Origin of the sequence: Epilithonimonas xixisoli, from assembly GCF_004365655.1 — a bacterium.
Taxonomy (GTDB): domain Bacteria; phylum Bacteroidota; class Bacteroidia; order Flavobacteriales; family Weeksellaceae; genus Epilithonimonas; species Epilithonimonas xixisoli.
In genome coordinates, this window is the sequence record NZ_SOEO01000001.1 from 1 (window position 1) to 57,671 (window position 57,671).

Sequence of the window (57,671 nt, forward strand, 5' to 3'; positions counted from 1 at the left end):
AAGCCCTCTAGCGCCGATGGTACTGCGAAAGCGGGAGAGTAGGTCGCCGCCAGTTTTTTTAAACGCTCATCATTCACTTGATGAGCGTTTTTTTTGATCTAAACTTAGAGAAAAGCAAATCTACAAGCAATCACATAACGTAATTTGTTAAGACATTTAAGAAAATGAAGGTTTTTTACAAAATCTTTTAATAATTATCAGAGCTTATGGGTTATGTTAATCAAATATAATTTTTAAAACATCCTAGTTATTACTAACTTAATCTATAGGTTCTCATTAATATGACTTAAAATCTGTTAATCTTATAATAAAAATGTTGATTTCATTTTTTTTCGAATCTTAATTAGATTATTTTTGCACAAATTAATTTTTAAAATGAAAAAATACTTAGTTCTTCTTTTAATTTCTCTAATGGTAGTTTCTTGCTCCAAAGTTAAAGTAGAAGGAAATGTAAAAGGAGGTTCTCCTTTGGAAAGAATCGAATTTATAGAAGCTTCTGGCGTTGCAACGCTTCCGCTTATCAATATTGGTGTTGATGAGAAAGGTAATTTCAAAGGAGAATTCAAAGCTCCTAAAAACGGAATGTACGCGATGACATATGCGGGTAAAATGAATTTCATTTATCTTAAAAAAGGTCAGGATTTGAAGATCTCTGGTGATGCTGCAACTTTCCCTGAAATATACAAAATAGAAGGAGATGCTAAAAAGAATAATGATTTCATCACAGCTACTCAAAAATATTTGGAGACGTACAGTTCTAAACTGAATATGCAAATGCTTCAGAAAAAAGAAACGGAGTTCCTTGCAGAAATCAAAAAAATCCATTCCGATCTTGAGAAAAATCTAGATGAAAATGCTGACAAAATTGGTGCAGATAGTGATGTCATTAAGCTTAAAAAAGATGAGTTGACAACCAATATTTTGACTTTCCTAGTTCAGTATCAATCTACTCATGGACAAGTAACTGGAAATCCGACTTTCAAAGTTTCAAAAACTTTTTCTGATTACGAGAAATCTTTGACAAAAGATAATGATAGAATGGTAGAAAATTTACCTGTTTACAGAAATTACTTGTTAAACAAAGTTGGACAGGATTTCCAAACATTTGCTGAGAAGCAAACAGATAAAAATACTGCTAGTATGTCTTCTATTTTCGCAAGATACTTGGCTACAAATAAGGATATGTCTCAAAAAACAAAAGACTATCTTTTGGCTTTTGTAATCGCTAAATTTGATCTAAATCCCTATACAAGCGAAATAGAAAAAGTGAAAAAAGTAAGCGAGGAATATATCAAAGATTCTGAGGTGAAAAAAGATTTGAACTCTGCTATCAATGCCGTTTTCGGATTGAAAAAAGGTGAAGCTGCTCCGAAGGTTTCTCTTCAAAAATTAGATGGAAAATCTGCAAGTTTCGAAGCCAATGGAAAACCAACTTTGGTAATGAGCTATGCGTCTTGGAATCCTTACATTGGACAATCTACAATTCCTGTTTTGAAGGAAGTCGTTGATTTTTATAAAGCAAAAGTTAACTTTGCATTCGTCAATCTGGATGATACAAAAGAACAATTCACAAAAACGGCTAATGCTATGTTCAAAGGAGTGCCTGGAACAAGCTACTATGCAGAAGGTGGATTGTCATCTGACTATGCTAAGAAATTCTTCATCTACGGATTCAAAATACCGGGATTTTTCTTGATTGATAAAGATGGAAAAGTAGCGAGCCAAACTTTCTATAATTTAGGAGATGCTAAGTTTGTAGAAGAAATGAACAAAATTTCTGGTTTGCAAGCGCCAACTGTTAACCCGCAAGCACAATTGCAAAACGAATTGTTGCAACAGAATCCAAATGCAGATTCTGCAAATACAAAATAATAAATGAAGCAAAGAAGAAACAAAATTCTTGAAAATATCAGACTCCTTTCTGCCGGTGCGAAAGGAGTTTCTGTTGGTAAAACAGAAGATGGGAAAACCGTTTTAGTAAAAGGAGCAGTTCCCGGCGACCTTGTGAATGTGAGGGTTCAAAAATCAAAAAGTAATTATTTTGAAGGTGAAGCCGTTGATATTTTAGAATATTCGGAACACAGAGTAGAAGCCAAATGTATCCATTTTGGAGTTTGTGGTGGCTGTAAATGGCAGAATATTGCGTATGAAAAACAACTCGATTTCAAACATAATGAAGTTGTCAATAACATCAAAAGAATTGGTGGTTTCCCAGAGTTTGAAGAAGTTCCGATTCTTGGTGCGCCAGACCAATATTTCTACCGAAATAAAATGGAATTCTCGTTTTCCAATGCACGTTGGTTGACGAAGTACGAGATCAGTTCCGAGGAAAATTTTGGCAACAGAGATGCTCTAGGATTTCATATTCCGGGTATGTGGAGCAAAATTTTGGATTTAAAAGAATGCTATCTGCAAGAAGATCCATCAAACCAAATCAGATTAGCCGTTAAGAAATATGCAGTCGAAAATGGTTTGGAATTTTATGATGTAAAAGAACAAAAAGGTTTCCTGAGAACTCTGATGCTTCGTCAAAATTCCAAAGGCGATTGGATGGTACTTTTCCAATTGTATAAGGATAATAAACCAGAAAGAATCAAGTTGTTTGATTTCCTTTTGAGTGAGTTTCCACAGATTACGACTTTGGTTTTTGCCGTTAATCCAAAAGGAAATGACAGTATTTATGATTTAGATATTCAAAACTATTTTGGAGAAGGTTTTATCTATGAAGAAATGGATGGACTTAAATTCAAAATCGGACCAAAGTCTTTCTTTCAAACCAACTACAAACAAGCTTTAGAATTATACAGAAAGACTTTGGAATTTGCTGATCTTACAGGCGACCAAGTGGTTTATGATCTTTATACAGGAACGGGAACTATTGCCCAGTATGTTGCGCGAAATGCAAAACACGTGATTGGGATAGAAGCAGTTCAAGAAGCTATAGATGCTGCTATTGAGCACGCAGAACTGAATGGACTTACCAATACAACTTTCTATTGTGGCGATATGAAAAATGTTTTCAATGATGAGTTTTTGGCCAATCATCCAAAAGCTGATGTTTTGATTACAGATCCACCAAGAGACGGGATGCATCAAAAAGTAGTAGAGCAGATTTTGAAACTCGCTCCAGAAAGAATCGTTTACGTAAGTTGTAATTCGGCGACGCAAGCCAGAGATATTGCATTGATGAAAGAGGATTACGACTTGGTGAAAATTTTGCCAGTTGATATGTTCCCACAAACGCACCATGTGGAGAATATTGCTTTGTTGATCAAAAAATAATTATAATTTCCAGCGTAGATTATGAAGAATATATTTTGGCTTTTCGGAGTTTTGATGCTGCTCACCAGTTGTGGAGGAGAAGATGATATCTGCCTCAACAGCGATTCTACACCAAGACTGAAACTGAAATTCAGAAATGCTAATGACCAGCTCATTCGTATGGATACACTTTATATAGATGTGGATTTTGGAAAAGATTCGTTGAGAAACACCACTACTGCCGTCGCTGTAGATTCGGTTTTGGTACCACTGAGGATAGATGATAGTTCTTTCACAGATTTCTATGTCAGAACGAGAAAGGCTGGACCCAGAAGCAAGATCAGAGTCAATTATGAGGCAAAATCTATCTACGTTTCTCCCGCTTGCGGTTTCAAAAGAAATTATGAAAATCTAAAGCCAGAACTCAGCCAGCCAGATCCGGTTCAAAGCATTCAAACCAACGTAACATCATTGACAGATGAGAATAGAATCAATTTTTATCTTCGTTTTTAGTCTTTTATCTCTATCCGTGTTTGCTCAGAACCAAGCGGAAGAGAAAAAACAAGACTCGATAAAATGGAAGTACACGCCCAACTTCACCGTTGGTGTCGATGTTCTGAATATCGGAACAGGATTTTTTGGAGACAGACAGCTCATTCAGGGATTCGTATCCAGCAGGATCAATAAAAAAGTCCATGCCATTGTAGAAGTGGGTTATGACAAAAATATCTACGAAAAAAATGGTTACGATGCAAAAGCAGACGGACTCTTTGCCAAGATTGGAGGTTTCTATATGTTGTCGATGGATCCGGAGAATGACCTCAATGGGTTCTATGCTGGCGCCAAACTGGCAGGAAGTTTCTACAATCAGCAGTACTTTGCCATCCCAATCAAAGGCTCTGGCAGCGAGGGTGTTTCCATAGCTTTTGATCCTTCCAAGCAGAGTAGTTATTGGCTAGAAGTTGCATTGGGCGCAAGAGTTCAGGTTTTTGATACCAATTTTTTCATCGATGTCAACGCACAACCTCGATATTTGGTTTACACAACAAAACAAGAGGAGATAGAACCTATGATCATCCCAGGTTTTGGGAAAAGTTCCGGAAGTTTCAATATGGGATTCAGTTGGAGCATCGCTTACAAATTTTAAAATACAAAGTCTGCAACTAGCAGGCTTTTCTGTTTTAATACATCGTATTTGAGTCCTGCAGACCATTGTCTTAGGTTTGGGCAGCTTTTCCGCCCTCCGTTCCCGCTTTTTTCTATTGCGCTGCCTCCGCCTCTGCTACGGCAGCACAATAGAAAAAGAGCTCCACTCAGGTCGGGCTGCGGTGTGAGATCCAAAACACAATTCCAAATTCATATCAACCAAAGATTTCGACAATAGTTTAGATATGCAGAGATTATTAAAAAGAGAAGCTTCCCTCTCATAGTTGGGAAGCTTCCCATGAGATGATAGCAAGCTTGCTATGATATGAAAGCAGCGCTGCTTTTTTTATCAATGTGCAATTAGTATAATTTAATCCGATTAATTAGAAAGAATATTTATAAAAAAAAGCACAAAACCGAAATTCAGTTTTGTACTTTTTTGAAATCTAATAATTATAATAATTTAGTTCACTTTGATGCTAAAAGGAGTTTCCATCATGACAGCCGATTTGGTGTTTGGATCTGTGATGTGTTGGAAGATTTTGAAGTTCTCTTTCCCTATTTTATTTTTAATCACTCGGGTAGAGAAGTCCTCATCTGTTTCCGCAGAGAAGATCTGTTCAAACTTCGACATTTTTGCAGGATAAGAAGAAACACTGTAATCTTTTACGTTCGCCGATTTTGCAGCAAAGTTGATTGCATCTTCCAAAGTTCCCAACTCATCTACGAGTCCTATTTCTTTTGCACGCACGCCAGACCAGATTCTTCCACCTCCTACAGCATCTATCTGTTCAAAGGATTTTTTTCTGTTTTGCGTCACGAAATGGACAAAACGCTGATAGGTAGATTCTACGCTTCTCGTCATAATGTTCAATGTTCCCGGGCTTAGTCCGTTGATAGCAGAGATCATATTGGAGTTGGCATTGGTAGTGACAGCATCGCTACGGATTCCGTTCTTAGCTGCCAAATCTTTGAAGTAAGGAATAACTCCGAATACGCCGATGGATCCTGTAAGCGTATTAGGCTCGGAATAAATTTTGTCTGCACCCATTGCAATGTAATATCCCCCAGACGCTGCGTAATCTCCGAAGGAAACTACCACAGGCTTTTTGCGTTTCAACTGTTGCATTTCGAAAAGAATTTCATCCGATGCATTGGCACTTCCACCTGGCGAATTGATTCTGAAAACGACCGCTTTGATGTTGTCATCCTTCTGTAGTTTCTTGATTTCTTTCACAAAGTTTTCTGCATAGATTGCATCGTAACCTTTTCCGTTGTTAATAGCGCCAGATGCATATAAAACTGCAACCTTGTTTTTATCACTTTTGGAATCTATAGAATTGGCGTATTTGGCAAAAGAAATTTTGTTGATCTTTTTATCATTATCAAGTTTAAGTTTTTTCTTGATGAGATTATCATACTCCGATTTTTGAATCAGCCCATCAGTCAGTTTGTATTTTAGACTCAAATTTGGAAGATAAGCATACAAGCTGTCTGTAATGGTTTTGAATTCTGGAGCAGGAATGTTTCTCGAAGTTGCGATTTTGTTGGACGTATTATTCCAAATATCGTTTAGCAAAGTAGAAAGTTGCTCTTGGTTTTCCGGCGAGATTTCGTCTTTCAAAAATGGCTCTACAGCCGCTTTGAATTTTCCGTGACGGATCACCTGGATTCCGATGCCGTACTTCTCAGCAAAACTTTTGAAAAAAGTTACTTCCGCGGAAAGGCCTTTCAGTTCAATGCCTCCAGCAGGATTTAGGTAATATTTGTCCGCTACAGAACCTAAATAATAAGCACCTTGAGAAACCGAATTCCCGTATGCATAAACAAATTTTCCACTCTTCTTGAAATCAATCAAAGCATTTCTGATGTCATCCAACTGTGTAATTCCAGCGTTGATAAAATCAGATTCTATACTGATTCCTTTGATCTTGTCATCTGTTTTTGCATTTTTGATGGCTTGCAAAACGTCATAAAGGAGAACGGCTTTTTCTTCCTTGTTAATAGAGAAAAAATCTTCCTGATCTTCCAGAGGACTGTCGATTACTTTTGTTTTTAGGTCCAATGTTAGGACAGAGTCAGATTTTACATCACTGGTTTCGGAAATCGAAGATATAGCGATAAACATGATGAAAAAGGCAAAAAAACCTGCGACTACAATGAAAATTGCAGTTAAATTTGCGAGAACTAGTTTGAAAAAACTTTTCATTATAAGATAATTTGATAGATATGTCGTACAACAATGTGGTTTTGTTACTGGGAAGTAATATAAATAATCCAGAAAATAATATTAAAATTGCTTTGGAAAAAATAGAAGATGTAATAGGTCTAATATTAACAAAATCTGAATTAATCATATCAAAGCCCGTAGAATTTGATAGTTACAATAATTTTTGTAATATTGCAGTTCGAATTAAAACACAAATTTCGCCTATAAAACTGCTGGGTAAGCTGAAGGAAATAGAAAGAGAAATGGGTCGCACCAAGGATTCTTCTTATTTCGGAGCTTATCAGGACAGGGTTATAGATATTGATATAATATTATTTAATAGTATAAAGTTCATATCCAAAAAACTTATTATTCCGCATCACAAGAATCTATTTGAACGGGATTTTGCGATGAGATTAATAAACGAAGTACGATAAATAACGATAACACAAATGATTATGAAGAAAAAACTATTTCTACTTCTCCTTTTACCAGTTCTAGGTTTGGCTCAAACCAATAATGAGGCTGCTAGTGATACGGAAATCAAAACACAACCTTTTAATAACAAAAGCCGACTTTTCAAAGATTGGTCTGTCTCTGTTGGTGGTGGTGGCGCTTTTATGTCTCATGCAGATCTTACATCGTTCTATGGAGGTGATATTAACTGGGGATGGCACGGCTATGTGAGTTTGGACAAACAAATCAGCCATACTTTTGGGATTTCTCTAATGTACACCAAAGGACAAACCAATCAAAAAGCTTATCTTAATGAAGCGGCTGGCGTAGGACACGGTTATACAAAATTTGACCAGCTTGCATTGCTAGGAGATGTGAATTTCTCCAATATTATGAGAAGAGTAGATAATAAGTCTAACTTCAGATGGGCATTGCACGGATACGGAGGAATTGGATTTACAGGGTATAAAACTTTCTTGCAAGACAATGCAATTCTTAGCAAATGGCCACTTTATATAGAGCAGAAAATGGATATTGCCTCTTTTACCTACATTGGTGGAATTGGATTGAAATATAATATTTCCAGACTATTGGATATTGAGCTTAGAACTTTATATATGTTAAGTGGAGATGAGGAGTTTGATGGCGGTGGATGGACTAGAGAAGCAAATCCAGGCTATAACGAAATAAATGACACATACTCTGATAATGCTTGGTTGGTAAATCTTGGTATTTCCTTCAAATTGGGAAAAAACAAAGACCACCTTCGTTGGGTAGATCCCTTACAAATGGCTTATGCTAAAACGGCAGCATTGGAAGATCAGTTCAAAGATTTCAATGTTTGTGAAAAAGGTGATGGTGACAACGATGGCGTTTGCGACGATTGGGACAGACAACTAGACACGCCTGCCGGAGCGAGAGTAGATGGAGCTGGTGTTGCACTGGATATTGATTTGGACGGTGTTATCGATCTTAATGATAAGTGTGTAACAGTTCCAGGACCAATATCAAACAATGGTTGTCCAATAGAAACAACAGCTCAGCCAATTGCTACAAAGCAAGTCGCTATAGATGAAATTAATAAATATTTTAAAGGAATAGAATTTGAATTGAATAAAGATGTTATTCGATCAAAATCTTTTCAGGATCTAAATCAAGCTGCGGATATAATCAAAACTTTAGGAGCGGGCGATAGTTTCATTGTTGTTGGAGCTACAGACAGTAGAGGGTCCAGTGCTTATAATAAAAAACTATCTCAGGCAAGAGCTAATGCAGTTCTTAAATATTTAGTTGATAAAGGTGTTTCTTCGTCTGTATTAACTGCAGAAGGACGAGGTAAAGAAGATTTGAAATATACTGAATGCGATCCAGCTACCAATTGTCCGGAATGGAAAAATGAAGCGAACAGAAGAGTATATTTTGTAGCAAAATAATTAACTAGAAAAAAAACATTCAAATATGAAACAAAATTTATTATCATTAGTAGCAGCTAGTTTATTGTTACCTATGAGTTTGGCTGGTCAGGAAGCGCCTACAAATGCAAATTCCGGCTCCGAAAATGTTTCCCCATTTACACAGTCTTCAAAAAGATTCAATGATTGGTCCGTATCTATCGGTGCGGGTGTACCTTTGGTGCAGTCTGCGGATATGACTTCTATCAAAAATGGAAATGGAAAAAACCTTTTTGGATATTCCGCTTATTTAAGTGTTGATAAAGCGATTACCCATGCTTTTGGACTTAACTTACAGTATGATCGAGGAGAAACAAGACAAGGTTATGCCAACACAAAAGATCACGTCGCTTTACCAGATAGACAAATTGCTGGTAGAACACAATACAATGCCATTTCAATTTTAGGAGATCTTAATTTCTCAAACCTTCTTAGAAGAGTAGATAACAAATCACCTTTCAGATGGGCCTTGCACGGATATGCAGGTATTGGTGTACTATCTTACAAATCATACAGACAAGATCCAGGACCATACAATCAAACACTGAATTTTGAATCTAAGCCATTCAAACTTGGTTCTATTTTTGGTCAAGCGGGTGCTGGTCTTAAATTTAAAATCAACAACAGAATCGATATCGAAGGAAGAATGATGTACGTCGTAAGTGGCGATGACGAATTCGATGGAGCTGGAGTTGGACAAAATGGTTACAACCTAATAGAAGATCAAATCTCCGACAACTTCTTCAATACCACTCTAGGACTTACTTTCAAACTAGGAAAACACCAGTCTCACTTGATGTGGCACGATCCTTTGCAGGAAATCTATTACAAATTAGATGTTCTTAATGAAAAAACGCAAGATCTTGAAGTTTGTAAAAAAGGAGATGTTGATAATGACGGTGTTTGTGACGATTGGGACAGACAGCTAGATACGCCTGCTGGAGCTAGAGTAGATGGAGCTGGTGTAGCGTTGGATGTAGATTTGGACGGTGTTATCGATCTTTATGATAAGTGTGTGACGGTTCCAGGACCAGTAGAAAACCAAGGTTGTCCTTTGACAATGAACAATTCTACAGGAGTGGTAACAGACGATACAGCGCTTCTTAAAGGAATTGAGTTTGATTTGAATTCTGACAGAATCCTGCCTTCAAACACACCAATCTTGAACAATGCAATTAATTATATTAATTCATCTAACAGCAATTTCCGCGTAATTGGAGGTACTGATACAAGATCGACGGATGCTTATAACCAAAAACTTTCTGAAAGAAGAGCGAACAATGTAAAAGATTATTTGATTCAAAACGGAGCAGATAAAACGAAGATTGAAGCGATTGGAAAAGGAGAGAAAGACCTTCTTTACCCAGAATGTGATCCAGCTGAGAAATGTCCAGAATGGAAAAACAGAGCAAACAGAAGAGTATATTTTGAAGCTAAATAAAATATATTTCTAAATAAACAAAAACCGTTTCGTTTTATCACGAGACGGTTTTTTTATTTTAAAGAATTGATTAAATTTACAAATGCTTTCTTCCAAAGAATCACAAAATATTTTAATTCATCAGACGCTCAAACAATTTTGGGGGTTTGATGAATTTCGTTCTTCGCAGGAACACATAATCCTATCCATCATCAATGGTAAAGATACTTTGGCGCTTTTGCCAACTGGTGGTGGGAAATCGCTTTGTTACCAATTACCAGCCATAATTCTGGAAGGAACTTGTCTCGTGATTTCGCCTTTATTAGCATTAATGAGAGACCAACTGCAATCATTGCAAGCTTTAGGAATCGAGGCCGAATTGTTGAGTTCTGATTTGGACGAGTTTGAGGAAGAGACTGTTTACAATCGGTGCAAGGAAGGTTTGACCAAAGTTCTTTTCGTATCACCCGAGAGATTACAAAATCAATTATTTTTAAGGAATATTCAGGAAATTCATATCTCGTTTATTGCGATAGATGAGGCGCATTGTATTTCGGAATGGGGACAAGATTTCCGCCCGAGTTATCAGAACATCAAAAAGTTTCGTCAAGATTTCAAAAATGTACCGTGCTTGGCATTAACGGCGACTGCGACCAATCAGGTTGTTGATGAGATTTCAATTAAGTTAGGTCTTCATCAGCCTCAGGTTTTCAAACAAAGCTTCCGTAGAGAAAATCTTAATATTATTGTTGCAAACACTGCGGACAAATATAAAAGGATTTTAGAATTTCTGAGACAAAATCAAGCTTCCGGAATCATTTATACCCGAACCAGAAAGGAAGCTGAAGAATTGACACACTATATTAAAAACAATAATTTCCAAAACGTCGATTTCTTCCACGCCGGAATGACTGCTCGTGACAGAGAGAATCTTCAGAAAAAATGGATTACCAGTCAGTTTCACGTTTTGGTTTCTACCAACGCTTTCGGAATGGGAATTGACAAAGATAATGTCCGATTTGTGATTCACTTTTCGCCTTCTTCGACGCTGGAAAATTACTATCAAGAAATCGGAAGAGCGGGAAGAAATGGTGAGGAAGCGATTGTCCTGCTACTTTGGAATGAGCAGGAATTGAAGAACATTGATGATATTTTCAAAAACCAAATCCCCAATAAAACCGAGTACGAAAAAATCCTGATGTATCTGTATTCCATTTTTCAGATTGGAGATTCGGATTTACCGGAACGGACTTTTCAGCTGGATATCAACAGAATCAAAAATCTGACTAAATTATCAACCGCAAAAATCAAAAATATTCTGACGTTTCTGAACAATCAGGAACTCATTTATTATAAAAATTCCATTTCGTCTTCCACACTGCAAAGTTTTATCAATTCTGAGGATTTGGAACAGTTGGCGCCTTCGGATGCTTATTTTATGGAATTGTTGTTCCGTAATTTGCCAGGTTTAGCAATCCAAAAAGTTCATTTCAGCGATTTGGCTTTTTGCAAAAAGAATGGATTTGATATCTTGAGTTTCAAAGAAAGGCTGAAACAATTGCAAAAAGCCGGACATTTGGAATATCTCGATGGAAGCCAACATTCCATCAAATTCCTAAAACCTCGGAACGACCGGCATCTATCGGGCGAATATTGGACGCTTTTCAATCATATCCAAAAAAATAAATTGAAGAAATGGGAAGAAAATAAATTCTTCATCAAAGACACAGACTTCTGCAAAATGAAATTGATTCTAAGCTATTTCGGAGAACGAGATGCAGAGAATTGTGGAAAATGTTCTATCTGTAGAAAGAAAACAAATACCAAAAGAACCTTGTCCACAGAGATTTTCGAACAACTTGCCAAGCGACCGATGGCTTTGGAAGAAGTCGCCGCCAATCTCAATTTCCACTCCAGAGAATCCATTTCCGACACGCTGATTTTCCTTTTGGACATCGGCAAAGTAAAAATGTTGAACTACAAAACTTATATGCTCAATCAATAAAACGTAGAATCACTCGCAGCCCGACTTGAGCGGAAATCCTTTTTTGCTTGTACAATGTTTCTATTTATTCTGAAATCGTCTGCAAAAAAGATTGGGAGCGGAAGGCGGAATAGCTGCCATAAAAATCAATTATCAACTATCATTTATCAATTATAAAATCAATGACGAAATCCCTAAATGTCGTTTTTTTCGGAACTCCCGACTTTGCCAAAGTTTCTCTGGAAGCCATTTTCAAATCTCATCATAAAGTGGTCGGTGTTGTAACAGCAGCCGACAAAGCCAGCGGACGTGGTATGAAACTTACGCCTTCACCAGTCAAAGTTTTTGCAGAAGAAAACGGACTCCATCTTTTTCAACCCGAAAAATTGAGAAACCCGGAATTTCTAGGAGCGATTCAAAATCTGAATGCCGATGTTTTCGTGGTGGTTGCTTTCAGAATGATGCCTCAGGTCTTATTCTCGATTCCGAGATTGGGAACTTTCAATCTCCACGCATCATTGTTGCCGGATTATCGTGGCGCGGCACCAATCAATTATGCAGTTATCAACGGCGAAACCAAAACAGGTGTGACAACATTTTTTATTAATGAAAAAATTGATGAAGGAAGCATTCTTCTTCAAGCCGAAACCGACGTTTTACCAGAAGACAACGCGGGAACTTTGCACGATAAATTGATGAATATCGGCTCGGAATTAATCATCAAAACTTTGGATGGTTTGGCTGATAATTCAATCCAAGAAAAACCGCAGCCCGAAAAAGAAAATCCAAAAACGGCTTACAAAATATTCAAAGAAAATCTGAAAATCGATTGGAATCAAACTGCTGAAACCGTTCATAATTTCGTGAGAGGAATGTCACCTTATCCAACGGCTTTTACTATTTTGAAAATTGGAGAAGAAGAAAAATCTTTGAAAATATTCAAAGGAAAATTCGAGGTTCAATCACATACTCGTGAAGCCGGAGATTTTGATATTTCAAAAACGGAATTCAAGTTCTATACAAAAGACGGAATCTATTATCCGGAAGATGTTCAAATCCAAGGGAAGAAAAGATTGCCTGTCAAAGATTTTTTGAATGGAATCCAGAATTTTGACGAGTATAAAATGTCTTAGTATTTCTTTGATGAGTTTTATGTCTTTGCGAACTTTAAAATATTTTCAATAATTATAAAAAAAACTTTGCGGACTTTGCGTTCAAAATATTTCTAACATAATTAATCAATTTAAAAATGAAAAAACTTTTTCTCGTTTTTTTGTTCACATCAAATCTCTTTTTTGCGCAAGATTTGAAAATGATGACCTACAACATCCGACTGTCATTGGAAAGTGATAAAGAAAACTCGTGGGACAACAGAAAGGAAGATGCTTTGGCGCTGATGAGCTATTACCATCCGGATTATTTCGGCGTGCAGGAAGCGGTTCCACAGCAAATGATTGACATCAAAACCAAATTGAAAGATTATGATTATGTCGGCGTTGGTAGAGACGATGGTAAAAATCAAGGCGAATATTCAGCGATTTTCTATGACAGAAATAAATTGGAAGTTTTAAAATCAGGAACTTTCTGGCTCAGCGAAACACCAGAGAAACCATCGAAAGGTTGGGACGCCGCTTACAACAGAGTTTGCACTTATGCGTTTTTCAAAATCAAAAAAAGTGGTAAAAAGTTTTTGGCGATGAATCTCCATTTTGACCACGTCGGCGATATTGCAAGAGTGAATTCTGCAAAGTTAATCCTCGAAAAAATCAAGGAACTGAATCCACAAAATCTGCCTTTGACCTTGACTGGCGATTTCAATTTGACGGATGATTCGGAGCCTATCAAAATCATTTCTCAATCTTTGGACAATGTTTTTTACCATTCGAAGAAACCGCACTACGGACCAAAAGGAACGTTCACAGCATTTGATGTGAACACTGTTCCAAAAGAAAGAATTGATTATATTTTTGTAAAAGGCTTTGAAGTCCAATCGAACCGAACAATCAACGACAGACTGGAAAATCTCCTTTATCCATCCGACCATTTTCCCATTTTGGCGGAGATTAGTTTTAAAAAATAATTATAAAAGCAAAATCCTCTTGGTGAAAGAGGATTTTTTGTTTACTATGAGTGCCTATTTTATCCATTCCTGAATAAAACTTGTTTCTTTGTCGTAATCTTCATTCTCGTAGGTAAATCTTGCAAAATGTTTTTCATCTTTTTGAGGAATAGATTTAGGCTCGATTTTGTACAGATTGTAAAAAATTGTGTCTTTCAATTCTGCATTTCTTCCGTGAAATGTTTTGCTTAAGTAATAAACGTTATTTTTAATTTTATAGAGATTCATATCGAAACCAGTTCTAAATCTTCCAAAAGGAAATACTTTATTTGAATTTAAATCGTAGATTAATTGATAATTGACACTACATCCAAGACCTGTACACATATCATTTTCGAGTTGTAGCAACAATAAGTTTAATGGCTTATAATATTTGACTTCTGATATGTTATTAGCGTAATTAACTGAATCTTTTGAACTCCAAACATCATTGATAGTTAGAAGTTTTTTCACATCAATTTTATTGTCGTTTATTCGAATTACAAAACCTTTATTTTTATTAGAACTGCTAATTTTTAGATTTGGATTTAATACTGAAACGGAATCTAAACTTGTAGAAAATGTTGGTTTAATCTCTGAATTATCCAAAGCAGAAACAAAATCCGATACATCATTTTTAATTTTCTCTGTTGAATCAATTTTATTTATTTTAATTTCTGTACTATTTTTTTTACAACTAAATAAAGTGAAACTTAAAATAAGCAAGAATAATATTTGATTTGTGTTTTTCATAGTTTAAATTTAGAAAAACTATTTCTCCCAAACAATCTTCTTCACCATCAAATCACTAGAATTGGTTCCAACCATTATTTCAAATTCGCCGGCTTCCCAATCGTAATTCAGGGCGTCATCGTAGAATTTCAAATCTTCCGGAGTTAGTTTGAAAGTAACATTTCTGTTTTCGCCTTTCTTCAAAAATATTTTCTGGAAACCTTTCAATTCTTTGATAGGGCGAACCACTTTCCCGAAAAGGTCGCGAATATAAAGCTGAACCACTTCCTCACCATCAAATTTCCCCGTATTGGCAACATTCACATTGATGGTCAAAGTTTGATTGCCTTTCAGATTTTCAGAACTCAAATTGAAGTTGGAGTATTTGAAATCAGTATAGCTCAATCCAAATCCAAACGGGAATTTCGGGTCGTTGTCCAAATCGATGTAAGCGGAAACGTAATTTCTGTCCGTGGATTTTCCGGCTGGTCTTCCGGTGTTGTAATGGTTGTAATAGATTGGGATTTGACCTTCTGTTCTTGGGAAAGTCATTGGCAATTTTCCGCCAGGATTCACATTTCCGAAGATGACATCGGCGATAGAATTTCCGGCTTCCGTTCCCAGCCACCAGCTGTAAACGATGGTCGAAATATTATCTGCTGCCCAATCAAAAACCAAAGGTCTTCCAGCGTTTATCATCAAAACAATTGGTTTTCCGGTTTTTGCGATTTCTTTCAATAAGTCTTCTTGAACACCTGAGAAATGTAGGTTGCTTCGGCTTTTCGCTTCGCCACTCATTGCGTGTCCTTCGCCCAAAGTCATAATCACGACATCTGCTTTTTTCGCAGTTTCGATGGCTTCTGCAAACATCGATTTGTTGTCGTCGTTTTCATTGCAGCCTTTTGCGTAAAGTAAAGTTGAGTTTTTGTCTAATTGATTTTTGATACCATCAAATTGAGTCACAATTCTCTGTGCATCATCTTTGAAAGGAACCGACCAAAATCCGTGCATCGCAACTGCTTCTTTTCCGAATGGTCCAATCAAAGCAACGGTTTTTGTGGATTTTGAAAGGGGAAGGATTTTCTTTTCGTTCTTTAAAAGGACAACACTTTTTGCACCGAATTCTCTTCCGAATTTTCTGTGTTCGAGATTGTTGGTCTGCTGTTTTTGTCTTTCAGAATTTGAAAATTTGTAAGGGTCGTCAAACAATCCCAGTTCGAATTTTTTGATTAAAATTCTTCTCACGGCATCATCCACAAACTTGATATCTACTTTTCCTTCTTTGACCAATTTCGGAAGTTGCTCCATATAGATATTGCTTTCCATATCCATATCTGAACCTGCGAGAATGGCTTTTTCTCCAGCTTCGGCGTTGTCTTTTGCGTAGCCGTGTTTTATCATTTCGCCGATGCTCCCCCAATCGGAAACCACAAAACCTTGGAATTTCCATTGGTCTTTTAGTAAATCTCTCAAGATATATTTATTCGCCGTTGCCGGAATTCCATTAATATCATTGAATGAATTCATAAAAGTTGCAACGCCCGCTTCAGAAGCTGCTTTGAAAGGTGGAAGATAAGTCTCGTGAAGTTGACGAAGACTCATATCAACAGAGTTGTAATCTCGTCCGCCAACTGCTGCGCCGTAAGCTGCGAAGTGTTTGGCGCAGGCCATTATTGCGTCGATGTTACCTAAGCCTTTGCCTTGGAAACCTTTGATTCTTGCCAATCCGATTTTGGTTCCGAGGTAAGTATCTTCGCCGGAGCCTTCCATCACGCGTCCCCATCTTGGGTCTCTGGCAATGTCCACCATTGGTGCAAATGTCCAATGAACACCGAAAGCTGAAGCTTCTATTGCAGCGATTCTTTCGGATTTTTCTATCCTATCTAAATCCCAGCTTGCGGCCTGACCAAGATTAATCGGGAAAGTCGTTCTGAAACCGTGAATTACATCTTGTCCAAAAATCAACGGGATTTTGAGTCGAGATTCTAAGGCTAATTTTTGGAAAGCTTTTGTTTCTTCTGCGCCAGTTACGTTGAGCATAGAGCCGACTTTTCCACTTTTTATTTCGTCCAAGACTTTTTTGGAATTGGAGTTTTGTGGACCTGTGGCATAATCGAAGCCGCTGTATTGGACGAGTTGTCCGGCTTTTTCTTCCAAGGTCATTTTGGAAAGGAGTTCGGTGACTTTTTGGTCGATGCTTTTCTGGGCGGAAATACTGATTCCGAAGATTAAAAGCAGGAGCGAAAGGCTATATTTTTTCATTGTAATGTTGTTGTCTCTTTTTGAGAAATTGATTGAGGTAAATGTAATTATTATAAACCACCCCGTCAAAAATTTTTCGAATTTTTGAATCCCCTCCAGAGGAGGGGAATTTAGAATTTTGTTTTTTTGTGTTCTGAGAAGTTGACAAACTTGGTAATTATTGCAAATATTTGATTTGTCTTGGAATCTGCAGCCCGACTTGAACGGAAATCCTTTTTTGCGTAATCTTAAGTTCTATTTAAAAGGAAATCGTCTGCAAAAAAGATTGGGAGTGGAAGGCGGATAAAGCTGCCCAAATAATAATTCAAATTCTATGATATTGGATAAATGATGCCCAGCGAGGGAATTGGTTTTAATTCTTTATTTTTGAGTTTTAAATTTTGGAAATGAAAAAACTATTATTGGGATTGATGCTGATGGGAACGGCGATTTCTGCGCAGGAACTGTATGTGCCGAGGAATATCAAGAATGCTTATGCGAAAGGGACTCGCGATGTTTCCGGAAAGCCGGGGAAAAATTACTGGCAGAACAAAGGTGTTTATGATGTGAATGTGAAAGTGGATGCGGTGACGAAAATGGTTTCAGGTTCTGAGACGATTCAGTATTCTAATAATAGTCCGGATGAGCTGAAGGTTTTGGCGATTCGATTTGTGAATAATATGACCAAACCACAATCTCCGAGAGCTGGATATGCGTCAAAAGATGCTTTGACAGATGGATTGAAAATTAAATCTTTCTATATCAACGGTGAAAAATATAACATCAACAGTGAAGACTGGTCAACAGTTGAGGCTGTTAAATTGACTAAACCATTAGCGTCAAAATCTAAAACCGAAATTAAAATCGAGTGGGAATATCCGTTGGCAAAGGAAAGTGGAAGAGAAGGGCAGATAGACCCAGAGACTTTTTATGTGGCATATTCTTTCCCACGAGTTTCTGTTTATGATGATTACAATGGCTGGGATATGTTGCAGCACAATGGCAGACAGGAGTTTTATAATGACTTCAATGATTACTCGTTTGCTATTTCGGCACCAAGGAATTTTGTGGTTTGGTCAACGGGAGATTTTCTGAATCCTGAGGAAGTTTTGCAACCAGAATATCTGAAACGTTTTAAGGAATCTTTGAAATCTGATAAAATAATCCACGTTGCCAATGAATCTGAAATGAAATCGGGGAAAGTGACGAAACAGAATGAGTGGAATGTCTGGAAATTCAAAGCGAACCATATTGTAGATTTTTGTTTTGCATTGAGCAATCATTACGTTTGGGATGCGTCGAGTGTTCAGTTGAAAACGAAAAGAGCGAGCGTTCAGTCCGCTTACAAAGTTGGCGCAAAAGATTTCGAACAATATACAGAATGGATGCGCTACAATTTGAAATGGTTTTCGGAAAACTGGCCGGGCGTGGAATATCCGTTCCCTGCGATGACGGCTGTGCAAGGTTACGCCGATATGGAATATCCAATGATGATAAATGACACAAGTATTCCAGACGATTTGCAAGATGCGAGATTGACGGCGGACCACGAGATTGCTCATACTTATTTCCCTTTTTATATGGGAATCAATGAAACGAGATATGCGTTTATGGACGAAGGTTGGGCGACGATGCTGGAATATTTGATTGGAATCTCGGAGAACGGACAAGAATCTGCGGATAAATTTATGAAGAACTTCCGTGTGAAGCGTTGGATTAATGATGCTTCGACTGAGCAAGACCAACCGATTATCACGATGAGCTCACAGCTTTCGGGCGCTGGATATGGGAACAATGCTTATGTGAAATCGGCGTTGTCTTATTTGGCTTTGAAGGATTATTTGGGTGATGATTTATTCAAAAAAGCTTTGCATCATTATATGGACAATTGGAACGGGAAACATCCGATTCCGTGGGATTATTTTAATTCTATGAATGCTGGTTCTGGGAAGAATTTGAATTGGTTTTTCAACAATTGGTTTTACACGAATCATTATATTGATTTGAAGATTGCGTCTGTTTCTCAAGATAAAAATCAATTGAATTTGATGGTTGAAAATATTGGTGGATTTGCAGTTCCGTTTGATGCGGTTGTGACTTACAATGATAATTCGACGGAGAAAGTTCATTTTACGCCAGCGGTTTGGGAGAAAAATGAGAAACAAACCAACTTGAATTTCGCAGTTAAAAAGAAAGTCAAATCTGTGAATTTGGATGGTGGGATTTTTATGGATTATACGCCGGATGATAATTTGAAATTGGTAAATTAGGATTCAAAATTTAACACCAATGAAAAAAGTATTTTTATTAATTGTTGCTGTTTCGATGCTGGTTTCCTGCGTTTCCAACAAGACGAAAACACTTCAGCAGAATATCCTGACCTTGCGTGACAGCTATTGCAAAGCGCCGTTGCAGTACAATTATTCTCAAAAATTACCGTCGTACAACTCAGATTCTATTTTGTTGGCGAACAGTCATTTGAAAACTTATTTTTCTGACCAAAGTATTCTGATTCTGAATGCATTGAAAAGTATTGATGAAGTGGAAGATATTTTGAAATATAAAAAAGATGGTTCTTTGGAAGCTCAGGTGAAAGTGCTTCAACTCAAAACAAAAATCAACAGTAAAATCAGTATTTCACTCACGGAATTGGATGCGGTTGCGGCGGAGTTTGATTGCGAAGGCGAACGCGTGGCGCAAATGGCGAATTATGTGGATAATATCAATAGCAACAATAACAACAAGCTGATTCTTTTCTCCATCATCACAGGTGCGGTAACTTCGGTTGCGAGCGGGATTATCAAAAATGACAATGCAGAAAACATAGTGAGTATTGGCGGTGGACTTTTGGGAGCTGGTCTTGGTTTGGCAACTTTCAATCCGAAAGGGAAAAAAGTGGAATTCATTCACGAAAGGAATTTGTTGAAGGATATTTGGGAACAGAAATTACAATCTCATAATTTTCCGCCTTTTATTTGGTATATGTACACGGAGAAAAAATTCACGGGGAATCGGGAACATTCGATTATTCAGAATATGAAGCAGAGATGGATTAATTATCAGTTTGATAATGATGAAGATTCTGCGAACAAATCTGTGAATTTTGGAACTGGTGGCTACTATCGCTCATCGGATTTGCAGAATCGTGCCTCGATGTTGAACCAAATGCAATCCGCGACTAGGACCATCAATCAGAATATCAATTATCTGCTTTTGGATTTGGATAAGATGATTTCGGAATCTTAGAATTTAATTTGAAAATCTACATTAGAAAAATTCATTCTATCAGGAAAGTTTCTTTTATTAATGATAGCTTTGCAGCCATTAATTCATTAATCATAAAATTATAAAATGAAAAGACAAACCATCGCATTGTTTTGCGTAGCCGCGCTCAGTATTATTTCTTGTGCTAAGGAAGGCGATAAAAAAGACGACAGCAAATACACAGATGAGCAAAAAGCGTCTTATTACATAGGAATGAGTATCGCTCAAAATATGAAACAAGAAGGTTTTAAAGTTGATGCAGAACTTCTGGCTCAAGGTATCAAAGAAGAATTGGACAGCACGAAGAAAAAAATGTTGCCAGCAGAAGAGATGAACAGCTTTATGCAAGATTTTATGATGAAGCAACATCAAAAGAAACAATCTGAGGCAAATGCGCAAGGCTCTGAAAATAAGAAAAAAGGTCTGGAATTCCTTGCGAAAAATAAAAGCAATCCAAAAGTGAAAACCACAGCCTCAGGCTTGCAGTATGAAGTTCTACAAGAAGGTGACGGTAAAACAAAACCAAAAGCAACAGACGTTGTTCAAGTAAAATACACCGGAAAACTATTGGACGGAATTGTTTTCGATTCTACCGATAAAAATGGTGGCGCACCAATGGACATCAATCTGGGATCTGTAATCGCAGGTTGGACAGAAGGAATTCAATTGATGAGCAAAGGTTCCAAATACAGATTTTACATTCCATCCGAATTGGCTTATGGAGACCAAGGCGCTGGAGATGCAATTCCTGGAGGAGCAACAATTATCTTTGATGTAGAATTGGTGAATATAAAATAAGGCTTATCAATTCGATAAAAATCAAAAACCTCAGCTAAAGTATAGCTGAGGTTTTCTTGTTTAAAATAGTATTTAATATGAAGAAAAATTTAACTTAACTTATTCCACCGGTCTAAAAACCAAACCTGTCTCTTCAAAATAATCCAAGGTAATTCTGTCGCCGTCATTCACGGTTCCTGCAAGGATTTCTTTTGATAATTTGTTTAAAACTTCTTGCTGAATCACTCTTTTCAAAGGTCTTGCTCCAAAAACAGGGTCATAACCTTTGTTGGTTAAATAATTCAAAGCGTCCTGTGTTGCGGTCATAATGATATTTCTCTTTGCAAGCATATCGTTGAAGCCTCTCAACTGATACTGAACGATTTTTCCGATTTCTTTTTTTCTTAAAGGCTGGAACAACACCGTTTCATCAATCCTGTTAAGAAATTCCGGACGAAGAGTCTGTTTCAACAAATCAAAAACCTGAATTTTTGTTTTATCGACAATTTCATCCTGATTTTCCTCGGTAATATTCTCAAAATTCTCCTGAATAATATGCGAACCGAGATTCGAAGTCATAATGATAATCGAGTTTTTGAAATTCACCACACGACCTTTATTATCGGTCAATCTTCCGTCATCTAAAACCTGTAATAAGGTGTTGAAAACATCCGGATGCGCTTTTTCAATTTCATCCAAAAGCACCACTGAGTAAGGTCTTCTTCGCACAGCTTCCGTCAGTTGTCCACCTTCATCGTAACCAACATATCCCGGAGGCGCACCGACCAATCTTGAAACGGAATGTCTTTCCTGATATTCACTCATATCAATTCTCATCATGTTGTTTTCGTCGTCGAATAAAAATTCGGCTAAAGCCTTTGCCAGCTCGGTTTTACCAACTCCGGTTGTTCCTAAGAATAAGAAACTTCCGATTGGTTTTTTCTCATCACTCAAGCCCGCTCTGTTTCTTCTGATGGCATCTGCAACTGCTTCTATCGCCTCTTCCTGACCCACAACCCTGTGATGAAGTTCGGTTTCCAGATGCAATAATTTTTCTCTTTCAGATTGAAGCAACTTCGTAACTGGAATTCCCGTCCATTTTCCGATAACTTCTGAGATATTTTCGGCAGTTACTTCTTCCTTAATCAATTCATTCTGATGGTTTTGCATTTCCAGTTCGAGTTTCTGCAAAGCATCTTCTTTCTCTTTGATTTTTCCGTACTGAATTTCAGCAACTTTGGCGTAATCTCCTGCTCTTGAAGCTCTTTCAGCTTCGAGTTTTAAGGATTCAATATCTTTTTTAATCTGGGTTAAATCTTCAGATTTTTGTTTTTCTTTCAGCCATTTGGCATTGATTTCATTTCTTTCTTCAGAAATTTTTGAAATATCTTCTTTTAAATGGTCGATTTTGGTCTGACTTCCTTCTCTCGAAATGGCCGCCAACTCAATTTCCATCTGCATCAGTTTTCTGTCGAGAACGTCCAGTTCTTCAGGTTTTGAATTGATTTCCATTCTCAATTTGGCTGAAGCTTCATCAATCAAATCAATCGCCTTGTCCGGTAAAAATCGGTCTGAAATATATCGCTGAGACATTTCCACTGCCGCAATAATCGCTTCATCTTTGATTCTAACTTTGTGATGCGCTTCATATTTATCTTTAATTCCACGGAGAATAGAAATTGCAGATTCAGTATCTGGTTCTTCCACCATTACTTTTTGGAAGCGTCTTTCTAAGGCTTTATCCTTTTCGAAATATTTTTGATATTCATTCAAAGTGGTTGCACCGATTGCTCGCAGTTCGCCTCTTGCCAAGGCTGGTTTTAGGATGTTTGCTGCATCCATCGCACCTTCTCCACCTCCGGCTCCCACCAAAGTATGGATTTCGTCGATGAAAAGAATGATTTGCCCGTCTGATTTGATTACTTCATTCACGACAGATTTCAAACGTTCTTCGAACTCACCTTTGTATTTTGCACCGGCGATCAAAGCTCCCATATCCAAAGAATACAAAGTTTTATCTTGCAGATTTTCAGGAACGTCTCCATTGATGATTCTGTGCGCAATTCCTTCTGCAATTGCAGTTTTACCAACGCCCGGCTCACCAATCAAAATCGGATTGTTCTTCGTTCTTCTCGAAAGAATCTGCAAAACTCTTCTGATTTCTTCATCACGCCCGATTACTGGGTCCAATTTCCCTTCTGCAGCAAGTTCGTTGAAATTTTTAGCGTATTTATTTAAGGATTGATACGTTTCTTCCGAACTTGCAGAAGTTGCTTTCGAGCCTTTTCTTAATTCTTTGATTCCGCCTTCCAGAAGACTTTTGGTTACACCCATATCTTTCAGCATTTTCGAAACTTCAGAATTTGTTTCTAAAAGTGAAAGCCAAAGATGTTCGATGGTTACAAATTCATCACCCATTTTTTTGGCGATGTTTGGAGCGTCCAACAAAACTTTGTTCGCTGATTGAGAAAGGTAAATATTTCCGCCTTGTACTTTCGGAAGTCTTTCGAGGTTTTCACGATTTCGCTCTCTTACCAAAGTGGAATCTGCTTCCGCTTTTTTGAGTAAGAAAGGCGATATATTTTCATCCACCTGAAAGATTCCTTCCAGAAGATGTTGAGGTTCTATTTGCTGGTTGCCAAATTCCATTGCCACTTGTTGCGCGGCTTGGATGGCTTCTTGTGATTTTACTGTATATTGGTTTAAGTTCATATTATTTTGGTATTAAATGATTAAAGAATTATAAGATTAGTTATTAAAAATCTGTATCAAATTCTGTTCAATTTTCAGTTTTAAAAAACATTAAGAAAGTAATTTTTGAGGTTGACTCTCTTAATGCTTTATCAATTATTTAATTCGAATAGCTTATCGCAAAAAGTATTCTTTTGTTGAATTTTTAAAATTATCAGACAAAATTTCCGAATAATTGAATTTTAATTAAAATCGAAACGACAAAATTTCCGAAAATTAAATAATTAGATTAAAAATGATTGTCAATTTGGTAATGATTTTTACTCAATCAAATTTTGTTGCCCATTTATTTAGCACTTTTTATTCATAAATTTGAGTTTATAAAATCTGAAATTGACTCGTCTTGTAATTTTTTTGATGACTTTTTGTTCGCTGATATTTTGTTCTGCTCAAAAACAAAATCAAGAAGACTTGTCTGGGAATGAAACCTTTGATAAAAATAAAATTTTGCCCGAATTAATTATCGAACAAAGCATCAAGAAATTGGAACAACCCATTTCCGAAGAAGATAAATTTGATGTTCGAATGAAAATGGCAGATGCTTATCTGAAAATCAAAAAGCCAGATTTTGCAAAGTCCACCGAAATGCTTTTCAAAGCGAAGGAGATTGCTGAGAAATTGGATAATCCAAGTTTGATGGCGAAAATCTACGGTTCCATCGCAAATCAGTATTCATTTCTGAATTTCCCTGATAAAATAAAACCATATTTAGACTTATCAAAACAACAGGTTAATAAGCTACCAAATGGCTACGAAAAGAATTTTCTGACTGCAAGATTGTACATCGAATATGGAAATCTTGAGGCAGACAAAGAAAATTTCCTTGTTGCAAAAAAACATTATCAAAAAGCTTTGAAGTTTTTGGGGAATATCGGAAGTCCAAGCAAGAAGAACATTTTTCAATTTCGGAGAGCGTTTTACAATTTGGGCGTTTCTTACGCTTATCTCAAACAAAATGATTCGGCAGAATATTTTCTTAACAAAGCCTTGATCATTCGGGATAATGAAAATAAGGAGTTTAAATATTTTATTTACAACACTTTAGCTAAAGTTTACGCCAATGAAAACCAACATCAAAGGGCAATTGATTCTTTGGAAGTGGTTTTGAAAGAAGATGCTTTTAAAGATAATCGATTGAAAGCGGATATGTACAAAAAGCTGATTGCGTCCTATAAAACTTTGAACAATCAAGAAAAGTACATCGAGTATTCTGAAAAACTTTTGGAGCTTGAGCCTGATGTGAAAGATAATAATCTGAAAGCCATCAATACCGCGACAACCATTGAACAAAAAAGTCTTTTGGATAAAATTTCTGATAAAGAAGGACATAATCGACTGTTGATTTTTGGTTGTGGATTTTTAATTCTAATTGGTGGAATTTCGATTTTCTTCATCAATCAAAAAAGAAAAAAAGAGAAACTGATCTATCAAAATTTTATTTTGAATCTTGAAAAAAATGAGATTAAGGAAACTTTTGAACCTCAAGAAATTGTTCAGCCGGAAATTGAAGAAAAGGAAAAAGTAGCGTTCTCTATTCCGAGTTCTGCGGAAACTATGATTCTTGAAAAATTAAGTAAGTTTGAAGAATCAGCGAAATTCACCAACTCAAAACTCACAGTTGCAAGTTTGGCGGTGATGTTCAAAACGAATCCAACGTATCTCTCCGAAACCATTAAAAAAAACAAGGAGAAAAACTTCAATAATTATATCAATGATCTTCGCATCAATTATATCTGCAAACAGATTCTCGAACGGCCGGAATTCCTTAATTATAAAATAAGTTACTTGGCAGAAGAAGCTGGCTTTTCTTCTCATAGTTCATTTACGACTGTTTTCAAAAACGTGACTGGCATTTCTCCGTCCGCATTTCTTCGCGAGGCAGACCAAAAACTTAAAAATATTCAATAGCTTGATTTTCTGATTTTTAATAATGCTTTTTGTCTTGTGAAATATGATATTTCGAAAGACAAACACTATTTTTTGATTCTTAAAGTATATACATTTACTTCATCAATAGAATAATTAATGATTCTAATTGATGGTATTATCACAACAAAAATTATTAAATCTTAAAAAATTAATTATGAAGAAAATTGTATTTTTTTTATCGACAGTGGGATCTGTAATGATGTATTCGCAAAGCTTGGGTTTCGGGAGATCGTTCTCAGATTCTTCCACAAGAGTTAGTCAGTCCAACAAAACAGCCCAGAAAGCTGAAACTTGTAACACAGTTGTCATAAATGACACGGACGAAGAAAACGGCGTCTTCATTATCGGAGCTGGCGGACAGAAAGCAGCGGTGGATATTCCACTTGCATCAAACCAAACTATTAAAATCAACAGTATTGTCGTGACCTTGGCGAGTAAGGAAGTGCCAACTTTTGTAAATTTTATCTTTTACGACAACATTCTTTCTACGCCAGAAGATCCGGAAGATCCAAGGAGAAATATTCCCAATCAACAAATCTTAACCGTAACAGACAGCAGTATTGAATCCTTCGAGGAAGTTGGCTACGAACCTTTGCACGAGTTTGTCATTAGAAAAATAAAAATCAAGCTTCAAAATCCAATTGTTTTGAACGGTACAATGTCTGACGGAAGAATCTGGATGAGCACAAAATCTGACGCAAATGCTTGGTCCATTACGGCACATTATCTTACGGGAGAAGGAGTTGTAGGCGAAAGTATTGCGATGGGTGCAGATGCTTATGGCTGGTTTCAACTTTTGAATCAGGAAGCATTGTACGAGTTGAATGCAGAATGTGACTTCCTGAATGTTGGTGATGCCAATTTCAAATCGAAAGTTGACATTTACCCAAATCCAGCGCAAGCGCATTTCGAGTACAAAAACTTGGAATCGATGAAAATTGTTTCTGTTAATATCTTCGATGCGACTGGGAAATTGGTAAAAACATTAAACGGAGATCGTTCAAAAGTGGATGTTCAAGATTTGACAAAAGGCGTTTACATCATCAAAACCAAAATGTCTTCCAACATTACCTTAACCAATAAGTTAATCAAAAAGTAATTCATATTTTTAAATTTAATTGAACCCGTTTGGTGGATTTTTCATCAGGCGGGTTTTTGTTGTTATTTTCAGAATAAGAGTTTCTCCGGCACTTTCAATAAAATACATTAAATTGCATCTAACAATAATTATGTAAAATGAATTACACACAAATAGAAATAGACGCCCAATTCGAAGGAAAATTACAATTGATTTATCTCAATCAGCCAGAAAGTTACAACAGTTTGACGAAGGTAATGTTGGGCGAATTGAGAGATGCGGTTCACAAATTCAGCAATGACGAGAATGTGCGTTGCGTTGCGATTGCCGGCAAAGGAAAAGCGTTTTGTGCTGGACAAAATCTGAAAGAAGCGTTGAGTTTTGGTGAAGACGATGACGACCGCGCCATACAGCGTTTTGTGATAGAATATTACAATCCTTTGGTTTTGGAAATTGTGAAGTGTAGGAAGCCTGTGATTGCTTTGGTCAATGGTCCTGCTGTTGGTGCTGGTGCAATGTTGGCTTCGATTTGTGATTTCACTTTGGCGGTTGAAAGCTCTTATTTTTCTTTCGCTTTTGCTAATATCGGTTTGATTCCAGATACTGCGGGAACTTACTTTTTACCGAAATTAGTTGGGAAGCAATTGGCGAGTTATCTCTCTTTCACAGGAAAAAAAGTACCTGCACCCGAAGCTAAAAAAATGGGCTTGGTTGCCGACGTTTTCCGAGATTCTGAATTCGTGGAAAAATCGATGGAAATTCTTACGCAATTATCTCATTCTGCAACAACAGCACTATATCTTACAAAGAAAGCCTTCAACAAATCTTACGATTTTACTTTAAAAGAGCAGTTGGATTTTGAATCCATCATCCAGCAAGATGCGGCTGAGACAGAAGATTTCCGCGAAGGTGTTACCGCTTTTATCGAAAAACGTTTACCAAATTACAAAGGGAAATAAAGAAATTGGAGTTTGAGTGTGGGAGAATTTGAGAGTATTTTTCTCTTCCAGCTTCCATCTCCAAGCTTCCATCCTAAATCAATATCATTTATATCTTATATGACTCCGAAAGAAACTGCCGAATTTATGTTCGGGAAAGACCTGTTTTCTCAATGGATGGGAATTGAACTCATCGACATCAAAGAAAATTATTGCTTTCTAAAAATGCCTGTAAAACCTGAAATGATTAATGGTTTGGGAACTGTTCACGGCGGTGTGACGTTCGCTTTTGCAGATTCGGCTTTGGCTTTTTCTTCCAATAATTCTGGCGAAGCAGCGGTTGCGCTCAATTGTTATATTAATTTCACAAAAGCCGTGCGAGATGGCGATGTTTTGACCGCCGAAAGTATTTTGCTCACAGACACAAGAAAAACAGCGGTCTATGACATCACAATCAAAAATCAAAATGATGAAGTTGTTGCTGGTTTCCGCGGAACAGTTTATAAAATTGGGAAGAAAGTGACGGAATTATAAATCTTTGGAATCCTTCGAGAGCCTCAGGATGACAATTTTTTTAAATCTCGATGACAATTATTATGAAAAACTTCAAAATAAATTTTGGAGTTTTAAAATAAATTGTAGCTTTGTAATTCAAAGTTCTTTTTATGGAATCGAAAAATTATCAGGAAGAGTTGGCGCACATCCGTCAGATGATGGAACGCAGTTCAAGATTTATTTCATTGAGTGGTTTGTCTGGCGTTATTGCAGGAATCGTGGCGTTGCTCGGTTCCGTCTATGTTTATTTCGTTTTCCAGAGAGAGGGCATCGATTACTTTGATGGCGAAAGGAATATTTACACGCCATCATTAGCAAAGGAGTTATTTTTTGTCGCTTTGGTGATTTTGGTTTTAGCCATTTCTAGTGGATATATTTTCACCGCAAGAAAGAGCAAAAAGAAGAATCTGAAAATCTGGGATTCTATCACAAAAAAATTATTGGCAAATTTTGCAATTCCTTTGATAGCAGGTGGATTTTTTTGCTTGGCACTTTGGTATCATCACTTTTTTCCAATGATTGCGCCAGCAATGCTTATTTTTTATGGATTAGCTTTGATTAATGCAGAACGATATACGTTGAGCGACGTCAAATATCTTGGAATTTGCGAAGTAGTTCTTGGGATTATCGCTTTATTCTGGCTTGGTTGGGGATTGGTATTTTGGGCGATTGGATTTGGATTTTTGCATATTTTTTATGGGATTTTAATGTATCGGAAATACGATTAATCGTTTTTTAGTTTGTCAGTTTTTTAGTTAATTAGTTTTTATTTATGGGAATAATATTGTCTTTTAAGGATTTGATAGTATGGCAGAAATCACACCAGTTTGTTCTTGAGATTTATTCTGTCACAGTTGGTTTTCCTAAAAAAGAAATTTATGCATTGACAAGTCAGATTAGGCGTGCATCAGTTTCCATTCCTGCTAATATCGCTGAAGGGTTTAAGAAAAAGACTTTACCAAATAAAATTAATTTTCTATCGCATTCCGAAGGTTCATTAGAAGAAGTCAAATATTATTTAATCTTAGCAAAAGACCTTAATTATATATCTTTAAACAATTTTGATAAACTAACCTCAGATGCTGAAGAAGTAAGTAAACTGATAAATGGGTATAAAAAATCTATAAATAACTTCCATCAAAATAATCAAACTAATTAACTATCCTACTGGATAACTAGTCAACTAATGTTAAACATCAATCAACTCAACAAAGAATTCGAAAGTCGTGTAAGATTGGGCATTATGTCCGTTCTTATGGTCAACGATTGGGTTGATTTTACTGAAATGAAAAACCTTCTCAGCGCCACCGACGGAAATCTCGCCAGCCATAGCACAGCGCTGGAAAAAGCAGAATACATCGAAGTGAAAAAGGAATTCGTCGGCAAAAAACCGCGAACATCCTATCGCGTGACGCAAAAGGGAAGAGATGCGTTCACAGAACATATCAATAATCTGGAAAAATTGTTGGGACGATAACTCCCGATTTTTTTTGAAAATTAACTTTGTAATTCAAAGAACTTTACAATATAAAAAATGAATCGAAAAGAATTTATAATCAAATCTTTTTTAGCAACGGCAGGATTGTCATTATTCTACAGTTGGCAAGTCGAGCCGTTTTGGCTGGAGTTTGTTCATCAGGATTTACCAATTAAAAATCTGCCTTCAAAACTTCACAATAAAGTCCTGATGCAGATTTCAGATTTGCACGTCGGAAATCGTTTCGATTATAATTTCCTGATTGATTCCTTCCAAAAAGCAAAATCTTACAAGCCAGACATTGTGGTTTACACCGGAGATTTTGTTTGTTGGGAAGATAATCCCGAACAATTTGAACAACTGAAAATCGTAATGAAAGAAGCCGTTCTCGGAACTCTCGGAACAATCGCAATTCTCGGAAACCACGATTATGGATCGAATTGGAAAGAAGAATATGTCGCCGATGAAATCTCAAAAATACTGACAGATTCCAAAATACAAATGCTTCGAGATGAGAAAGCAGATATTTCCGGACTCAATATTTATGGTTTCGAAGAATTATGGGGAATGAATTTCCACCCAGAAAATCTAACCACAACCATCAATCCTGATGAAGCCAATCTCGTCCTTTGTCACAATCCCGACGTTTGCGATTTGGATGTTTGGAACGGTTACAAAGGTTGGATTCTCTCCGGACATACACACGGAGGACAATGCAAACCGCCATTTCTTCCGCCATTAATTCTGCCCGTGAAAAACCGAGAATACACTTCCGGAATCATCGATTTGGACGATGGACGGATGCTCTACATCAATCGAGCGTTGGGACATTCTTACCAAGTCAGATTCAATTGCAGACCGGAGATTACAATTTTTACTATGAAATCTATTTAATATTAAAATCAACACTTATGGAAAATTTTAAAATTCTACACATTGGGAAGTTTCTGTTTTGGCTCTCATTTATCTTAGGAAATGTCTGTCTCTTTGGTTACATTTTTTCTCGCGAAGGCGCATTTCAAGTTGGTGGTTTTTTGCTTTTGATGTATGGGACAATCGTCAATCTTATTGCGTTTTTTGGATTAATCTTATTTGGGGTTTTCGCTCCAAAATATACAACCGAAGCCATTAAATCTGCAATGATTTTACTCATCAATATTCCCATTGCCATTCTCTATTTCTACATCGGAATATCAATTTAAAATAAAAATTATGAAAAAAAATCGCGTTCAATTTCTGCTTTTTGTTTATGACAACACACAAAAACTTTACAGGAAATATTTTAAGAAAAAGAAAAGACAATGGGCATTTTCCCAACAACAACTCTTGGATTTCGAGGAAGATACGCTTGGAAGAAAACTTGGCGAATTCTACAAAAAGCACGGTTTTACGATGATTCCTAAAATGGAAAATCACGATGTTCATCATTTGCTTACGGATTGTGGAACCAGGTTCGAAGAAGAAGTCGCAATGCAATTCTTACTGCTCGGCAATGGAAAAATGAATGCGCATCTTCTGGCTTCTATCTTTTTGGGAAGTCTCATTCTTCCGGAATATTTCAAAATTTATATGCAGGCATATAAGAAAGGGAAGTGTATGAGGTCTTTCTACTATTGGGATTTTGAGAAATTGCTCTCCCACAATTTTGAGAACATCAGAGATTTTGTTTACCAAAAACAAACACCAGTTTTCTATTAGACTTCACTATTTAAATTAATAAAACATTTATAATTATGAAAAAACATCACTTAATCTTCATCACAGTTTTAGCGGTTATCATTTTATTTTACAAGGAATATATCGCACTCAATCTCGGAATTTTTGGAATATTCCTGAGCATTTTAACTTTCACTCAAACCAAATCAGATTTGCGTGACAAAACATTTCTGACGCTTTTCGTTACTTCCATTTTTTCATCCTTTGCGTTTGCTTGGTTTGGCGATGCCATTTCTTTTGTAGCAGTTTTTGTCTCCGTTTTTTTATTGAGGTTCAGAGGAACTTATCCGAGATTGAAACCTTTTCTTTACATCGAAGTTTTATTAATCAATCTTTTTTCATTTCTGGGAAGAGTTTTCAACACGGAACAATGGTATGAGAAACCCACAGAAGGGAAAAGCTTTGCCAAAAAATTCATCACTTTTGTTTTGATTCCCGGATTATTTGTGGCGATTTTCTTCTTTATTTATTCTTTTGGGAGTGACCATTTCGCCAATCTTTTCAGAGATTCTGAGTTGGATTTTGAACCGTTGACAGTTATTATTCTTTCTGTTATTGGTTTCTATTTTGGTTTTATTTTCTGGAATTTTGGTGTTGACCGATTTATCTTCAAACAAAATCACCATTTGAAAGACGACTTTTCCGGCATCATCAAATTAGAAAAACCAACTTTTTCTTTCCTCGACATCGATTCCGAAAGAGTGAGCGGATTCATCTCATTATCAGCACTTAATATTTTGCTTTTAATTTTTATTGTGACTTACAATTATGAACAGTTTTATGAAGTCACAACATCCGCAGACACTTTGAGTGCCGAAACACGCGACCGCGTGAATGCCGTGATAATGTCTATCATAATGGCAATTCTTGTGATTTTGTTTTACTTTAAAAATGGATTTAATTTTGATGAGAAAGCAAAAACTTTGAAGATTTCTGCAAAAATTTGGATTGTTTTGAATGGCGTTTTGGTTCTCTCAGCTCTCATCAAAAACGCGGAATATATTTCCGGTTATGGTTTGACTTACAAACGTTTGGGCGTTTACGCTTTCCTAACAATGGCTTTGATTGGTTTGATTTTTACCTTCATCAAAATTCAAAAAAAGAAGACCAATGCGTTTCTTTTCAACAAGATGTTTTGGGTGTCGTATGGCTTGATTTTGGTTTGCAGTTACGTGAATTGGGGCGGAATCATTACCTCAAACAACATTCAAAGAAAAGATTTCGCAGATAATTATCATCTAGTTTCCATTAATTATAATGAAAGAACTTTGTTGGATTATGCTGAGAAATCTGGAAATTCCGAAATGAAAAATAAACTCACAGAAAGAATAGAATCTTATCAACAAGAAACTTTCCTCTCAAAAATACTTTATTATGAATCTATTAAAATTGAAAAAGAATAATAATTTGAAATATCTGGCTTTAATTCCATTATTTGTCGTCGCTTGTAAAAAGGAACCGGAAGTGAAAGATGCAAAAGTGGATACAATTACAACGATTGAAAAACCTATCGATTCGCTTTCCACAATTCTAAAAACAGAGAAAGAATCCAATCAAAATATCATCACAGTTGATGCATCCAAAATGCCAATCAGACTTAATTTGGAAATTACCAATCCTAATGATCAAATTATTCTAAGATTGGAAAATGTAAATCAACCTAAAATAAAAGGTTACTTGAAAACAGAAACACCAATGAATGTGAGGTTCAACCAAATCAGAATGCCAGATAATTCTTTTGATGGACCATTTGCCCAAACTATAGAATATGATACGAAATTGAAAGGAGAATATTGGCTGATTCTCGCCAAGAATAATATGGCAGATGGATCGCCAGTCGGAAAATTCTTTGTCAAAATCGAATAATAAAAAAGAATCTCAATTGAGATTCTTTTTTATTATTTATCTAGTTTCTAAACGCTAACTTCTACTTCAAACTAAGAAGCGCCAATCGATAACCCTTCATCCCAAAACCAGAAATCACAGCATCACAACTTTCCGCAGTCACAGATTTCTTACGGAATTCCTCACGTTTGTAGATATTGCTGATGTGAACTTCAACTTTAGGTTTATTGATATTCTTAAGACAATCAGAAATTGCATAAGAATAATGTGTAAATGCACCAGGATTAATTACTACAGCATCGAAGTTGTCTTCCTGCAGACGGTTAATCAACTCGCCTTCAATATTGGATTGATAATAGAAAATATCATCACCACTGAATTCGTCTTTCAAATCCGAAAGATAATCTTCCATAGAAACCGAACCGTAGATTTCTGGCTCACGAGTTCCGAGTAAATTGAGATTTGGTCCGTTGATGATGAGGATTTTCATTCAGAATATTTTTTCAAAGATATAAAATTAAGGCTGATGTTGAAAGCAGTAACCATTTCCAATGCTCGTTTTATGTTTGCACCTCGTGCCACTTTTTGTTGTGCCTTTACATTGAACCGTTGCTTCTGTTCCTTGAGTTTTTTTCTTTCCAGAGCTTGATATGCCTAAAGTAGAAACAGGCTGACATATTTTACAGGCGCTCAATCCTCTTTCCAATACAGAATTAAGGTCTGTTTTGTTGGAAACATTTTTTACCATTCGACAGTTTTCTGTGTGGTATTTTTGTCCGCTTGGTGTATAATAAACCGTCTGGGAATTTGCAAAAACAAAACTAAACAGAAAGAAAAGAATAGAAATTGATTTCATAGAAGGTAATTATAATATAAAAATCCTTAGAATTTCTAAGGATTTTATAAAGATAGGTATTTACAACAATTTATTTAAAAAGATTATTTAAATCCTTTTGAGCTTTGTCAATCTTTTCATTTGCCGATTTTTTGGTTTCTTCGGTAGATTTTTTAAAATCCTCTTTTATTTTATCGGCTTCAGCTTTTGCGTCAGATACTTTTTTGTTTGCATCTTCTACCAATTTAGCTTTTTCAGCATTTACTTTAGCTTTCACTTCGCTCGCCGTATTTTGGATTTCTGCATTTGCTTTTCCCGTAATGATGCTATCGGTTTTGTTGATTACATTTCCAACAACACCAGAAGCGGTAGTTCCAAGGATTTGCGTAGATGTTGCCAGATTATTTTCATATTCAGCCTTCACTGTTCCGCCTTCTGCGACATAAACATTTTTGGATTCTACATACTTGTCTTGTGCTTTTTGCAATTCAATTTTCGCTAATTCTATTCTTGCTGGGTCATTGCTGGCAACGGCCTCTTCGTAATTTTTTTGAGCTGTAGCTAGTGCGAGAGCTGCATCTTCATAAGATTGGGTGAAATCGATTTTCGTTGTAGATTCATCATTTTTTTTGCAACTGTTGGCCGTCAGTACGATTCCTGCTAGCGCCAATGTTAAAAGTGTTTTTTTCATTGTATTATTGATTGTTCATTATTTCTTTTGTTAATTTTTGCAACTCTTGGTTTTCATCAGACTCAGAGATGTCTCCATTCAGTCTTTTGATTTCAAGTGTATTCACCTGTTTTGCGAGACTGAGATACGCAAAATATTTTTCCAGAATCTTTGTTTTCTTCTCTGCACTTGCATTAGCTGCATTGGCGCCTTTTACAAAAGTTTGCAGATTGTCATTACACAAAATATATGCCTGAAATGCATTAGACAAAAAATAATCGCTCACCAAAGTATTGGTTTCAAGATTGGTGTAAAGTTTCGGAATTTCTAAAGGAGCGTATTGAATTATTTCTGCTACATCGACCCCTTTTTTTGCAGGATTAAGATACATTCCTTTGGTTTTCATTTCGCTGTTTTCCAAAGAAAGATTCGTTGCGTCTAGTAGTTTTACGAGATTTTGTTTTTGATTAATGTCTGTGAGAATCGTATTAAGGCTCAGTGCAAAAAAGAATCCGATGAAAGTCGAAATAATGGAGATGAAAAATTCCAACGTTCTTCCTCTCTTAGCTCGGAAACCATCTAGCAAAGAAGTATTGATTAGAAATACGACAAACAGAATCAGTGCAATGACAATTAGTATATACATAAGTGTTTTTGTTTTTTTAGTTCTCTAAAGTCTAATAATTATCAACGAGAGAAGATTAAACTTATTTTGTGTTTAAAGCAAAAAAAATCCTTAGAAAATTCTAAGGATTTTTAAGTAGCCCGTAGGGGAGTCGAACCCCTCTTACCAGGATGAAAACCTGAGGTCCTAACCGATAGACGAACGGGCCAAGGACTTTATATTAAGCTAAGCTATTTACGTGCTTAGTTAATTTGCTTTTTAAGTTAGAAGCTTTATTCTTGTGAATAATGTTTCTTTTAGCTAACTTATCAAGTAAAGAGATTACTCTTGGTAATTGCTCTACTGCTACTGCTTTGTTTTCTTCTGTTCTAAGTGTCTTCAAAGCTGTTCTTGCAGTCTTGTGGTTATATTTGTTACGAAGTCTTCTTACTTCGTTTTGTCTAATTCTCTTAAGAGCTGATTTATGATTTGCCATATCGTTCAAATGTGGGTGCAAAGATAAAAACTAATTTTTAATTTGCAAACTTTTTTTTAAATTTTTTAAAAATTTATTTGTTGCCTTTTTGAAGTAAAACTATGATCGACTTATCTTTTAATTCTGAATACTTCTGTATTCGTTTCTCCTTTAAGGCGGTGCAAAAGTAGCATTATTTTTTAATATTCAAAATTATTTTTCAAAATTATTTTTAACGCTTTGATTTTCAAATAAAAAAAATGAAAGCTGTTTTTTTAGCTTTCATTTTTTTGATCTATTCAGTAGCCTATAGGGGAATCGAACCGCTGTTGCAAGAAAGAAAATCTTGAGTCCTAACCACTAGACGAATAGGCCATCCGTTTAAGGTCTGCAAAAATAAAGACTTTATCGTCGCTTTGCAAATGTTTTTGTCTATTTCAGTTTTTTCTCGATCACAGTATTGATAATGCCTTTTCCTTCCAGCTCTTTTTGCAGGTTGATAACTTCTTCCATCGATTTGAATTTTCCGTAAGTGTAGTAGAAAACACCATTTTCTTTATTTCTTACAATGTCTGGAAGCGTTTTCATAATCATAGACTTCGAATCCAGTTTTTCTTTTCCTGCATAGACTTCCAACGTATAATAGCCAATTCCTAACTTTTGATTTGGGACAAAGCTAATAGCCATTGCATTTCGGAATCCAGAATCTTTGGCGGTTTTTAAATTATTATCTCTTATAGAAGCGTAATTTGTAGTTCCATAGTAGTATTTATACGTTCCGTTTTCCTTGATTGGCAGAATGTATTTCAAGCCTTTCAATGCTGGATCGTTTTCGGTGTATTTATTGGGCGTACTCATCAGCAAGATTCTGAAATCATTTTTCAGCGGTTGCTCCACTGGTTTTTCAGGCTCCGGTTCTTTTACATTTCTATCGACCAATTTTTTATAATTAACAATCGCATTGAAGATACTTTCTGCAATAGCCTGCTGACCTTCCTCTGTGGAGATGTACTTTGCGTCGTCATAATTATTAACGAAACCAGTTTCTATCAGGATAGATGGCATTGCGTTCATTCTCAACACGTGTAGGTTGGCTTGCTTTACACCTCTTGAAAGTCGTTTGTCTTTTTTTACAAAGTTATCCTCAATCATTCCACCAATGGTTAAACTGGCTTCCAGATATTTACTTTGTTGGATTTTAAGGGCGATGAGAGATTCCGGTGAGCTGGGATTGTAGGATGCAAAATTTTCTTTGTCCTTTTCATCCAAAAAGATTACGTCGTTCTCTGCTTTGGCAACATCCAAGTTGGCTTTGTTTTGATTTGGGCCTTGTACGAAGGTTTCTGTTCCTTGTGCTGTAGCACTTCTGCTGGGCGAGGAGTTGACATGGACAGAGATGAAAAGATCTGCTTTGTTGCGGTTGGCAAGATCTGTTCTATAAGTTAATGATGGGTATTCATCTATTTTTCTGGTGTAGATGACTTTGTAGTCTTTATTTTTCTCCAGCATCCGTCCAAGTTTCAAAACCACAGATAGCGTTACTACTTTTTCCTGTACAGTTCCAATGTCACTGTAGTTTCTGTTGGCTCCAACATCGCTTCCGCCGTGTCCTGCATCCAATACTACAGTGAATTTCTTCTGCGAATAACAACTGCTAAAACCAATCAAAAAAATTAACAGAAAAAAAAATTTATTATAAAGTGTCAGCCTAACCATTTTAATCTTTAAAATTTAATTAATTTTGAACCCAATTTCAGAATGACTGCATTGGCTCGAAGTATTTTCAAAAGTATATTACTAATTTTAAATATCCTAATTTTTAACAATATTTTAGCACAAACTGTGCCTCAAAATATTGATAAGAATAATGATGTTCGAGATTCTATCAATATCAACAAAGATTCTTTAAATATAAAGAAAGATACCATCATCCCCAAAGAACAATTGGATGATGTCGTAAAAACCAAAGCTCAAAACAGGAGCAGTTCTTCCATTTCCAACAAGCAGACTTATCTTAATAAAGAAGCGCAAATCATCTATCAGGATATGCAGATAGATGCCGATTATATCAGGATAGAATGGGAGACAGGGAAAATCTACGCCCGAGGGGAGCAAGATGAGAAAGGGAGGATTATAAAACCCGCCATCGCAACCCAAGCTGGAAAGAAGTACGAGTACAACGAGGTGATTTACAATTTCAAGACAAAACAAGCCATCGCCTTCAACGCCAGAACGGAGGAGAGCGAGGGTGTCATCGTCGCAGAGAAAACAAAGAAATATAATGATTCGGTTTTCTTTATGAGGAAAGCAATCTATACAACGGATGAATATTTCCTTAAGAAAAAAGACTCACTGCCAGATTATCATATGTCGGCGCCTAACATCAAATTATTAAAAGGGAAAGACAATTCTCAGATTGTAACGGGGCCAATCCAGATGTACATCGAGCAAATTCCGACACCGCTGATAATGCCATTTGCAATTCTTCCTTTTTCGGATAAAAGATCTGCTGGTATTTTGATTCCAAGTTTTGGAGAGCGTCAGGACGTTGGATTCTTCCTCAATGGTTTGGGATATTACCAACCGATTGGCGATCACTTTGATTTGAAAATTTTAGCGGATCTCTATACCAAAGGAAGCTGGAACCTGAAGCCGGAACTTAATTATCTCAAAAAATACAGATACTCCGGAAACTTTGCCGCAGACTATGGTTACACGGTACGCGGAATCAAAGGTTTGGATGACTATTCCAGAACCAAAACGTTCCGGATTGCGTGGCGACATTCGCAGGATTCCAAGGCTAATCCTTACTTCACCTTCAATGCGAGTGTGGATATTGTGAGTAGTAAGTTCTATAATAATACTGTTAATAACAATTATATCTTCAACCAGAATGTACTGAATACGCAGCAGACTTCCAGAGTGAACGTCACCAAGCGTTTCCTGAATCTTCCCGTGACGATAAGTGCGAGTATGGGCTACAACCAGAATTTTGCAACCGGCGTTACAGATCTCCGCTTGCCGGATATGACGGTAGCGATCAACCAATTCTATCTTTTCAAACCGAGAACAGGCGTGAGAACCGGACTTTTGGAGAATATCAACGTGAATACGGGATTGGCACTTAGCAACTATGTGAATACCACAGAAGATAAACTTTTCAAAAAAGAAATGTGGGATGAGTTGAAAACTGGTGTGAAGAATAATATATCAATGTCCACCAATACAACGGTAGCAAAATATTTCACTTTCAGTTTAGCAGCCAATGCGGATAATGTGCTCACGACCAAAACGCTGGAAAGAAGTTACAATCCGATTGTAAACCAAGTAGAAGACAAGTTCAACAAAGGAATTGCTGGATACACCACATTTTCCACGAGTGCCAGTTTGCAGACTGTTTTGTATGGGCAGAAAAACTTTAGCAAAACATCCCCGATTGTCGCCATTCGTCATATGGTGACACCAAGTTTTAGTTTTACTTATTCTCCTGATTTTGGGGAGAAGAGCTGGGGTTATTTTAGAAATTATGCCAATTCCCGAGGTGAGATGACGCCTTATTCTATCTTCGATGGTGGGATTTATGGCGCTCCATCGGCTGGGCTTACGCAGAGTTTAGGATTTAATATTAATAATAACCTCGAGATGAAAGTCCGTTCCAAGACTGATTCTACGGGTGTTAAAAAAGTAAAATTCTTCGAAAACCTGAATATCTCCGGAGGCTACAACTTCGCGGCAGAAAGACACAAATGGTCTGTCTTCTCTGTAAACGGACAATCTTCTTTCTTTAATAATAAACTGAATGTCAATACCAGTCTTACGATAGAGCCTTATGAAATTGTGTTCCAAGAGGGAAGCAATACGGGCATCAGAACAGAGAACTTTGGGCACTTCAGTCTTCAGGGTTTCAATCTTCAGTTGTCCTATCCTATGAGCGAGGCTATTTTTGGAAAGAAAGAAGAAGGCTCCAAGAAGTATAAGAAGAAAGGCGAAATCCGGAACGAGAATTATTTCTTTGATGATGACAATTATTCCCACTACTCGCCAACCTGGACTTTGAACATCAATGCCAACTATTCCTACACCAGAGGCTTGACCCGATTGGGGAACAAAGTTGCCAGTCTGGGGCTGGATGGGAGCATCAAACTGACGCCATATTGGAACATCAACGCTAGTACTAACTATGATATTGAGAGAAAGGACTTGGGCTACACGCGTCTTGGGTTTGCAAGAGATCAGCGTAGTTTTACCATTACTTTCAACTGGGTGCCGTTTGGACAATACAAGGTTTATGACTTCTTTATCGGAATCAAAGCCAACATCCTGAAAGATGCTGTGAAATATAAAGAAAGAAGTTTTACCCAGCCAAATAGTACTTTCTAGAGGACGGAAGCAGGAAGCCAGAAGCAAAGAGGTTCTGAAATATAATCAGAAAAACTTCCACCCTCAAACCTCCAACTTCCATCTAATTTATATAGTTTTGTAAAAATTAATAATAAGAAATGAAAAAAATCATTCATACATCAGAAGCTCCGGCTGCAATTGGGCCTTATTCTCAGGCAACTTTGGTTAATGGAACTTTGTACATCTCTGGTCAGATTCCCGTAGATCCGGAAACTGGTAAGCTGGTAGAAGGCATAGATAAGGAAACACATCAAGTGATGAAAAACCTGAAAGCCATCCTTACGGAAGCTGGAATGACATTTGATAATGCTGTAAAAGCCTCAATATTTCTGAAGAATATGGACGATTTTGCAGTGGTGAATGAGATCTACGCCTCTTACTTCGACAGTGGCGTGTACCCAGCCAGAGAAACCGTGCAAGTGTCTTGTCTTCCGAAAAATGTGGATGTAGAAATTTCTATGATTGCCTTCAAAGACTAAGACATGAATTTTCTTAGAAATACAATCGGTGTTTTGGCAGGACTTGTGGTTGCCGCTCTCATTATCACATTGGGGATAAAGATAGACTCCGACTGGATTACCTATAGAGAATTTGCCCCCTTTGAGCATTGGGAAACCCTGCTCCGATCTGTCCACAAGAAGGATTCATTTTTCATTGCCCTTCTCTTTTTCGGCGGTTTGGGTGTTACCTTCGGCGGTGTGGTAACAGCGATGATTGTGAAATATGCCAAGGTGGCGTACGCCATTTTAATTGGATTCATCATGCTGTTTATAGCAATGCTGGATATCATCATCTATCCGTACCATCCTGTTTTTTATAAGATTTCCATCTTTCTCGTCTTCTTCCCATTTTCCTGGATCGGCGGAAAAATCACCGAAGTCATCTACAAAAGAAGAGAAAAACAAAGAAAGCAACTGCTCGCTAAAAATAAAAAACCACAAGCCTAGACTTGTGGTTTTTCTTTGTAGTTAGTTTATGTTAATTTATTAATAAGCTGTCTCGTGAACTTTCACGGCTCTTCCACTTGGATCGTTGGCGTTTTTGAAAGCTTCATCCCATTCCAATGCAACTGGTGTAGAACAAGCCACAGATGGAACAGAAGGAACACAACTCGCTGCAGAATCACTTGGAAAATGACTTTCGAAAATCGTTCTGTATCTGTATTCTTCTTTGCTCATAGGTACATTGATTGGGAATCTGTGTCTTGCATTCGCCATCATCTCGTCTGTCACTTCATCTTCAGCTACTTGTTTCAAAGTATCAATCCACGAGTAGCCAACACCATCACTGAACTGCTCTTTCTGTCTCCAGGCAATGCTTTCCGGAAGAATATCTTCAAATGCTTTTCTAAGAACCCATTTTTCCATACGTTCCGGTGTGATCATTTTATCTTTTGGATTAATGTTCATCGCAATATCCATAAATTCTTTGTCAAGAAAAGGAACTCTACCTTCGATTCCCCAAGCCATCAAAGATTTGTTCGCTCTAAGACAATCGTAAAGGTGAAGTTTTCCAAGTTTTCTCACCGTTTCTTCGTGGAAAGCCTGTGCAGATGGCGCTTTGTGGAAATACAGGTAACCTCCGAACAATTCATCTGAACCCTCGCCAGAAAGTACCATTTTGATTCCCATAGATTTGATGACTCTAGCCAAAAGATACATTGGCGTGGAAGCTCGGATTGTGGTCACGTCATAAGTTTCTAAATGATAGATGACATCTTTGATAGCGTCCAAACCTTCCTGAACCGTATATTTGATTTCGTGGTGAACAGATCCGATATGATCCGCCGCTTTTCTTGCCGCTGCCAAATCCGGAGAACCTTCCAAACCAACTGCAAAACTGTGTAATCTTGGGTACCAAGCTTCCTGAGTGTCGCCACTTTCGATTCTTTGTCTTGCGTATTTTGCCGTCACAGCAGCGATGATGGATGAATCTAATCCACCTGAGAGTAAAACGCCATAAGGCACATCGCTCATCAATTGTCTGTGGACTGCATCTTCCAAACCTTTTCTGATGGCTGCGATGTCGGTTTCATTATCTTTTACATTTTCGAAATGTGTCCAATCTCTTTTGTACCATTGTTGAAGTTCTTGTCCGTCTTTGCTGTAAAGAAAATGTCCTGGCAAGAATTCTTCGATTTTGTTGCAAACGCCTTCCAAAGATTTCAGTTCAGATGCAACGTAGAAACTTCCATTTTTGTCCCAACCCATATATAAAGGAACAATTCCCATATGATCTCTGCCGATGAGGTAAGCGTCATTTTCTTCATCATATAAAGCAAAAGCGAAGATTCCATTTAGTTTTTCGAGGAAGTTTTTTCCGTCTCTTCTGTATAATGCCAAGATTACCTCACAGTCGGATTGTGTCAGGAATTCATAATCTGGAAATTCGGATCTTAATTCCTGGTGGTTGTAGATTTCACCATTCACAGCTAGGGCTACTTTTCCATCTTTTGTAAATAAAGGTTGCTTGCCAGAAGTTGGATCTACAATTGCCAGTCTCTCGTGAGAAAAAATCACATTGTCGTGTTGGTAGATTCCCGACCAGTCTGGTCCGCGATGTCTTATTTTCTTAGACATTTCTAATATCTGAGGTCTTATTACTTCATTTTTTTGTTTAGTGTCAAACACACATACAATTCCGCACATCTTTTTATAATGTTTTTGTTTTGATTAAAATTATGATGCAAACATAGGTTTATTGAATTAAAATCAAAACTAAAATTTTCCATTTGTTTAATTATTTTGTGAATTGTCTGTTTTTGATGTGTAAATTTCTTTTTATTGAATCAGAATATTAATTTTCATTGATTTTTTTAAATTAAAATTATATGGAGGAGAAATTCTTTTCCATATACTAATAAGGATGAGTATTTTTCAATCATAAGTTAATATTGTTCATCTAATATCCTTAAAACGAGGCTAAAGGTATTTTTTTGAAAAAAAACTTGACTTTTATGCTGGGATTTGTAAAAATTGTACGATTTTTGTAACGAAAATTGTATTGTAGATGCAGCAATGCATTTATAATTTTTTCATCATTTGTGTTTTTGCCCTCTTATTCATCGTAAGAGGGTTTTTTATTTTATAGGATTTTGCTAAGCCACTTTTATAATTTAACTTTGTCAATAATCTAAAAAAAGTAAAAAATATGTCAACTTACGTGGTTGTAGGTCTCCAATATGGAGATGAAGGAAAGGGAAAAATCACAGATGTTTTATCCGCAAAATCTGACTATGTTGTCCGTTTCCAGGGCGGCGATAATGCGGGTCACACAGTCTATGTGGGCGATGAAAAATTCGTGTTGCACCTTTTGCCATCCGGTGTTTTGCAGTGCAAAGGAAAGTGCATCATTGCAAACGGTGTTGTGGTAAATCCAAAAGCGTTCATCAAAGAAATTGAACAGATTGAAAGCAAAGGTATGAAGACAGATCACGTTTTCATCAGCAGAAGAGCACACGTCATTATGCCTTACCACATTTTGCTGGATACCTACAGAGAAGAGGAACAAGGTGGAACGCAGATTGGAACCACGAAAAAAGGAATCGGACCTTGCTACGAAGACAAGATTGCCAGAATTGGAATCCGAATGATTGATCTTCTGAACCCAGAAATCCTGCGTGAGAAAATCGAGAAAAACTTAAAAACCAAAAACTCGCTTTTCGAAAAATACTTTGAGAAGCCAACTTTGGATGTGGAGGAGATCTATCAGGAATTCATTGCTTTGGGCGAGAGATTGAAAGATAGAATTGTTGACACAGAATTGGAAATCAACGAAGCCATCAAAGACGGAAAAAATATCCTTTTTGAAGGTGCGCAAGCATTGATGTTGGATATCGATTTCGGAACTTATCCTTATGTGACTTCCTCTTCACCATCTACTGGCGGTGTTTGTACGGGCGCAGGCGTGCCACCAACAGCTTTGCAAAACTTGATTGGTGTGGCAAAAGCGTATACCACCAGAGTCGGGAACGGACCTTTCCCAACGGAATTGGACAATGAATTAGGCGAAAACATCAGACAAATCGGAGCCGAGTTTGGCGCTACAACCGGAAGACCTAGAAGAACAGGCTGGTTGGATTTGGTTTCTTTGAAACACGCTTGTATGATTAATGGAATCAATAATTTAGTCATCACAAAATTAGACGTTCTGACAGGAATTCATCCTTTGAAAATCGCTACTAAATATAAAACAGAAGACGGGAAAATCATCGATTATTTCACATCTTCCACTACCAAATTGTACGATTACGAGCCTCAATACGAAGAGTTAGAAGGTTGGGATGAAGATATCACCAACGCAAGAACTTACGACGAACTTCCGGCAAATGCAAAAAAATATATCGAATTTATTGAAGAGCATTTAGGCATTAATGTTTATTTGGTTTCAGTGGGGCCAGAGCGTTCGCAAAACATCATTAGAAAAGAACTTTTCTAGATTTTAAAAATATATTTTACAAAGCTTTCTCATCTCGGGAAAGCTTTTTTGTTTTAACAAACATTAACATCGATTTTATTTTTTGGAATAATAATTGAAAAGACTAACTCAAGTAATTCACTTTTTGTGAAAAAAAATTACAGTTATGAAATCGCCGTGATTTGTAAATGTTAATACCAATAACATAAAGCGATTGCATAAGACTTTAATAAAAAAATATCTACTTATGAAAAAGTTATTTTTAACAGGATTCGCAGCAACATTGATTTTGACATCTTGTAACAAAGATGAAAAAATCCAGGCTGCTTCTCTTGAACAGCAAAAATTAGATTATCAAGCCAGACAAATTGATATAGAAAAACAAAAACTGGCGATTGAAAAGGAGAAAATAAATTTCGAAAGACAAAAAGATAGTCTCAATAAAGTGACGGAAGAAAAAGAAGCAGAACGAAAAGCGGAAGCCAACCGAGTGGCAAGAAAATCTTCAACTAAAAGAAGTTCTTCTTCATCTTCATCGGGCTCCAGTTCAAATAATAACAATGTAGCTTCCAATTCTGGTGCATCTAGTTCTACAGGAACCACTGCCAACAAGAAAAAAGGCTGGAGTGGCGCAGCTAAGGGAACTGTAATTGGAACCGTTGGTGGAGCGGCGGCAGGTGCAATTATTTCTAAGAAAAACCCTGGTTTGGGCGCTGTAATTGGTGGTGTAGCTGGTGGTGCGACTGGATACACAATTGGTAGAGCAGAGGATAGAAAATCTGGAAGAGTTCAGAAGTAATTTTCTTCATATATACATTAACAACGAAAGATTGCTTATTTTTATAGGCAATCTTTTTTTATGTTCACGATTCTACTGTCCATTTTTTGTTTTCTGATTATCATTTTTGGTAACGGATTTTTATGGGCTAAGCTTTTGAAAATCAATGATGATAGTTTTGTTCTGACTTCTTTTTTAGGAATTGTTGGTATGACTATTTTGCAAACTTTGATTGCTTTTTTTTATCCATTGGATTCTGGGGTAGAAATTTTCTTTATCCTTTTAGGAATTCTAGGTTTTGCGATTTGTCTGAGAAAGAAAAATTATTCTTATTTTAATTTTAGGAAAAATCTGAATTTTTGGTTTTACTTCTTTGCTATTCTAATTCTTTTTCTGGCTTCGTTTTCACCAATTTTATACGATCATTTCAGTTATTACATTTCTACGATTTCGTATCTCAAACAATTTGGTTTTGTCAAAGGCATTTCAAGTCTCGATTTGCTCTTGGGACAAAGTTCATTTTGGCATATTTTCCAAGCTGGATTTTCTCATTTTGTTGACCCTTTTTTGAAAATTAATTCCTATTTATCCGTACTTTTTCTAATTTACATTTACGAGCGGAAACAATATTTTTTATTGATTTTTCTTCCCATTTTTTTACTATTTGTCCAGCAAGCAAGTCCGGATTTACCGATTTTGATTATCACATTGGTAGTCATTAATGAGTTGATTAACAGGCGAAATAATCCAATCATTCTATACTTGGCAATGTTGGCGTTCTGCATCAAACCCATTGTATTTTGGCTGCCACTTTTTGTGATTTTACAAAATATTTTTGATAAGAATATTAGTTTTAAAACCATTATTCCAGTTTCTATTTTAGGGATTCTATTGCTGATGAAAAACCTTTGGCTGTTTGGATTTCCAATTTTTCCGGTTTCAATTTTAGATTTTAATTTAGCTTGGAAACCAAGTCAGGAGATGCTCACTTATTCTTCACAAATTGGTTTGATGAAAACTTATGATATGAAATATTCCTATCAGCAAGTCATAGATTTTAGCTTTTGGGAAAGCATTTATCGCTGGTTTACGATAGGCTTCAAATCTGTATTCAATCTTGGAATTCTGATTTGCTTAATGATAATATCTTATTTTTCATTTCGAAAAAAAGATGGGATTTATAAAATATTATTGATTTGTATTTTAATTAAATTTGTTTTAATATTTTTATTTTCAGCACAATCCAGATTTTTTATAGATGTTTACTTGATTGCGATTTTTCTTGTTTTTAAAAATATTTCTGAAGAAAAAGCTGTTTTTGCCACTGCGTTTTTATCAGTTTTAATTTCCGTTCTTTTTACATTTCCAGGCTTTCTGCACAATTTTAATATCGGAAAGCGATTGTCAGGTTTTGCTTGGGTTCAAATTTATAAACCGGTAGAAAATAATTTGATTAATATCAATTCCGAATATAAAATTGGAAATTTAAACTTCTATGTTCCACAAAATCCATTTGAGAAGCAACATTTTCCTTGGATTAATAGTTATGATTTGAAACTTTATGATTATTACGGTATTTTTCCACAACAAATTGGAAATGAATACAAAGACGGATTTTACCAAAGAAAATTAACTCCCAAAGAGAAAATTCAATTGAAAAAAATCATTGCCAAAACCGAAAAGTACAAACCATAATTCCTTTATTTTTTCTTTATCTTTGATTAATGATAGACGTCAAGAATTATCATTTATCAAACATCATTCATCAATTACTTACAAACAATGCCCGATTTTTTACATCCAGACAAAGACAATTATTCCGACGACGATTTGATTCAGGAAGAAAAGATTCGTCCGCAGAGTTTCCAGGATTTTGCTGGGCAGAGGAAAACTTTGGACAATTTGGAAGTTTTTGTTGCAGCGGCTAAAAATCGTGGTGGTGCGTTGGATCACGTTCTATTGCACGGTCCACCGGGTTTGGGCAAGACAACTTTGTCTCACATCATTGCCAACGAATTAGGCGTTAATTGCAAAATTACCTCAGGTCCTGTTCTGGATAAACCCGGAAGTTTAGCTGGACTTTTGACCAATCTTGAAGAGAATGACGTTCTTTTTATTGATGAAATCCATCGTCTTTCACCAATTGTTGAGGAATATCTGTACTCAGCGATGGAAGATTACAAAATTGACATAATGCTGGAAACCGGTCCCAATGCACGTTCTGTGCAAATCGGATTGAATCCTTTTACTTTGGTAGGCGCAACGACACGTTCCGGAATGTTGACCAAGCCGATGCTCGCAAGATTCGGAATTCAAAGCCGATTAGAATATTATACGATTGAACTTCTCGGAATGATAATCGAAAGAAGTGCGAGAGTTCTCGGGGTAAAGATTTACGAAGATGCCGCGCTGGAAATTGCCAGAAGAAGCCGTGGAACACCCAGAATTGCAAATGCATTATTGCGTAGAGTTCGAGATTTTGCCGAAATCAAAGGAAACGGCGAAATCGAAATCGGAATCACCAAGTTTGCATTGAATTCCCTTAATGTTGACGAATTCGGTTTAGATGATATGGATAATAAAATTATGCGTGTCATGATTGAAAACTTCCGCGGGAAACCAGTGGGAATTTCTGCTTTGGCAACTTCCATTGGTGAAAATCCGGAAACTTTAGAAGAAGTTTACGAACCGTTTTTGATTCAGGAAGGTTTTATCATTAGAACGCCGAGAGGAAGAGAAGTGACGGATAAAGCTTACAAGCATTTAGGGATTTCTAGACCAAAAAATTTGGGAGAATTATTTTAAGCTATTTGTTAAAATTACCATCAATTGATAAGTTTTCTTTCGAAAATCAATCTTATAAAAACAAAAATATATATCAGTCGATAAATGTTTATTTAATTGATTGTCAAAGGTTTGATAGCAAACTAACTGATGTTGTTATCTAAAATTCCGAATTCTGAATATCTATATTTTTTAATCTGCATTTTCTTCAGCTAACTTGCTGTCAGATTAAAAATATAAATGTTATGAAAAAAAAATTATTCTTATTAGCAGGTTTTGGTTTTGCACTCACTGCATTTGCTCAGACAACTTATTCCACAACTAGAAACGGAAATTGGGATAGCCCCGAACATTGGGTTGGAGGTGTTGTTCCACCGAATACAATCAATGCTAAAGATGTCGTCAATATCAATCACATAACGGGACTAATTTCTAAAAATCTGATTAATAATGGAACTATCAATATCAATGCATACGTTCCTTTTGAAGGCGGTACCAAAATTGTAAATAATGGCAAGATTATTTTGCTAAGCCAAAATGCAAAGCTTAATAGTAATGACAAGGGCAGTTCGATAACTAATAATTACGCAATCGACAACAATGGATACATTACGCACATCAGCGATTTTGTGAATAATGGCTACATCTTTAATCAGGGGAGTATTTTTAATTTCCAAAAATTATTCTATGATGGCGTTACGATGCAATGTAGTGATTGGGGTAGATTGGTGAATAATAATGTATTGTGTAACAACAATGGAAACGTAGTGAGTAACGACTGCGGAAGTACAACTACAGGCAATCCTTCCATCTCAAATTGCGAAACTCTTAAAGCAACAATAATGAATGCAACTCTCGCCGTTGGAGAAACTGCAAAATCTGACGGAATCAAAATGTATCCAAATCCCACAACAGGTATTTTCAATATTGGGTTTGAAAATAATGATCTGAGCAATTCAAAAGTTCAAATTTTTGATATGACAGGGAAATCTGTAATCTCAAAGAATACTCAGAAAAGTGATAATACTTTGATAGTAGATATTTCAAGCGTGCCAAAAGGAAACTATGTTTTGAAAATAAGAACCACAAACGGTAAAGAGATAACCAGAAAAATGATGAAAAAATAATATTAGACCGAGGAGCGGAGATGGATAACATTTCCGCTTTTTTTGGCGATTTAAAAATCCTGGACTTTGGTAATTCTACCGAAGTTTTGTATTTTAGCCAAAAGCGAATTTTCAATATTTGCTAATTAAAAGAATTTTAAAATCTCGTTATGAAGCTATATCCAATCCAGTGTGGAAAATTTAAATTAGATGGAGGTGCAATGTTTGGCGTGGTTCCAAAAACACTTTGGGAAAAAACCAATCCAGCCGATGAAAGAAATCTGATTGAACTTGGAACACGTTCTCTTCTCGTGGAAGATGGCAAGAAATTAATATTGATAGATTGTGGACTTGGCGACAAACAAGATGAGAAATTCTTCGGACATTATTCACTTTGGGGCGATGATTCTTTGGATAAGAATTTGAAAAAATTCGGTTTTGTAAGAGATGATATTACAGATGTTTTCTTGACGCATCTTCACTTCGATCATTGCGGTGGCGCAGTAGAATGGAATGATGATAGATCCGGTTACAGACCCGCATTCAAAAATGCACATTTTTGGACGAATGAAAATCATTGGCAATGGGCAACGGAGCCAAACCCGAGAGAGAAAGCAAGTTTCCTGAAAGAAAATATTCTGCCAATGCACGAAAGTGGGCAACTCAACTTTTTACCTCTGCCAACAACTGGAAATTACGGATTTGCTCCAGATTTGAAAATGGATGTCATTTTTGTAGATGGACACACGGAAAAACAAATGTTGCCAGTTCTGCAATATCAGGAAAAGACCATTGTATTCGCAGCGGATCTAATTCCGACTGCAGGTCATATTCCGCAGGTTTATGTGATGGGATATGATACGCGACCGATGTTGACGATGGAAGAAAAAGGAAAGTTTTTGAAACAATGCGTGGATAATGATTATCTTTTGTTTTTCGAACACGATGCACACAACGAATTGGCGAGTCTGAAGATGACGGAAAGAGGCGTAAAGCTGGATCAGACTTTTAGTTTTAATGAAGTTTTTGGATATTAAATTATGGAAATACAAGATATAAATCAAAATCAGGAGGACATTCCTCCTCCCAGGATCATTGGGTTGACAGGCGGCATTGGCTCAGGAAAAACTTCCGTTGCAAAATTGCTGGAAAAGAAAGGTTTTCCAGTTTACTATTCGGATGACGAGGCAAAAAATATCGTCAACAAAGATTCTGAGTTGAAAGAAAAAATCATAGCACTTCTAGGTGAAGAAGCTTACCAAGATGGGAAATACAACAGAAAGTTTGTTGCGAAGAAAGTCTTCATCGATTCTGAGGTTTTGAATGAACTCAATCATTTGATTCACCCAGCGGTGAGATTGGATTTTGAAAAATGGGTACGTTCACAAACTTCGGAATTCATCTTTAAGGAAACGGCTCTTCTATTTGAACTGAATCTGCATGAGCAATGTTACAAATCTCTCTTGGTAACGGCAGATGACAACCTAAGAATCAAAAGAACAATGGATCGCGACAGTAAAACCTACCGAGAAATTGAAGCGATAATGTACAAACAAATGCCGGAAAAGGATAAGATTAAACTAGCGGATTATGTCATCTACAACAATTCGGATTTGGAAAATCTACAAGCCGAAACCAATGCTTTCCTTACAAAATTGAATTAGTTCTAATCATTATATAAAAAAACAAAATCCCCGAAATTAATTTCGGGGATTTTTTTATTGAGTTAAAATCTTAATCTTAATTCTTGATGAATTTAGTTTGAGATTTTTCACCGTTAGATTCCAAAGATAAGATGTAAACACCTTTTGCTAGTTTAGAAACATTCACTTTTCCGTCAGTTGTTCCTTGGTTTACCAATTGTCCACCTACAGAGTAGATTTCGAATTTAGTTTTAGAAGAAACATTAGAAACATTAATGACATCTGTTGCAGGATTTGGATAGATACTGATGTTGTTTTTCTTCACATCAGAAACAGCCAATTCCCCAATGTTCAATGTGTAATCTTCAACTTGTCCGTATCCAGAGTTGCCACAAGGTGTAGCGTTAGGAGAAAACTGTGTACCACTGTCGTGCAAACGAACTCTCATTGTTGTTTGTCCCGCTGGAGCTGTTAGAGGAATTGCGATACTTCCTGTCCAAGGAGACATCTTCTTACCAGTAATTAAAACCTGCTCTCCAGCATCTTCGAAATCGCCATCTTTGTTATAATCAATCCAAACGATAACTTGATCTGATGAATAAGTAGTTCCTGTGTGTGAAGCTGAGAAGTTATAGCTTTGTCCAGGTGTCACATTTCCAACTGTAGCCGTGAAATCTTCGTAGCCCGTTGTAGCTGTTGAGTTTTTATTAATATTTGCAAAAGTTACATTAGAAATTCTTTCCAGTGTACCGTTGTTGGATCCAGCTGCGCAATATTCAACACCTTTTGTAGTGAAGTTGATGTCTGCATTTGCACCAGGATTTCCGCCACATACCGCTACAACACTTACATTGTAAGCTGTAGAAAGTGTAAGTCCAGATATGGTGTAAGTATTGGTTTGAAGATTGTTTACCTCTGTCCAAGTTGCATCAGACGATTTTTTATATTTCAAATTATAAGTTGCGTTTGCAAATGGCTCCCAATCAATTTTTGCTCCTGTTTGAGTAATGCTGTTTGCTACTAATCCTGTAGGGGCAGTGCCGTTGCAAGTTGGCATTTTAGAAGCAGTTACTTTGCCTACCGCATAGAAAACATTATCAATAGCAGAAACTCGTACTGTAACCTGAGCATTGTCAGCGACATTAGAGAAATCTAAAACTTCATTTCCATCATTAGCTGTAGAAGCTGCTAAAACATTCCAGGTTGCACCATTATCAGACGTGTAATCTATTTTGACGTTGGATACATTGTAAGGCGCAGCACTAGTTCCTGCTACATCCCACATAAATTCTCCAGGAATATTGTTATAAACTTTAGTAGAAGTCACTTTGAAAGGACCGTCATTTCCTACAGTGATCTTTTGATTTCCAAACTGAGTTTGTTGTTTTGTAGGATCTGCATTATTATCTCTTACTGTTACTCGGAAATTCATAGTTCTTGCAACATTGGAAACAGCTTCCCAGTTTGATGCGCTAGATAGCGTTCCGTTTAGAACACTGCTCAATCTTGGAAAATATCTTGAAGGATCTGTCGTACCTAGCAATGATCTGAATTTTGGTCCAGTTGTATTGTTTCCTGTAACAGAAGTAAGTGAACTGCTAGCAACATCGTATTGCTCCCAAGTATAAGTCATTGGATCATTCTCAGCATCCGTTGCAGCTGCTGTCAATACAAAAGCAGTTCCTTTTGGAATGGTTTTGTCTGGCATTACTGCAAGTACAGGAGGATTGTTTGTCGTAATAGGCGTATTGGTACCACAACTTTGAGAATTAAGATAGTTGTTAGCTTGCAAGATACTTACCGCATGAAAGTAAGCGTCTGAATGTTGTTGTACATTGGAGCTGGTAATTCCCGCATATCCCATAATTGTAGATCCGGAACCAGGCTCTAATGCTGCAACATTGGAATGAATAGTAAACGTAAATGAATGCTCCGCACCTACTTGATGACCTAATTCGTGCGCCACATAGTCGATATCAAAATTATCTCCAAATGGTTTGTTGTCTTCAGCTGGAGACGTAATTCCTGCTCCTTTTGATGTGTCATCATTGTTGTTACTAGGATTTCTGCAGACATTTCCAATATCACCTGCACTACCTCCGCCGCCTCTGTGACCAAAGAAGTGACCAACATCGTACGCATCATTACCTATCGTACTGGTTAATGTTCTTTGAACTTCAAGATTCCAAGAGTTTGGTGCACTTCCATTAGCTCCAACACTTGTATAAGGATCTGTAGCGGGATCTGTAAAAATAAGCTGAGGTAAGTCAAGAACATTTAAATGAATAGCAAAGTCTTTTTCGAAAACACCATTCACTCTCGTCATTGTTGCATTTATCTGAGTAAAGGCTCCAGCCACACTTCCAAAAATCTGTGTGTATTCTGCGTTCACAGAGATTGCTAAACGATAAGTTCTATATTTTTTATCACTGGCTTTGTTAAAATTTGTAACGTCGTGAGTAAAATCTGTAGAATTAGCTAGGTTACTAAGTTGCTCTTTGCTTAGAGGAGTTTCTGTTGTTTTACAAACAAAAGCTTTTCCTTCATTTCCTTTTTGAGTCTTAGGGAAAACGCCATAAACTGATTTCTCTGTATTCTGAGGCTCAATAAATTCGTATTGTCCATTGCGGAACAACATAGATTGGAAATCATTCGGAGCAATACTGAATCTAACATAAGACGTTGGATTATCTATCCCAACTCCTGCATAAGATCCTAATTGGTAACGATCTGCCAAAGATTTTTCTAAAACCGGCAAACTGTAAACCGCAAATTTTTCAATTTTCCCGTCCAAAGTTGGCATGCTGATGATTACGGGTTTGCTTCCTTTACCAGTTTCCGGGGCATTCGCCAATTGCGCTCTGATGGCATTGATGTCTAATGAATAATAATTGGTAACCTTAGTATCACGCAATTTTTCTCCTTTCATAGAAGCAGGACTCCATTGTGCTATTGCAACAGTCGTCATTCCCAATGAAAGTAGAGTAGTAAATATCTTCTTCATATATTTAAAATAATTTTTATTCAAATATAAAAGTTTTTAATTACATGATAATAAAAAATGCATTAGATTTCTAATGCATTTTTTAATTTATTGGATAAATTATTATAAATAATCTATAATTACTTTTTCGTAATCATACTGTATAAAAATAAGAGCAGTACAGAACCTCCAATTGCCACAAGGAAACTAGAAAAGTTGAAGCCACTTACATCTACGCCAAAAAGCATTGAACCTAGCCAGCCACCTAACATAGCTCCCAAGATTCCGATGATAATTGTTACGACCCAACCTCCAGGATCTTTGCCAGGATGAATTGCTTTTGCGATAGCTCCGGCAATAAGACCGAAAATAATCCAAGTTAAAATACCCATAGTTTAAAATTTTTAATGTTAATAGTTAATTTTGTTTATCTCTTTCTAAAGAATGAGTTTACAAATTCCATACCATTAAAAATTTGAAGATCCTGCATTTTTTCGCCAACGCCAATATATTTCACAGGAATTTGGAATTGGTCAGATATACCAATCACAACGCCGCCCTTCGCTGTTCCGTCTAACTTGGTAACTGCCAGTGCAGTAACTTCTGTCGCAGCGGTGAATTGTTTTGCTTGTTCAAAAGCGTTTTGTCCTGTAGAACCATCTAAAACCAATAAAACCTCGTGAGGTGCATCGGGCAAAACTTTTTGCATCACTCGTTTTATTTTCGAAAGTTCGTTCATCAAATTCACTTTGTTGTGAAGTCTTCCCGCCGTATCTATGATTACCACGTCGGCATCCTGAGCAACCGCAGACTGCACGGTATCAAATGCCACAGACGCAGGATCAGATCCCATTTCTTGTTTCACAATCGGAACACCAACTCTCTCGCTCCATATCACCAATTGATCTACAGCTGCCGCACGAAAAGTGTCTGCTGCGCCAAGAACAACTTTCAATCCTTGAGATTTGAATTGATTTGCCAATTTTCCAATCGTTGTGGTTTTTCCAACACCGTTTACACCTACAACCATTATCACATAAGGTTTTTTGCTTGTATCGATGTTGTCTGTGTCGAGATGTGGATTGTCCAATAGAAGCGCGGAGATCTCCTCACGCAGGATATTGTCCAATTCGCTGACGTTGACGTATTTATCTCTTGCAACGCGGTCTTCGATTCTTTTGATGATTTTGATGGTGGTTTCTGCTCCAACATCAGAAGCGATGAGAACTTCTTCTAGGTCATCCAAAACTTCGTCGTCCACTGTGTTTTTTCCGACAACGGCTCTGGATATTTTATCAAAAAAACCTTGGCTGGATTTTTCCAAACCTTTGTCAAGCGTTTCTTTATCTTCTTTTTTGAATATTTTTTTAAACCAACTCATTTGATATATAAATGATTAATGATAATCTGTAAATGATTTTATCGGAAACAAATATAACAAAAAAACTACCCTTAAAAAGAGTAGTTTTCTATATTGTATTCGGGTGAGGGATTATTTTTTCAAAAATCCTTCAACTTCGTCAGCGTTCATTACTTTTTCTTCAAAAACGTAAGCATCTGATTTAGAAGACTTCACCATTTTGATTACTTTCGTCATTTTTTTTGAACCAGCTCCACCTTGAAGTGTTGCTACTACTTTTTTTGCCATTGTAAAATATTTTTATAGATTACTTAATTTCTTTGTGAACAGTATATTTCTTAAGAACTGGATTGAATTTTTTAAGCTCCAATCTCTCTGTAGTGTTCTTTTTATTTTTTGTAGTAATGTATCTTGACATTCCTGCTACACCGCTTTCTTTATGCTCAGTACATTCTAGAATTACCTGAACTCTGTTACCTTTTTTAGCCATTACTTAGTAGTGTTTTTAATAAATCCATTTCTAGCAGCTCTTTCAAGCGCCTCCTCGATACCAATCTTGTTGATAATTCTCAATCCGTGAGCAGAAACCTTAAGGGTTACTGATTTATCTTGCTCAGGAAGAAAAAATTTCTTCTCTAGCAAGTTAATTTCAAAACGTCTTTTCGTTTTGTTATTAGCGTGAGAAACATTGTTTCCTACCATTGCACGCTTACCTGTTATTTGGCAAATTCTTGACATATCTCGATGTTCTTTTGACTAATGAATATTTGAGAGTGCAAAATAAAGGATTATTTTCCGGATAGGCAAATTATTTTAAAAATAATTCATAAAAAAACGAACGGGAAATATTTGATAATTAATATCTCACGTTCGTTCCTTACATATATAGAATAATTTAGTTTTCAATGAAGAATTTGACATTTTCCAACGGATTTCCCGGCATTGCAATCTTTCCTTTGATGAGGATTGGGCATTGTATCAATTCAGGATTGAGGGCGATTACTTCCAAGGCCTGCTCATCATTCACAGATTCTGATTCCGAAAAATATTTTTTGAAAAGCTCTGTAGAATGTCTCAGGATTCTGCTTGGATTTTTGTTGAGTTTTTTGAAAAGCGTTCTCAGTTCAAAAAGGCTCAGTGGGTCTTTTCTAATATCAATGATTTGAAACTTGATATCATTCTCATCCAGATATTCCAAAATGGCCTTGGACTTTGGACAGCTGTTGTTGTGAATTACTTTTATCATGATACTGAGGCTTTTATTAAACTTTTTGATGGTAATAATTTTACAGATTTGTCAAATTACTCACCAAAATAATTTAAAACAAACCGTTCAGTTCTGCATCTATTCTTTCCAGAATGTAACCAAAATCTTCTGGTTTTTCTACAAAATCCAAATTGTCCACATCTATTACAAGAAGCTTGCCTTCTTTGTAATTTTCTATCCAGTTTTGATATTTGTTGTTCAATTTTGTAAGATAATCGATGCTGATTCCTGCTTCATATTCCCGTCCTCTTTTTGAAATTTGACGTACCAAAGTTGGCACATCTGCTCGGAGATAAATTAGCAAATCTGGTGCCGAAACAAAGTCTTTCATCAATCTAAAAACTGATAAATAATTGTTAAAATCTCGCTCGGAAAGAAGATTCATCTCGGCTAGATTTTCTGCAAAAATGTGCGCATCTTCGTAGATTGTTCTGTCCTGAATGACGTTTTTCCCACTCTCACGGATTTCCTTCACCTGGCGGAATCTACTTCCTAAGAAATAAATCTGCAGTGCAAAACTCCATTTGGACATATCGCCATAGAAATCATCCAAATAAGGATTGTGATCCACGTCTTCAAACTGAGCTTCCCAATTATAATGTTTTGACAACATTGTAGTTAAGGTTGTTTTTCCGGCTCCGATATTTCCTGTGACAGCGATGTGCATTTTTAATTATAATTGATAGGTGATAATTGATGAATGATAATATTAATAATACGATATTGCAAAATCAGGTATGACTGATCGATTATCATTTATTTGGTGTAAAGATAAAGTTTGTCTTTTATGAGTGCCAAAAATCCAGTGTTATTTTTATCCACAATTTTTGCGCTTTCATTTTCGAAGATTTTAGAGAGATCTTTGCCATCAAATTTGTCGATGGTTTGGCTTCCAAAGATCCAAATGTCATTGTTGATTCTTCGAAGTTTTTTTGCATTGGAAATAGGTGCGGAATAGAGTAGAGTTGACTTTGTGCTGTAAACCTCGAAGGTGTTTTCGCGCAGAATATAGACTCTATTA

The 57,671-nt window shown here is 36.5% G+C and carries 55 protein-coding genes and 2 tRNA genes (1 of these 57 running past the window's edge); 35 read left to right on the forward strand and 22 right to left on the reverse strand.

Annotated elements, in window-relative coordinates:
* Positions 1–375: 375 nt before the first annotated feature.
* Genes B0I22_RS00005 through B0I22_RS00020 form a run of 4 tightly spaced genes read left to right on the forward strand, consistent with a single transcriptional unit; the run spans position 376 to position 4,408 of the window.
* Positions 376–1,872 carry a TlpA family protein disulfide reductase gene (locus B0I22_RS00005; RefSeq protein ID WP_133942569.1) on the forward strand — a complete coding sequence of 499 codons (1,497 nt, stop codon included), beginning with the start codon at positions 376–378 and terminating at the stop codon, positions 1,870–1,872.
* Between the two features lie 3 nt (positions 1,873–1,875).
* Positions 1,876–3,282 (forward strand): 23S rRNA (uracil(1939)-C(5))-methyltransferase RlmD, encoded by a 1,407-nt coding sequence (rlmD, locus tag B0I22_RS00010; RefSeq protein ID WP_133942570.1) that lies wholly within the window; start codon positions 1,876–1,878, stop codon positions 3,280–3,282.
* Positions 3,283–3,303: 21 nt separating this feature from the next.
* The gene (locus B0I22_RS00015; protein WP_133942571.1) at positions 3,304–3,774 is read left to right on the forward strand and encodes a DUF6452 family protein; all 471 of its coding nucleotides are present in this window, start codon (positions 3,304–3,306) and stop codon (positions 3,772–3,774) included.
* Positions 3,740–4,408, forward strand: a complete 669-nt coding sequence (locus B0I22_RS00020) for a DUF6048 family protein (RefSeq protein ID WP_133942572.1) — start codon at positions 3,740–3,742, stop codon at positions 4,406–4,408. Before B0I22_RS00015 ends, B0I22_RS00020 begins: the two co-directional genes overlap by 35 nt.
* A 462-nt stretch (positions 4,409–4,870) precedes the next feature.
* On the opposite strand, the gene sppA is transcribed toward B0I22_RS00020, so the two are convergent.
* The gene (sppA, locus tag B0I22_RS00025; RefSeq protein ID WP_133942573.1) at positions 4,871–6,616 is read right to left on the reverse strand and encodes a signal peptide peptidase SppA; all 1,746 of its coding nucleotides are present in this window, start codon (positions 6,614–6,616) and stop codon (positions 4,871–4,873) included.
* A 20-nt stretch (positions 6,617–6,636) separates the two neighbouring features.
* On the opposite strand from sppA, the gene folK reads away from it, so the two are divergent.
* The 6 genes from folK (at position 6,637) to B0I22_RS00055 (ending at position 14,007) form a co-directional block, all read left to right on the forward strand.
* A complete protein-coding gene (gene folK, locus B0I22_RS00030; RefSeq protein WP_133942574.1) occupies positions 6,637–7,053 on the forward strand; it encodes a 2-amino-4-hydroxy-6-hydroxymethyldihydropteridine diphosphokinase in 417 nt (138 codons plus the stop codon).
* Between the two features lie 21 nt (positions 7,054–7,074).
* Positions 7,075–8,505: an OmpA family protein gene (locus B0I22_RS00035; RefSeq protein WP_133942575.1), complete on the forward strand. Its 1,431-nt coding sequence runs from the start codon at positions 7,075–7,077 to the stop codon at positions 8,503–8,505.
* A gap of 25 nt (positions 8,506–8,530) precedes the next feature.
* Positions 8,531–9,964, forward strand: coding sequence for an OmpA family protein (locus B0I22_RS00040; RefSeq protein ID WP_133942576.1), 1,434 nt, complete (start codon positions 8,531–8,533; stop codon positions 9,962–9,964).
* Between the two features lie 82 nt (positions 9,965–10,046).
* On the forward strand, positions 10,047–11,948 hold the full coding sequence (locus tag B0I22_RS00045; RefSeq protein WP_133942577.1) for a RecQ family ATP-dependent DNA helicase: 1,902 nt from the start codon (positions 10,047–10,049) through the stop codon (positions 11,946–11,948).
* 161 nt (positions 11,949–12,109) lie between these two features.
* Positions 12,110–13,060 (forward strand): methionyl-tRNA formyltransferase, encoded by a 951-nt coding sequence (gene fmt, locus B0I22_RS00050; protein ID WP_133942578.1) that lies wholly within the window; start codon positions 12,110–12,112, stop codon positions 13,058–13,060.
* A gap of 116 nt (positions 13,061–13,176) precedes the next feature.
* The gene (locus B0I22_RS00055; RefSeq protein ID WP_133942579.1) at positions 13,177–14,007 is read left to right on the forward strand and encodes an endonuclease/exonuclease/phosphatase family protein; all 831 of its coding nucleotides are present in this window, start codon (positions 13,177–13,179) and stop codon (positions 14,005–14,007) included.
* A gap of 54 nt (positions 14,008–14,061) precedes the next feature.
* Here the strand turns inward: B0I22_RS00055 and B0I22_RS00060 are convergent, their stop codons facing one another.
* Together B0I22_RS00060 and bglX are read right to left on the reverse strand one after the other, a co-directional pair.
* Positions 14,062–14,778: a hypothetical protein gene (locus B0I22_RS00060; RefSeq protein WP_133942580.1), complete on the reverse strand. Its 717-nt coding sequence runs from the start codon at positions 14,776–14,778 to the stop codon at positions 14,062–14,064.
* An 18-nt stretch (positions 14,779–14,796) separates the two neighbouring features.
* On the reverse strand, positions 14,797–17,019 hold the full coding sequence (bglX, locus tag B0I22_RS00065; RefSeq protein ID WP_133942581.1) for a beta-glucosidase BglX: 2,223 nt from the start codon (positions 17,017–17,019) through the stop codon (positions 14,797–14,799).
* 386 nt (positions 17,020–17,405) lie between these two features.
* On the opposite strand from bglX, the gene B0I22_RS00070 reads away from it, so the two are divergent.
* The 3 genes from B0I22_RS00070 (at position 17,406) to bamJ (ending at position 21,060) form a co-directional block, all read left to right on the forward strand.
* On the forward strand, positions 17,406–19,268 hold the full coding sequence (locus B0I22_RS00070) for a M1 family metallopeptidase (RefSeq protein ID WP_133942582.1): 1,863 nt from the start codon (positions 17,406–17,408) through the stop codon (positions 19,266–19,268).
* Between the two features lie 19 nt (positions 19,269–19,287).
* A complete protein-coding gene (locus tag B0I22_RS00075; RefSeq protein WP_133942583.1) occupies positions 19,288–20,244 on the forward strand; it encodes a hypothetical protein in 957 nt (318 codons plus the stop codon).
* Between the two features lie 105 nt (positions 20,245–20,349).
* The gene (gene bamJ, locus B0I22_RS00080) at positions 20,350–21,060 is read left to right on the forward strand and encodes a BamJ family beta-barrel-assembly machinery protein (protein ID WP_133942584.1); all 711 of its coding nucleotides are present in this window, start codon (positions 20,350–20,352) and stop codon (positions 21,058–21,060) included.
* 99 nt (positions 21,061–21,159) lie between these two features.
* Here the strand turns inward: bamJ and clpB are convergent, their stop codons facing one another.
* Entirely contained in the window at positions 21,160–23,751 is a 2,592-nt protein-coding gene (clpB, locus tag B0I22_RS00085; protein ID WP_133942585.1) for an ATP-dependent chaperone ClpB, read from the reverse strand.
* A gap of 486 nt (positions 23,752–24,237) precedes the next feature.
* On the opposite strand from clpB, the gene B0I22_RS00090 reads away from it, so the two are divergent.
* The 12 genes from B0I22_RS00090 to B0I22_RS00145 all read left to right on the forward strand — a co-directional run bounded on the left by B0I22_RS00090 (position 24,238) and on the right by B0I22_RS00145 (position 33,349).
* Entirely contained in the window at positions 24,238–25,698 is a 1,461-nt protein-coding gene (locus B0I22_RS00090; RefSeq protein WP_166668144.1) for a helix-turn-helix domain-containing protein, read from the forward strand.
* Positions 25,699–25,873: 175 nt separating this feature from the next.
* A complete protein-coding gene (locus B0I22_RS00095; RefSeq protein WP_166668145.1) occupies positions 25,874–26,818 on the forward strand; it encodes a T9SS type A sorting domain-containing protein in 945 nt (314 codons plus the stop codon).
* A 137-nt stretch (positions 26,819–26,955) separates the two neighbouring features.
* Complete coding sequence (locus B0I22_RS00100) at positions 26,956–27,756, forward strand: enoyl-CoA hydratase/isomerase family protein (protein ID WP_133942588.1); 801 nt, start codon at positions 26,956–26,958, stop codon at positions 27,754–27,756.
* Positions 27,757–27,855: 99 nt separating this feature from the next.
* Positions 27,856–28,269 carry a PaaI family thioesterase gene (locus B0I22_RS00105; protein WP_133942589.1) on the forward strand — a complete coding sequence of 138 codons (414 nt, stop codon included), beginning with the start codon at positions 27,856–27,858 and terminating at the stop codon, positions 28,267–28,269.
* Positions 28,270–28,400: 131 nt separating this feature from the next.
* Positions 28,401–29,018 (forward strand): hypothetical protein, encoded by a 618-nt coding sequence (locus B0I22_RS00110; RefSeq protein WP_133942590.1) that lies wholly within the window; start codon positions 28,401–28,403, stop codon positions 29,016–29,018.
* A gap of 44 nt (positions 29,019–29,062) precedes the next feature.
* Positions 29,063–29,449, forward strand: a complete 387-nt coding sequence (locus tag B0I22_RS00115; protein WP_133942591.1) for a four helix bundle protein — start codon at positions 29,063–29,065, stop codon at positions 29,447–29,449.
* 27 nt (positions 29,450–29,476) lie between these two features.
* On the forward strand, positions 29,477–29,767 hold the full coding sequence (locus tag B0I22_RS00120) for a winged helix-turn-helix domain-containing protein (RefSeq protein WP_034966172.1): 291 nt from the start codon (positions 29,477–29,479) through the stop codon (positions 29,765–29,767).
* A 57-nt stretch (positions 29,768–29,824) separates the two neighbouring features.
* Positions 29,825–30,661, forward strand: coding sequence for a metallophosphoesterase (locus B0I22_RS00125; RefSeq protein WP_133942592.1), 837 nt, complete (start codon positions 29,825–29,827; stop codon positions 30,659–30,661).
* Positions 30,662–30,678: 17 nt separating this feature from the next.
* Positions 30,679–30,969, forward strand: a complete 291-nt coding sequence (locus B0I22_RS00130; RefSeq protein WP_133942593.1) for a hypothetical protein — start codon at positions 30,679–30,681, stop codon at positions 30,967–30,969.
* Positions 30,970–30,979: 10 nt separating this feature from the next.
* The gene (locus tag B0I22_RS00135; RefSeq protein WP_133942594.1) at positions 30,980–31,465 is read left to right on the forward strand and encodes a Coq4 family protein; all 486 of its coding nucleotides are present in this window, start codon (positions 30,980–30,982) and stop codon (positions 31,463–31,465) included.
* A gap of 35 nt (positions 31,466–31,500) precedes the next feature.
* Positions 31,501–32,886, forward strand: coding sequence for a DUF4153 domain-containing protein (locus B0I22_RS00140; RefSeq protein WP_133942595.1), 1,386 nt, complete (start codon positions 31,501–31,503; stop codon positions 32,884–32,886).
* The gene (locus tag B0I22_RS00145; RefSeq protein WP_133942596.1) at positions 32,858–33,349 is read left to right on the forward strand and encodes a hypothetical protein; all 492 of its coding nucleotides are present in this window, start codon (positions 32,858–32,860) and stop codon (positions 33,347–33,349) included. The genes B0I22_RS00140 and B0I22_RS00145 overlap by 29 nt, the downstream gene beginning before the upstream one ends.
* A gap of 61 nt (positions 33,350–33,410) precedes the next feature.
* Here B0I22_RS00145 and aroQ read toward each other — a convergent pair whose 3' ends face one another.
* The 8 genes from aroQ to B0I22_RS00185 form a co-directional block, all read right to left on the reverse strand.
* Positions 33,411–33,818: a type II 3-dehydroquinate dehydratase gene (gene aroQ, locus B0I22_RS00150; protein ID WP_133942597.1), complete on the reverse strand. Its 408-nt coding sequence runs from the start codon at positions 33,816–33,818 to the stop codon at positions 33,411–33,413.
* Between the two features lie 27 nt (positions 33,819–33,845).
* On the reverse strand, positions 33,846–34,184 hold the full coding sequence (locus B0I22_RS00155; RefSeq protein WP_133942598.1) for a DUF5763 domain-containing protein: 339 nt from the start codon (positions 34,182–34,184) through the stop codon (positions 33,846–33,848).
* A gap of 70 nt (positions 34,185–34,254) precedes the next feature.
* Positions 34,255–34,854 (reverse strand): hypothetical protein, encoded by a 600-nt coding sequence (locus B0I22_RS00160; protein ID WP_133942599.1) that lies wholly within the window; start codon positions 34,852–34,854, stop codon positions 34,255–34,257.
* 4 nt (positions 34,855–34,858) lie between these two features.
* Positions 34,859–35,479 carry a hypothetical protein gene (locus B0I22_RS00165; protein WP_133942600.1) on the reverse strand — a complete coding sequence of 207 codons (621 nt, stop codon included), beginning with the start codon at positions 35,477–35,479 and terminating at the stop codon, positions 34,859–34,861.
* A gap of 115 nt (positions 35,480–35,594) precedes the next feature.
* Positions 35,595–35,666, reverse strand: a tRNA-Glu gene (locus B0I22_RS00170).
* Between the two features lie 12 nt (positions 35,667–35,678).
* The gene (rpsT, locus tag B0I22_RS00175; protein ID WP_034966187.1) at positions 35,679–35,933 is read right to left on the reverse strand and encodes a 30S ribosomal protein S20; all 255 of its coding nucleotides are present in this window, start codon (positions 35,931–35,933) and stop codon (positions 35,679–35,681) included.
* A 282-nt stretch (positions 35,934–36,215) separates the two neighbouring features.
* Positions 36,216–36,287 (reverse strand) — tRNA-Glu (locus tag B0I22_RS00180).
* Between the two features lie 57 nt (positions 36,288–36,344).
* A complete protein-coding gene (locus B0I22_RS00185; protein ID WP_133942601.1) occupies positions 36,345–37,628 on the reverse strand; it encodes an N-acetylmuramoyl-L-alanine amidase family protein in 1,284 nt (427 codons plus the stop codon).
* A 42-nt stretch (positions 37,629–37,670) separates the two neighbouring features.
* Between B0I22_RS00185 and B0I22_RS00190 the strand changes: the two genes are divergently transcribed.
* From B0I22_RS00190 to B0I22_RS00200, 3 genes are all read left to right on the forward strand, one after another.
* Entirely contained in the window at positions 37,671–40,292 is a 2,622-nt protein-coding gene (locus B0I22_RS00190) for a putative LPS assembly protein LptD (protein ID WP_133942602.1), read from the forward strand.
* Between the two features lie 119 nt (positions 40,293–40,411).
* Complete coding sequence (locus tag B0I22_RS00195) at positions 40,412–40,792, forward strand: RidA family protein (protein ID WP_133942603.1); 381 nt, start codon at positions 40,412–40,414, stop codon at positions 40,790–40,792.
* Between the two features lie 3 nt (positions 40,793–40,795).
* On the forward strand, positions 40,796–41,260 hold the full coding sequence (locus B0I22_RS00200; RefSeq protein WP_133942604.1) for a hypothetical protein: 465 nt from the start codon (positions 40,796–40,798) through the stop codon (positions 41,258–41,260).
* Positions 41,261–41,299: 39 nt separating this feature from the next.
* Here B0I22_RS00200 and asnB read toward each other — a convergent pair whose 3' ends face one another.
* Entirely contained in the window at positions 41,300–42,961 is a 1,662-nt protein-coding gene (asnB, locus tag B0I22_RS00205; protein WP_133942605.1) for an asparagine synthase B, read from the reverse strand.
* Positions 42,962–43,463: 502 nt separating this feature from the next.
* On the opposite strand from asnB, the gene B0I22_RS00210 reads away from it, so the two are divergent.
* The 7 genes from B0I22_RS00210 (at position 43,464) to coaE (ending at position 51,061) form a co-directional block, all read left to right on the forward strand.
* Entirely contained in the window at positions 43,464–44,750 is a 1,287-nt protein-coding gene (locus tag B0I22_RS00210) for an adenylosuccinate synthase (RefSeq protein WP_133942606.1), read from the forward strand.
* Positions 44,751–44,976: 226 nt separating this feature from the next.
* Positions 44,977–45,528, forward strand: coding sequence for a YMGG-like glycine zipper-containing protein (locus tag B0I22_RS00215; protein WP_133942607.1), 552 nt, complete (start codon positions 44,977–44,979; stop codon positions 45,526–45,528).
* A 60-nt stretch (positions 45,529–45,588) separates the two neighbouring features.
* On the forward strand, positions 45,589–47,202 hold the full coding sequence (locus B0I22_RS00220) for an LIC_10190 family membrane protein (RefSeq protein ID WP_133942608.1): 1,614 nt from the start codon (positions 45,589–45,591) through the stop codon (positions 47,200–47,202).
* Positions 47,203–47,289: 87 nt separating this feature from the next.
* A complete protein-coding gene (ruvB, locus tag B0I22_RS00225; RefSeq protein WP_133942609.1) occupies positions 47,290–48,312 on the forward strand; it encodes a Holliday junction branch migration DNA helicase RuvB in 1,023 nt (340 codons plus the stop codon).
* A gap of 224 nt (positions 48,313–48,536) precedes the next feature.
* Entirely contained in the window at positions 48,537–49,418 is an 882-nt protein-coding gene (locus B0I22_RS00230) for a T9SS type A sorting domain-containing protein (RefSeq protein ID WP_133942610.1), read from the forward strand.
* A 149-nt stretch (positions 49,419–49,567) separates the two neighbouring features.
* The gene (locus B0I22_RS00235) at positions 49,568–50,434 is read left to right on the forward strand and encodes an MBL fold metallo-hydrolase (protein ID WP_133942611.1); all 867 of its coding nucleotides are present in this window, start codon (positions 49,568–49,570) and stop codon (positions 50,432–50,434) included.
* A 3-nt stretch (positions 50,435–50,437) separates the two neighbouring features.
* A complete protein-coding gene (gene coaE / locus B0I22_RS00240) occupies positions 50,438–51,061 on the forward strand; it encodes a dephospho-CoA kinase (RefSeq protein WP_133942612.1) in 624 nt (207 codons plus the stop codon).
* A gap of 76 nt (positions 51,062–51,137) precedes the next feature.
* Here coaE and B0I22_RS00245 read toward each other — a convergent pair whose 3' ends face one another.
* The 9 genes from B0I22_RS00245 to B0I22_RS00285 form a co-directional block, all read right to left on the reverse strand.
* Positions 51,138–54,044 (reverse strand): reprolysin-like metallopeptidase, encoded by a 2,907-nt coding sequence (locus B0I22_RS00245; protein WP_133942613.1) that lies wholly within the window; start codon positions 54,042–54,044, stop codon positions 51,138–51,140.
* Positions 54,045–54,163: 119 nt separating this feature from the next.
* Positions 54,164–54,415 carry a GlsB/YeaQ/YmgE family stress response membrane protein gene (locus tag B0I22_RS00250; protein ID WP_133942614.1) on the reverse strand — a complete coding sequence of 84 codons (252 nt, stop codon included), beginning with the start codon at positions 54,413–54,415 and terminating at the stop codon, positions 54,164–54,166.
* Between the two features lie 35 nt (positions 54,416–54,450).
* Positions 54,451–55,404 carry a signal recognition particle-docking protein FtsY gene (gene ftsY, locus B0I22_RS00255; RefSeq protein WP_133942615.1) on the reverse strand — a complete coding sequence of 318 codons (954 nt, stop codon included), beginning with the start codon at positions 55,402–55,404 and terminating at the stop codon, positions 54,451–54,453.
* A 111-nt stretch (positions 55,405–55,515) separates the two neighbouring features.
* Positions 55,516–55,671 (reverse strand): DUF4295 family protein, encoded by a 156-nt coding sequence (locus B0I22_RS00260; protein WP_074232947.1) that lies wholly within the window; start codon positions 55,669–55,671, stop codon positions 55,516–55,518.
* 19 nt (positions 55,672–55,690) lie between these two features.
* Positions 55,691–55,873, reverse strand: coding sequence for a 50S ribosomal protein L33 (rpmG, locus tag B0I22_RS00265; RefSeq protein WP_027384735.1), 183 nt, complete (start codon positions 55,871–55,873; stop codon positions 55,691–55,693).
* The gene (gene rpmB / locus B0I22_RS00270; RefSeq protein WP_028123136.1) at positions 55,873–56,121 is read right to left on the reverse strand and encodes a 50S ribosomal protein L28; all 249 of its coding nucleotides are present in this window, start codon (positions 56,119–56,121) and stop codon (positions 55,873–55,875) included. The genes rpmG and rpmB overlap by 1 nt, the downstream gene beginning before the upstream one ends.
* Before the next feature lie 157 nt (positions 56,122–56,278).
* Entirely contained in the window at positions 56,279–56,629 is a 351-nt protein-coding gene (locus B0I22_RS00275) for an arsenate reductase family protein (protein WP_133942616.1), read from the reverse strand.
* Positions 56,630–56,702: 73 nt separating this feature from the next.
* On the reverse strand, positions 56,703–57,317 hold the full coding sequence (locus B0I22_RS00280) for a deoxynucleoside kinase (protein WP_133942617.1): 615 nt from the start codon (positions 57,315–57,317) through the stop codon (positions 56,703–56,705).
* An 89-nt stretch (positions 57,318–57,406) separates the two neighbouring features.
* Positions 57,407–57,671, reverse strand: partial view of a hypothetical protein gene (locus tag B0I22_RS00285; protein ID WP_133942618.1) — the 3' end only. It continues 494 nt past the right edge of the window; 265 of the gene's 759 nt are visible here — the last part of the coding sequence; its start codon lies off the right edge, out of view; its stop codon occupies positions 57,407–57,409.

Excerpts from the sequence above, each read along its gene's own strand:
- B0I22_RS00110 (WP_133942590.1), top strand. The coding sequence starts at position 28,401 with ATGGAATCGAAAAATTATCAGGAAGAGTTGGCGCACATCCGTCAGATG.
- B0I22_RS00245 (WP_133942613.1), bottom strand. The coding sequence starts at position 54,044 with ATGAAGAAGATATTTACTACTCTACTTTCATTGGGAATGACGACTGTT.
- B0I22_RS00020 (WP_133942572.1), top strand. The coding sequence starts at position 3,740 with ATGAGAATAGAATCAATTTTTATCTTCGTTTTTAGTCTTTTATCTCTA.
- B0I22_RS00165 (WP_133942600.1), bottom strand. The coding sequence starts at position 35,479 with ATGTATATACTAATTGTCATTGCACTGATTCTGTTTGTCGTATTTCTA.
- B0I22_RS00185 (WP_133942601.1), bottom strand. The coding sequence starts at position 37,628 with ATGGTTAGGCTGACACTTTATAATAAATTTTTTTTTCTGTTAATTTTT.
- B0I22_RS00070 (WP_133942582.1), top strand. The coding sequence starts at position 17,406 with ATGAAAAAACTATTATTGGGATTGATGCTGATGGGAACGGCGATTTCT.
- ftsY (WP_133942615.1), bottom strand. The coding sequence starts at position 55,404 with ATGAGTTGGTTTAAAAAAATATTCAAAAAAGAAGATAAAGAAACGCTT.
- B0I22_RS00135 (WP_133942594.1), top strand. The coding sequence starts at position 30,980 with ATGAAAAAAAATCGCGTTCAATTTCTGCTTTTTGTTTATGACAACACA.
- B0I22_RS00140 (WP_133942595.1), top strand. The coding sequence starts at position 31,501 with ATGAAAAAACATCACTTAATCTTCATCACAGTTTTAGCGGTTATCATT.
- B0I22_RS00060 (WP_133942580.1), bottom strand. The coding sequence starts at position 14,778 with ATGAAAAACACAAATCAAATATTATTCTTGCTTATTTTAAGTTTCACT.
- B0I22_RS00190 (WP_133942602.1), top strand. The coding sequence starts at position 37,671 with ATGACTGCATTGGCTCGAAGTATTTTCAAAAGTATATTACTAATTTTA.
- B0I22_RS00100 (WP_133942588.1), top strand. The coding sequence starts at position 26,956 with ATGAATTACACACAAATAGAAATAGACGCCCAATTCGAAGGAAAATTA.
- B0I22_RS00130 (WP_133942593.1), top strand. The coding sequence starts at position 30,679 with ATGGAAAATTTTAAAATTCTACACATTGGGAAGTTTCTGTTTTGGCTC.
- B0I22_RS00055 (WP_133942579.1), top strand. The coding sequence starts at position 13,177 with ATGAAAAAACTTTTTCTCGTTTTTTTGTTCACATCAAATCTCTTTTTT.
- rlmD (WP_133942570.1), top strand. The coding sequence starts at position 1,876 with ATGAAGCAAAGAAGAAACAAAATTCTTGAAAATATCAGACTCCTTTCT.
- B0I22_RS00040 (WP_133942576.1), top strand. The coding sequence starts at position 8,531 with ATGAAACAAAATTTATTATCATTAGTAGCAGCTAGTTTATTGTTACCT.
- B0I22_RS00105 (WP_133942589.1), top strand. The coding sequence starts at position 27,856 with ATGACTCCGAAAGAAACTGCCGAATTTATGTTCGGGAAAGACCTGTTT.
- asnB (WP_133942605.1), bottom strand. The coding sequence starts at position 42,961 with ATGTGCGGAATTGTATGTGTGTTTGACACTAAACAAAAAAATGAAGTA.
- B0I22_RS00115 (WP_133942591.1), top strand. The coding sequence starts at position 29,063 with ATGGGAATAATATTGTCTTTTAAGGATTTGATAGTATGGCAGAAATCA.
- sppA (WP_133942573.1), bottom strand. The coding sequence starts at position 6,616 with ATGAAAAGTTTTTTCAAACTAGTTCTCGCAAATTTAACTGCAATTTTC.
- B0I22_RS00195 (WP_133942603.1), top strand. The coding sequence starts at position 40,412 with ATGAAAAAAATCATTCATACATCAGAAGCTCCGGCTGCAATTGGGCCT.
- B0I22_RS00125 (WP_133942592.1), top strand. The coding sequence starts at position 29,825 with ATGAATCGAAAAGAATTTATAATCAAATCTTTTTTAGCAACGGCAGGA.
- B0I22_RS00155 (WP_133942598.1), bottom strand. The coding sequence starts at position 34,184 with ATGAAATCAATTTCTATTCTTTTCTTTCTGTTTAGTTTTGTTTTTGCA.
- folK (WP_133942574.1), top strand. The coding sequence starts at position 6,637 with ATGTCGTACAACAATGTGGTTTTGTTACTGGGAAGTAATATAAATAAT.
- B0I22_RS00035 (WP_133942575.1), top strand. The coding sequence starts at position 7,075 with ATGAAGAAAAAACTATTTCTACTTCTCCTTTTACCAGTTCTAGGTTTG.
- B0I22_RS00215 (WP_133942607.1), top strand. The coding sequence starts at position 44,977 with ATGAAAAAGTTATTTTTAACAGGATTCGCAGCAACATTGATTTTGACA.
- B0I22_RS00005 (WP_133942569.1), top strand. The coding sequence starts at position 376 with ATGAAAAAATACTTAGTTCTTCTTTTAATTTCTCTAATGGTAGTTTCT.
- B0I22_RS00015 (WP_133942571.1), top strand. The coding sequence starts at position 3,304 with ATGAAGAATATATTTTGGCTTTTCGGAGTTTTGATGCTGCTCACCAGT.
- rpmG (WP_027384735.1), bottom strand. The coding sequence starts at position 55,873 with ATGGCTAAAAAAGGTAACAGAGTTCAGGTAATTCTAGAATGTACTGAG.
- rpsT (WP_034966187.1), bottom strand. The coding sequence starts at position 35,933 with ATGGCAAATCATAAATCAGCTCTTAAGAGAATTAGACAAAACGAAGTA.
- B0I22_RS00220 (WP_133942608.1), top strand. The coding sequence starts at position 45,589 with ATGTTCACGATTCTACTGTCCATTTTTTGTTTTCTGATTATCATTTTT.
- ruvB (WP_133942609.1), top strand. The coding sequence starts at position 47,290 with ATGCCCGATTTTTTACATCCAGACAAAGACAATTATTCCGACGACGAT.
- B0I22_RS00160 (WP_133942599.1), bottom strand. The coding sequence starts at position 34,854 with ATGAAAAAAACACTTTTAACATTGGCGCTAGCAGGAATCGTACTGACG.
- B0I22_RS00235 (WP_133942611.1), top strand. The coding sequence starts at position 49,568 with ATGAAGCTATATCCAATCCAGTGTGGAAAATTTAAATTAGATGGAGGT.
- rpmB (WP_028123136.1), bottom strand. The coding sequence starts at position 56,121 with ATGTCAAGAATTTGCCAAATAACAGGTAAGCGTGCAATGGTAGGAAAC.
- B0I22_RS00275 (WP_133942616.1), bottom strand. The coding sequence starts at position 56,629 with ATGATAAAAGTAATTCACAACAACAGCTGTCCAAAGTCCAAGGCCATT.
- B0I22_RS00230 (WP_133942610.1), top strand. The coding sequence starts at position 48,537 with ATGAAAAAAAAATTATTCTTATTAGCAGGTTTTGGTTTTGCACTCACT.
- B0I22_RS00260 (WP_074232947.1), bottom strand. The coding sequence starts at position 55,671 with ATGGCAAAAAAAGTAGTAGCAACACTTCAAGGTGGAGCTGGTTCAAAA.
- B0I22_RS00120 (WP_034966172.1), top strand. The coding sequence starts at position 29,477 with ATGTTAAACATCAATCAACTCAACAAAGAATTCGAAAGTCGTGTAAGA.
- B0I22_RS00075 (WP_133942583.1), top strand. The coding sequence starts at position 19,288 with ATGAAAAAAGTATTTTTATTAATTGTTGCTGTTTCGATGCTGGTTTCC.
- aroQ (WP_133942597.1), bottom strand. The coding sequence starts at position 33,818 with ATGAAAATCCTCATCATCAACGGACCAAATCTCAATTTACTCGGAACT.
- B0I22_RS00200 (WP_133942604.1), top strand. The coding sequence starts at position 40,796 with ATGAATTTTCTTAGAAATACAATCGGTGTTTTGGCAGGACTTGTGGTT.
- bglX (WP_133942581.1), bottom strand. The coding sequence starts at position 17,019 with ATGAAAAAATATAGCCTTTCGCTCCTGCTTTTAATCTTCGGAATCAGT.
- B0I22_RS00045 (WP_133942577.1), top strand. The coding sequence starts at position 10,047 with ATGCTTTCTTCCAAAGAATCACAAAATATTTTAATTCATCAGACGCTC.
- bamJ (WP_133942584.1), top strand. The coding sequence starts at position 20,350 with ATGAAAAGACAAACCATCGCATTGTTTTGCGTAGCCGCGCTCAGTATT.
- B0I22_RS00250 (WP_133942614.1), bottom strand. The coding sequence starts at position 54,415 with ATGGGTATTTTAACTTGGATTATTTTCGGTCTTATTGCCGGAGCTATC.
- B0I22_RS00210 (WP_133942606.1), top strand. The coding sequence starts at position 43,464 with ATGTCAACTTACGTGGTTGTAGGTCTCCAATATGGAGATGAAGGAAAG.
- clpB (WP_133942585.1), bottom strand. The coding sequence starts at position 23,751 with ATGAACTTAAACCAATATACAGTAAAATCACAAGAAGCCATCCAAGCC.
- fmt (WP_133942578.1), top strand. The coding sequence starts at position 12,110 with ATGACGAAATCCCTAAATGTCGTTTTTTTCGGAACTCCCGACTTTGCC.
- B0I22_RS00145 (WP_133942596.1), top strand. The coding sequence starts at position 32,858 with ATGAATCTATTAAAATTGAAAAAGAATAATAATTTGAAATATCTGGCT.
- B0I22_RS00280 (WP_133942617.1), bottom strand. The coding sequence starts at position 57,317 with ATGCACATCGCTGTCACAGGAAATATCGGAGCCGGAAAAACAACCTTA.
- coaE (WP_133942612.1), top strand. The coding sequence starts at position 50,438 with ATGGAAATACAAGATATAAATCAAAATCAGGAGGACATTCCTCCTCCC.
- B0I22_RS00095 (WP_166668145.1), top strand. The coding sequence starts at position 25,874 with ATGAAGAAAATTGTATTTTTTTTATCGACAGTGGGATCTGTAATGATG.